The sequence below is a fragment of the Thalassospira profundimaris genome (genome assembly GCF_003326675.1).
Lineage (GTDB): Bacteria > Pseudomonadota > Alphaproteobacteria > Rhodospirillales > Thalassospiraceae > Thalassospira > Thalassospira aquimaris.
This window is the reverse complement of the sequence record NZ_JPWF01000020.1, coordinates 1-57,671: the sequence shown is the minus strand read 5'-3', so window position 1 is coordinate 57,671 and position 57,671 is coordinate 1. Positions and strand designations below refer to the sequence as shown.

Genomic DNA, 57,671 nt, shown 5'->3' with positions numbered 1-57,671 from the left:
AGAACATCTTCAAAATTGCGGAACCAGACAAACTGCGAAGACATACCAAAGGCGTCTTCAAGCAGGAAGGACTGGTAGACCGCCTGGGCTGCTGGCCACAGGAAGAATATGGAAATAATCAAAATTTGGGGTGCAACAAAAAGATAGGGCACCGCGCTGTGTTCAAATTGTACGCGCTTCATCGCCTACGCCACCATTAATCACGTCTGAAAAAAGCAAAACAGGGCGACCAGCAAGGGCCGCCCTGGATTTGCGCAAAGCAGATTAGTTCGAATAGGTATCGTTGAAGCGCTTCAGAAGGCCGTTAGCTTCTTCTTCGATCGTGTTGAAAGCCGCATCAACGGTTTCTTCGCCGTTCATGATTTTGTCGACTTCACGATAGATAACTTCACGGATCTGAACGTAGAAACCAAGGCGGTAACCTTTGGTCCACTCGCCGCCTTCTTCAGACAGCTGCAGAATGCCGACTTCTGCATCCGGGCTTTCTTTGTAGTAGCCGTCTTTTTTCGCCAGCTCATAAGCAGCGTTGGTGATCGGAACATAACCGGTTTCTTTGTGCCAGTAATACTGGGTTTCCGGTTTGGTCAGGAACTGGAAGAATGCGGCAACGCCGGCATCCTGTTCTGCGCTGTGGCCAGAGAAGGCAAACAGCGAAGCACCACCGATGAAGGTCGATTTCGGTGCATCGCCAACACCTTTCCAGTACGGAAGGGTCGAAGTGCCAAAGTCAAACTGTGCGGATTTGCGAAGGCCACCGAAGGAACCGGACGAGCCAATCCACATTGCAACCTGCTGCTGAACGAACGCATCCTGGTTCGCACCCCATGCACGGCCGTAATAGCCATAGTAACCTGCGTCTTTCCAATCCTTGACGTGCTGCCAGTGATCTTTCAGAGCATCGTTGTTGTACAGAATTTTGACATCGGTGCTGTCATAACCGTTGTTGGCAGTTGCCATCTGAAGGTTGTGACGGGACATGAAGTTTTCGAAGAAGATCCACGGGCTGTGGGACTGGGCAAGCGCGGTGTAACCAGCTTCTTTGAGCTTCGGCGCTGCTGCTTCGAATTCTTCCCAGGTTTTCGGAACGTCGACACCTGCTTTGGCAAGGGCTTCTTTGTTGTAATACAGAAGCGGGGTCGAGCTGTTGAACGGCATGCCGATCATCTTGCCGTCAGAATCGGCATAGAAGTAACGAACACCCGGAATGTAATCGTTGATGTCAAATTTGACGTTGTTTTCTTCCAGGAGGTCCTGAACCGGTTTAACAGCGCCCTTGGCGTTGATGATGGTCGCAGCACCGGCATCAAAGATCTGGATGATGTTCGGCTGGTTCTTGGCACGGAAAGCCGCGATGCCAGCGGTCATGGTGTCTTCGTAACCGCCTTTGTTGACCGCCACGAGGTGGTATTCGGACTGGCTAGCGTTGAAGTCGGCAGTGATTTGATCAACTACACCGCCAAGCGCGCCGTCCATTGCGTGCCACCAGGTGATCTCGGTTGCTGCTTGTGCAGTGTTGCCAAGGGCAAACACGGCAGCAGCAGCCATAAGTGTCTTGCGAAACATGATCTGTTAGCTCCCAAATAAAAACTTTGCACGAAAAGCCGCCTGTTGTTCGACTTTCCGCAACACCTTCGTTTTCATCTGAGGGGGACGTTTCCTCAAGTGACAGTTTTCGGAAATTTACTTTTGATGTGCGAAAGTATCTTTCAGACCGTCTATTATTGATATTTGTAGTGCGTTCGACCCCGTCAAATGTTCGAATGAACATCTCATAAATTGATTGAGTATGAAAGCCTTTCGACCGCACGAATTGGAAAGCCGTCTGGCTTACGGTCTGCATACTGCAGAAACCCTAATGTTATTGCTGTAAATTGATGATTCTAAACGATGTTCAGAATTCCGGTTTTATCGAAATTTTTCCGAGCTTGAGATGATTAAACGAAGCGACATGCGTCATCTCGGACTTTCGTTTGCGAAATCAAAAAGTAACATCCTGCTCGCGACGGCTAATCAAATTCCGGAAGCAGATGCATCCCCCATATAATCAAGCCTGTTGACGGCAGGTCGACCGCAACGGTTGCCCGTAAACAAATGAGGTTCTGCTGAAAAAACAGCAGAACCTCATTATTCAAAGCTTATCTGTCATCGGCGGATAAGCTAATCCTGCTAGATATCATCAGCGCTGAACTCTGCCGGGCAATCGACCTTGGTAAAGGCCTTTCCTTCGCCGTTAAACAGATGCGCGGCGCCTGCCGGTGCAGACGCGGTAACTGTATCGCCCATTTTCACCCGGCTATGACCGGGCGCGCGGACAGTGACGCGATCGCCGTTCGCCAGATTGAGATACAGATAGGTTGAATCGCCAAGCTTTTCGACAACATCAACCACGCCACTGACGGTCAATTCACCCACGTCACCCAAGGCAAGGTGTTCCGGGCGGATGCCAAGTTCGACCTGCTGGCCGACAGCAGCTGAAGGCACATCAAACGGTAACACCGATTTAATTCCACCAGGAATGGCAACCGTTACTTTGCCCTCCTCGACCGCGTCGATAGTAACTTTGGTGAAGTTCATGGCGGGTGAGCCGATGAAGCCGGCAACAAAGCGGGTTTCCGGGTGATGATACAGCTGCATCGGGGAGCCGACCTGCTCGACATTGCCGCCATTCATTACAACAATCTTGTCAGCAAGCGTCATCGCTTCGACCTGATCGTGGGTGACATAAATGATGGTGGATTTCAGATCCTGATGCAGCTTGGCGATTTCGATACGCGTCTGAACACGCAATGCCGCATCAAGGTTTGAAAGTGGTTCGTCAAACAGGAAAACTTTCGGCTGGCGCACAATGGCGCGACCGATTGCCACGCGCTGGCGCTGACCACCGGAAAGCTCCGACGGGCGTCGGTCAAGCAACTGATCAAGCTGAAGGATGCGGGCTGCTTCCCGTACCCGGGCATCAATTGCTGCCTTGTCCTGTTTATCAAGCTTAAGCCCGAAGGCCATGTTCTTATAGACAGTCATATGCGGATAAAGCGCATAGGACTGGAATACCATGGCGATCCCACGATCACGCGGGCTTTTGGTATTTACCACCTCGCCGTCAATCATAAGGTCGCCGCCGGTGATTTCCTCAAGTCCGGCGATGATCCGCAGCAACGTCGATTTGCCGCAGCCAGACGGCCCGACAAACACCACGAACTCGCCATCCTTCACGTCGAGATCGATACCGTGCAACACATCCACAGCGCCATAGCTTTTGCGGATCTGGTCAAGTTTCAAGTCAGCCATTTATTCAAAGCTCCTATCAGCCAACAGTTACTTCACCGCGCCGGATGTCAGGCCGCGAATGAGTTGTCGGGAGAAAATCAGGTAAAGTACCAAAATGGGGATGATCGCAAGGCTCAGGGATGCCAGAACCGCATTCCAGTCCGTTACATACTGTCCGATGAATTGCTGCACGCCCAAGGTGATGGTCTGCTTACCATCGCCTGGTGCCAGGATCAGCGGGAACCAAAGATCATTCCAGATCGGGATCATGGTAAAGACGGCAACGGTTGCAACAGCCGGACGGATCAGCGGCAAGATAATCGCAAAGAAAATCTTGAACTCCCCGACCCCGTCACATCTTGCGGCTTCCTTCAAATCCTTGGGGATTTGATGCATGAACTCGGTCAGGATAAAGATCGCCAACGGTAATCCCTGCGCCACATAGACCATTACAAGCGCTGTCAGTGTGTTGATCAGTCCAAGGTCAACAATCAGGTTCAGGATCGATACCGAACCAAGGCGGATCGGAACCATAATGCCAATGGCAAGATAAAGGGCCAGTACAGTGTTGCCGGGGAATTTGTATTCCGACAGCGCCCATGCAGCCATTGCGGCAAGCAGCAGAACAATCACGATCGTAATGATCGTCACGCTGAAGCTGTTATAGAAAAACAGTTCGAAATCCGATTTCGCCAGAACCTTGGTGAAACCTTCAAGGCTGAACGTGTCCGCGTTTGGCAGGCCCATCGGGTCCTTGAAGATGCCCTTTCTGGTTTTGAAGGCATTGATCACAACCAGAAAAATCGGATACAGCGCCACCAGTGTATAGGTCAGAAGGATCGCATGCACGATTACGGCACGGCTGGCGTCTTCTCTGCGAATGTTGGAAAAACTCATCATCGCCCCCGATTACAGCTGATAGCGCGCCAGGCGGCGCTGAATGGCGAACAGATAGAAAAGAACGCCTGCCAGAATGATCAGGAACATCAGGGACGCAACCGTGGCGCCAAGATGCGGATTGCCAAGCTGCAACTGATAGCCAAAGAACGTGCGATAGAACAAGGTGCCCATGATGTCGGTCGAGAAATTCGGGCCCGCCAGCGCACCTTTGACTGCATATATCAGGTCGAAGGCATTGAAGTTGCCGACAAAAGTCAAAATAGAAACCATTGCAACAGTCGGCAGAACAAGTGGCAGCTTGATGTGAATGAACACTTCGAAATGGGATGCGCCATCAACAATCGCTGCATCAACCAGATCATCCGGGATCGCGAGCAAAGCCGCATAAATCAGCATTAAAGGAATACCAACCCACTGCCAAACCGAGATGAATGACAGCGTGATCAAAGCACTGCCTTCTTTACCAAGCCAAGGCCCAAACAGGGATTTCAATCCGATAATATCAAGCAGATCAGCACCAACACCCCAGACCGGGCTAAGGATCAGCTGCCAGATGAAGCCAACGATTACGACCGAAAGCATGGTCGGCATGATCATCATGGTGCGATAGGTGTTGCGGAACCGCAATTGCGGAAGACTCAGGATACCGGCCAGAGCAATACCGATCGGGTTCTGGATCAGCATATGAACGGCAAAGAACTTCATGTTGTTCCAAAAGCTGTTCCAGAAGGTTGACGACCAGTCCGGGTCTGCCAGAATTGTGCGATAATTGTCCAATCCGACAAAAGCAGCTTCACCGCCGCTTGGCGTGGCATAGAAACTCAGACGAATTGAATCAAGCAACGGATAGATCATAAACAGTGTGTAAATGATCGTTGCTGGAGCCAGAAAGGCAATCACAGGCAATTTAGCCTTGCGCCAATCGGTCATGGGGCCTGAATGCGCCATACCCTGTCCTGTTATCCAAGATTAAAAGGATTGAAGGCTTTGCTGTGCCTTCTTCATTAAAAGACCGCTCTATCTCGCCCGGCGGTCACGTTGGTGTCGCCCGGTTTTGGGGCACCTGCAAGGGCGATAATGGAAGGATGGCAGAAACCAAACGGCTCCGCCATCCTTTCAATATTTTTACTGGTGCGGAGCATACCACTTCGCAAGACCGGCTTCGGCAGCACCGGCTGCTTCTTCCGGGGTCAGCGTACCGTTGATGACCTGAGCGGAGAGGTTCCACAGGTCGTTTTCAAGGTTCGGCGTGCCACGCGAAAGGATCTGGTACGAGTTACGAATGGTAGACTCGCACTTCTGACGCCAGCTTACGAACTCGTTGGCAACCGGGTCGGTAACTTCGACCTTGTGGTTCGACAGCGAGAAGAAGCCCGGCAAAGCGTTGGAATAAAGTTCTGCGAATTCCGAACCCGTCATCCATTCCAGGAACAGTTTGGCTTCGGCGGCATTTTTGGAATCTGCATTCAGACCAAGTGCAATGTCGGTGTGGTCACTGATATAGCAGGTGTTGGCACCTGCCGCTGCGGGCGGCGGGAATGCACCAAATTCGAAATCAGCCTGGTTATTGAACAGTGAAATGTCCCAGGAGCCAGCCGGATATACAGCTGCACGACCAAGCGAGAACAGGTTCTGTGCATCCGGATAGGAAATGGCTTCATAGCCGTCCGGCAGATAGTTTTTCCAGCTTGCCAGTTCCTTGAAGGTGTCGACATAGGCCGCATCGGTGAATTTCGCGCTGCCATCGATCAACGCTTTACGGCCGGCTTCACCATCCCAATAGTTCGGGCCAATATTCTGGAAGCCCATGGTAGCTGCTTCCCACTGGTCCGCAGTGCCCATGGCCATTGGGATGTAGCTGCCTTCTTCCTTGATTTTATCAAGAGCAGCATAGAACTCTTCACGGGTCTTCGGAACTTCGACGCCAACTTCTTTGAAGGCTTCCTTGTTATAAATGAAGCCGTGAATAACCGATGCCATCGGCAAGCAGAAGGTCACTGCGCCGTCATCGGTCTGCCAAGCGGATTTGGCAACGTCTGAGAAGTTGTCCATGCCTTTGAGATCATCAAGAGCAGCAAGGTTGCCCTGTTTATACAGCTCAAGCGACGCATCAAACGGGCGGCAGGTAATAAGGTCACCGGCAGTACCGCCAGCCAGCTTGGCATTGACCGATGCGTTATATTCGGTCGGCGGGGTCGGTTTGAACGACACTTTGATGTCCGGGTGGGCTTTGTTGAAGGCCGGAATGATTTTTTCATTCCAGATATCAATATCATCGTTACGCCAGCTTTCGATGACGAGATCGCCAGCGGATGCCATCAACGGAACCAGGGCGACACTTGCCGCCAGGGCCCCTGCCAGGCCTTTTGCTAAGACTTTATTCGACATTTATGCCTCCTCTGATCAATGTCGGCGGACTGGCACCGTGTTGATGTCAGTTCCTGTACTCAAGTGCTGCCCGGAGATTTCCATTAGACAGCGCAAGAATTTCTTTTGCCCGGTCCGGTGCGTGGCCTTTGACCACAAGCACCGCCGAACGAATGTCAAAATCCGATTTTTCAAGTGCATCTTTGGCAATGTCATGATTGCACGACGCAATATGCGCCACGATGCGAATGGCCCGGTCATGCAGCTTGATGTTTTCTGCGCGCATGCCGACCATCAAATTGTCAAACAGCCGACCAAGCTTATTCATGACCAGGGTCGACAAAATGTTCAATGCCGCCTTTTGCGCGGTCCCGGCCCCCATTCGGGTCGAGCCTGCGACAACTTCGGGCGCGCTTTCAAGGTAGATGCCGCTATCGACAATCCCGAGGATATGACCATCGGGATTGTTGCAAATTCCGACCGTGAAAGCGCCGCGTTCACGCGCAAGTTCAAGCGCACGTACCGTATAGGGCGTCGAGCCACTGGCCGCGATTGCAATGATCGCATCATTTTCAGAGATATTGTGGGCGAAGATTTCGCGTGCCGCCAGTTCAATGTCGTCTTCTGCGCCGTTGAACTCATTGGGGGAGCTTTGTAAACCGCCAGCCAGCATGACAATGGTATGCTCTTCGGGCCAGCCGAATGTGCCGCCAAGCTCCTTGGCATCCTGCCAGGCAACAGTGCCAGATGTGCCAGCACCGACATAAACGAGACGCCCGCCGCCCCCCAGGCGACGCGCAATCCCGTTTGCGGCTGTAGCCAAATCCCCCAGGACTGGACCAACCGAAGCCACAGCGCGCATCTGGCCTTCCCACAAGGCCATAAGGAAATCGGCGTCGGACCATTGGTCCAACCCGGCAAATCGCGAATCAAATTCTTCTGTGCGTGATGCCATTTTTCCGTCTCCCTCTCCAAATTAAATACCATTGTGATACCAGCGGCGCAAGCCACTTCGTAAATAATTTCGCAATTGAAAGCAGCTACAGGTTATATTCACTTATAAAACAATTAATTATGCGACTGTAAGTATCTGACGCTACATGGAGTGCGTAGATATACTGACTCCAACTTCAGACCACTTCGCTCTATAGTGGATTTATATTGGTATTGATTTTTAAGATACCACTCTGTTATGCTCCGGGCATAAACGGGAAGGCAGTTGCTCTGAAATGAAAAACGAACGGCTTTATCTTGGTGTTGATGGCGGCGGAACGCGTTGCCGTGTGCGGATTGCAAATGCGTCCGGCAAAGTGCTGGGTGAAGCGGTCGGTGGCGGTGCCAATACACGTCTTGGTGTCGACCACGTTTTCACTGAAATCATTTCTGTCGCATCTCTTGCACTTTCCAATGCCGGATTGGACGATTCGCATCTTGGAAACCTTCATGCTGGTCTGGGGTTGGCCGGACTTCCGCTGGAACGTGATCGAAAACTCGCACAATCCTATCCCCATCCATTTGCCAGCATCTGCTTTGCGACAGACGCCTATACCGCTTGTCTGGGCGCGCATGACGGTGAAAATGGTGCGATCCTGATTGTCGGCACAGGCACCTGCGGACAGGCCATCATGGATGACAAGGAACTCTCGGTGGCCGGTTGGGGTTTTGAGGTATCAGATCTGGGCAGTGGCGCGCGCATAGGCCGGAACGCCATCGAGACATCCCTGCTCGCCCATGACGGATTGGCGGAAAAAACCGACCTTACCGTGGCTGTGATGGAAAAGTTCGAAAATAATCCTGAAAACATTGTGGTTTTCGCCGAAAAAGCCCGCCCGTCGGATTATGGTGCATTTTGCCCACTTGTTTTCGAGGCCGAGGAAACTGGTGATCAAACTGCAACCGCCATTGTGAATTTTGCCGTAAATGCAAATCTGACAATCTTGCGCAGGCTGGTTGCGTTCGGTGCCCCGCACCTGACCCTTATGGGGGGGCTTGCCGACCAAATGGCAAAACGCATGCCCGTTGATATCGCAAATTTGTTGGTGCCTGCCAAATATGACGCCATGCATGGCGCGATCCTGTTGGCCAAACAGCATGAAAGAGCAGCTGCATGATCGCCACAACGGACATCATCGAAAATCTGCGCACCCGGGATATTGAAAATTCCGGTAACGGCCCGCTTTATCGCCGCTTGCAGTCGGCTTTGAAATCCGTGATCGATGACGGCATTTTGCAGGTTGATGATGCCCTGCCCAGCGAACGCGATCTTGCCACCGAACTTGGTATTTCACGCGTCACTGTGCGCAATGCGATGCGGGCATTGGTCGAGGAAGGCGTTCTGGTTCAGCGCCATGGTGCGGGGACCTTTGTTGCCCCGCGCGTTGAACAGGCCCTGTCACGCCTGACATCCTTTACCGAAGATATGATTACACGCGGTATGGACCCGGGCGCCGTATGGCTGGAAAAGACATTGGGGCATGCATCGCCTGAAGAAGCCATGGCACTTAATTTGTCGCCCGGCACCGAAGTTACCCGCTTGCGCCGTCTGCGTACCGCAAACGACAAGCCGATGGCCCTTGAGTATGCGGTAATCCCGCGGGCCTTTCTGCCCAGCCCGGATGAAGTCGACAAATCGCTTTATGACGCGCTGGCCAAATACAACAAGAAACCCGAACGTGCCTTGCAGCGTCTTCGGGCTGAACTTTTTGACGGCGAAACAGCCAAAATTCTTGGTGTTCCGGATGGCAGTGCCGCGCTTTATATCGAGCGCCGCTCTTTTCTGGCCAATGGTACGCCGGTTGAATTCACCCGGTCCTATTACCGCGGTGACAGTTACGACTTTATTGCTGAAATGCAGGTGGATGCCCGCTGACTCTGTCAGTTTGGCCGTTCATTCATAACCTAGGGAACAGAGCAAATGACGACAAGTTGGCGCCCGAAAACGCAAATGGGCCGCGAATTGGCAGAAGCCCCGGAAGTTGTCGCAAAGCAACTTGCACATAATCAGGATGCAATTGCCAAGCTTGCCGAAGACCTGCGCAACAACCCGCCGAAATTCGTCGTCACATGTGGTCGTGGCAGCTCGGACCACGCAACGCTTTATGCCAAATACCTGATCGAAAGCCAGCTTGGCATTCCTGTTGTGTCCGCAGCACCATCAATCGTTTCGATTTACAATCGTTCTATCGCCTCCAAGGACGCGCTTTTCATTGCGGTATCACAGTCCGGGAAAAGCCCCGATCTGGTGAAGAATGCCGAAGCCGCCCGCGATGCGGGTGCGCGTACGGTCGCACTTGTCAATGTGGTGGACTCCCCGCTCGCTGATACGGTTGATCACGTGATCCCGCTTATGGCCGGCCCGGAAACCAGTGTTGCCGCCACCAAGTCCTATATCGCGACCTTGTCAGCGATTGCACAGATTGTCGGTGCCTGGACGCAGGATGATGCTTTTAACAAGGGTCTTGGCAATTTGCCGCAATCACTTGGCACCGCGCTTAATCAGGATTGGCTTGGCGCGTCGGACACGATTGCCAAGTCCAGCGGCCTTTATGTGATCGGACGCGGGCCGGCATTTGCGATTGCACAGGAGGCTGCCCTTAAATTCAAGGAAACCAGCAGCTTGCACGCCGAAGCTTTCAGCGCAGCTGAAGTCAAGCACGGCCCGATGGCGCTGGTAACGCCGACATTCCCGATGCTGGTCTTTTCCCAGCAGGATGCGTCACGCGATAGTGTTGAAGACTTCCTGACCGAAATGCGGGCGAAAACAGACAATCTGTTTGCCGCAGAGACGGGCTATGCCGATATCAAGGGTCACCTTCCGGTGGTCGAGGATATCCACCCGTTACTTGCACCGATCACCATGATCCAGACTTTCTACACGCTTGCGGAAAGTGTTGCCTTGGCGCGTGGTTGCAATCCGGATGCACCGCCGCACCTTTCGAAAGTGACGGAGACCCACTAATGACCAATTTTGCCATTACCAATGCCCGTGTTTTCGACGGGACTGAATTTCTCGACGGGAAAGCGGTCATTGTGCGTCATGGCAAAATTGATGCAGTTTGTGATGCAGATGCCCTGCCCGCTGATATCGATGTCATTGATGCCAAGGGCCAAATACTGGCCCCTGGCCTGATTGATGTTCAGGTCAATGGCGGCGGCGGGGTTCTGTTAAACGATCAGCCTGATATTGACGGTGTGCGTGCGATCATGGAAGCGCATCGGAAATTCGGCACGACGGCAATGCTGCCGACCCTGATCACTGATTATCGCGACAAGATGGAAGCCGCGATTAAAGGGGTTGGTGACGCCATCGACGCCGGCGTTCCCGGTATTGTCGGCATTCACCTTGAAGGTCCGTATCTGAATAAAGAACGCAAAGGCGTTCATTCCGCCGAAATCATCCGTCCGATGGAAGAAGACGCGATTGAACTTCTAACCCGTCTGTCGAATGGCAAGATCCTGGTCACCATGGCGCCTGAAAAAGCGGCCAAGGGCACCATTGCCAAACTTGCCGATAAAGGCGTTCTGGTTTGCGCCGGTCACACCGCTGGTACCTATAACGACGTTCAGGATGCCATTGGCGAAGGTATGCGGGGCTTTACCCATCTGTTTAACGCCATGAGCCCCCTGACCCATCGTGAGCCCGGTGTTGCTGGTGCGGCAATGGCCGATGACAATACCTGGTGCGGACTGATCGTTGATGGCTATCACGTCCATCCGGCGGCGGTGAAGATTGCTGTAACGGCCAAAGCCACCGGTAAAATCATGCTGGTGACGGATGCCATGCCCACAGTTGGTGCCGCTGACAAACGCTTTGTCCTGGGGGGCGAGGAGATCATTGCAACTGACGGTCGTTGCGCTTTGGCCGACGGGACACTTGCCGGGTCTGACCTTGATATGATCAGTGCGGTTAAAAACTGCGTTGAAATGATCGGTATCGAGCTTGGCGAAGCCCTTAGAATGGCATCCTTGTATCCGGCCGAGTTCATGAAACTCGACGACAAAATGGGGCGTATTGCACCGGGATATCAGGCCGATATCATCCTGTTTGATGACAGCTACCAAGTTACCCGCAACTGGATCAACGGCGCAGAATAACTAAAACAATCAATAATCTATCAGGTATTCAGGAGGCACAAAATGAAGCCGGTTCGTATTCTTGTTATTGGTCTTGGCAATATGGGCATGCCCCATGCAAAGGCCTATCACGCATTGGATGGATACGAAATCGTAGGCATTTGTGCCCGTTCCGAAATCCCGGTAGACAAGCTTCCTGATGGTTTTGCCGACTATCCGCAATTCACCGATTTTTATACGGCATTGGAGACAACCAAGCCGGATGCGGTGTCAATCAACACCTATACCGAAACACATGCCGATTTTGCCATCGCGGCGTTTGAATCCGGTGCGCATGTTTTTATCGAGAAGCCGCTTGCTGCCACTGTCGAGGATGCCGAGCGGGTTGTGGCCAGTGCCCGCAAACATGACCGCAAGCTTGTTATCGGTTACATCCTGCGTCATCACCCGTCCTGGGAAAAGTTCGTCGAAATTGCCAAGACCCTTGGCAAACCGCTTGTCATGCGCATGAACCTTAATCAGCAAAGCAGCGGTGCTTTCTGGGAAACCCACAAACGATTGCTTAACAGCGTATCGCCCATTGTTGATTGTGGCGTGCATTATCTTGATATCATGTGCCTGATGACGGGTGCCAAGCCGGTGTCGGTCAACGCAATTGGCGTGCGCCTGTCCGAAGACGTCGCACCGGACATGTATAACTACGGTCAATTACAGGTCCGCTTCGATGACGGGTCGGTTGGCTGGTACGAAGCCGGCTGGGGACCGATGATCAGTGAAACCGCCTTCTTTGTGAAGGATGTGATTGGTCCCAAAGGCTGCGTGTCGATTACCGATGTCGAAGAAAAAGGCGCCGGTTCGGCTGATATTGATACCCATACCAAAACGAATGCCTTGCGGTTGCATCATGCTGATACTGATCACAACGGTGAATTTACACGGATTGACGAGATCATCCGGACCGATGATGAACCCGATCACGATGGTCTTTGCCTTCGTGAACAGCAATTTTTCCTAAAGTCTATAACGGAAAATCTTGACCTGACGCAGCATATGGAAGATGCATTGGGCTCTTTGAGGATTGCCCTTGCCGCGGATCAGTCGGTTCGCACGGGGGCGCCTGTTTTACTCTGACCCCCAGGAGGAGTACCCACATGCCTTCCGTTAAACCCGGTGTTGTTACCGGTGCTGCCTACCGTGACCTTGTCGCTGCTTGTAAACAGGACGGTTACGCCCTTCCCGCTGTGAATATCACAACGTCAAGCACGTTGAACGCAGCTCTTGAAGCCGCTGCAAATGCCGGTTCTGACATCATCATTCAGCTTTCGAATGGTGGCGCGCAGTTCTTTGCTGGCAAGGGCATCAAGGACGCTGATGCAGCCCGTGTTGTTGGTGCTGTTTCGGCTGCCCGTCATGCGCAGCTTCTTGCTGAATATTATGGTGTTGCTGTTGTCATGCATACCGATCACGCGAACCGCAAGTTCGTTCCGTGGGTCGATGCAATGCTGAAATGGAGCGAAAAGGCCTATGCCGAAACCGGCCAGGCACTTTACAGCTCGCACATGCTTGATCTGTCCGAAGAATCGCTCGAAGACAACCTGTCGACCTGCGAAACCTTCCTGAAGCGCATGTCCGCCATCGAAATGAGTCTGGAAATCGAACTGGGCGTTACCGGTGGCGAAGAAGACGGTATTGGTCACGAGCTTGATACCTCAAGCGACGAGATCGATCCGCGCCTTTACACCCGTCCGGAAGAAGTTGAAGAAGCCTATCGTCGCCTTTCTCCGCTTGGCCATTTCTCGGTCGCAGCGGCATTTGGCAACGTTCACGGTGTCTACAAGCCGGGTAACGTAAAGCTGCGCCCGGAAATCCTTCTGGAAAGCCAGAAATTCGTTTCCGAGAAACATGGCCTTGGTGATCGTCCGCTGGACTTCGTGTTCCACGGCGGTTCCGGTTCGGAAAAAGAGAAAATCGAAGAAGCAGTCGGTTACGGCGTCTTCAAGATGAATATCGATACCGATACCCAGTTCGCATATTCCCGCCCGGTTGGCGAATATGTCGAAGCCAATGCACGTGCCTTCAAGTATCAGGTCGATCCGGAAACGGATAAACCGTACAAAAAGAACTATGACCCGCGCATGTGGGTTCGTGAAGCTGAACTTTCGATGGCAGCCCGCCTCGAAGAAGCGTTCAAGGATCTTGGTGCAACCGGTCGCTCGGTTACCAAAGGCTAAGCCAATTCAGGCTCGGCTGACCAATATGGTCACAGGAATCATGAAGCCCGCCGGACTTGTTCGGCGGGTTTTTTCGTGTCTCCATGCGGGCGGTCATTGTGAAATGACAGTCTCCTGACAAATACTGACAGGAACTGTCAGGGGTGTGCTTGCGTATAGCGTTGGCGTCCTCTATACACATTCCGAACAATTCAGGAACAAAAGGCCCGACATGCTGACGAAAATTTCGGTTCGCGGTGCGAAAGAACACAATCTCCAGAACATTGATGTCGAGTTACCGCGCGACTCTCTGGTGGTGATCACCGGCCTGTCGGGATCAGGTAAAAGTTCGCTGGCATTCGACACCATCTATGCCGAGGGTCAGCGTCGCTATGTCGAAAGTCTGTCGGCATATGCCCGTCAGTTCCTTGAACTGATGCAGAAGCCTGATGTCGAATATATCGATGGCTTGTCACCTGCCATCTCCATCGAACAGAAAACCACGTCACGCAACCCTCGTTCGACCGTGGGGACCGTAACCGAAATTTATGACTATATGCGTCTGCTTTGGGCTCGTATCGGCATCCCCTATTCGCCGGCCACTGGCCTTCCGATCGTCAGCCAGACTGTATCGCAGATGGTCGACCGTGTGATGGAGATGGAGGAAGGAACACGCCTTTACCTTCTGGCGCCAATCGTGCGCGGTCGTAAGGGTGAATATAAAAAGGAATTGCGTGATCTGCGGGCGCGTGGCTTCCAGCGCGTCAAGATTGACGGTGAGATGTATGACATTGACGATGCGCCGGACCTCAACAAGAAGCTGAAACACGACATTTCGGTGGTTGTGGACCGTCTGATCGTTAAGGAAGGCATTTCCACCCGTCTGGCAGACAGCTTTGAAACGGCACTTGAACTGACCGATGGCATCGTCCTTACCGAAGATGCCAAATCCGGCGAAACCACCGTGTTCTCGGCCAAGTTCGCTTGCCCGGTTTCCGGTTTCACCATCGAAGAAATCGAACCGCGTCTGTTTTCATTCAACAACCCGTTTGGCGCCTGCCCGGCCTGTGACGGTCTGGGTACCCAGATGGAATTCGATCCGATGCTGGTCGTCCCGGATGAAAGCAAGACGCTGGAAGATGGTGCCGTCGCACCCTGGGCAAGCAGCACATCAAAATACTATCTTCAGACCCTGAAATCGGTCGCCAAGCATTTTGGTTTCAAAACCAATGTGGCTTGGGAAAAACTGTCGAAAAAGGCCCAGGACATCATCCTGCATGGTTCTGGCGAAGAAGAAGTCACGGTCACCTATGACGACGGATCACGCAGTTACAAGGTTTCGCGTCCGTTCGAAGGTGTAATTCCCAATATGGCGCGCCGTTGGCGTGAAACAGACAGCCAATGGGCACGCGATGAACTTTCGAAATATCAAATGGTGTCGCACTGCCCGACCTGTTCGGGTAAGCGCCTGAAACCAGAAGCATTGGCCGTAAAAGTTGACGGGAACGATATTTCGCAGATCACGGACCTGTCGATTGCTAAGGCCGGTGACTGGTTCGTCGGACTTGAAGACAAGCTGAACGAAAAAGAAACCGAGATCGCTCGCCGTATTCTGCGTGAAATCAATGACCGACTAAGGTTCCTGCGTGATGTCGGGCTTGATTATCTTTCGATGTCACGAACTTCTGGAACCCTTTCGGGTGGTGAAAGTCAGCGTATCCGTCTGGCATCACAGATCGGATCGGGCTTGACCGGCGTTCTTTATGTGCTTGATGAACCATCAATTGGCCTGCATCAGCGCGACAATGATCGCCTGCTTGAAACCCTGAAACGCTTGCGTGACTTGGGCAATACCGTATTGGTCGTCGAACATGATGAAGACGCCATTCGTGCGGCTGATTATGTAATCGACATGGGGCCGGGTGCCGGTATTCACGGTGGCCGGATTGTCGCCCAGGGAACACCAGAAGAAATTCAACAAAACCCGGAAAGCCTGACGGGCAAATATCTGGTCGGGATCGAACAGATTGCGGTTCCCAAGGAACGTCGCAAAGGTAATGGCAAGGCGATCACCATCAAGGGTGCCAGGGCCAACAACCTTCAGGGGATTGATGTCGACTTCCCATTGGGCAAGTTCATTTCCGTGACCGGCGTATCGGGTGGCGGTAAATCCAGTCTGGTCATCGAGACGCTTTACAAGGCGCTCGCGAAGCGGATGCATAACGCCCGTAACCATCCGGGTGCACATGATGCGATTACCGGTGTCGAGCTGATCGACAAGATTATCGATATTGATCAAAGCCCGATTGGCCGAACTCCGCGTTCGAACCCTGTCACCTACACCGGTGCCTTTACGCCAATCCGTGAATGGTTTGCACAGCTGCCAGAGGCCAAAACACGTGGCTACAAGCCCGGGCGTTTTTCGTTTAACGTCAAGGGCGGCCGTTGCGAGGCCTGTCAGGGGGATGGTGTCATCAAGATCGAGATGCACTTCCTGCCCGACGTCTATGTCACCTGTGATCAGTGCAAAGGCAAACGCTATAACCGCGAGACGTTGGAAATATCCTTTAAGGGAAAGTCGATATCCGACGTACTTGATATGACTGTTGAAGAAGGTGCCGAGTTCTTCAAGGCGGTTCCATCCATTCGTGACAAGATGGAGACGCTTAAACAGGTTGGCCTTTCCTATATCCATCTTGGCCAGCAGGCGACGACCCTGTCGGGCGGTGAAGCGCAGCGTGTGAAACTTGCCAAGGAACTGTCAAAACGGGCAACAGGCCGGACAATCTATATCCTGGATGAACCGACCACAGGTCTTCATTTCCATGATATCCGCAAGTTGCTAGAGGTCCTTCATACCCTTGTTGATCAAGGCAACACCGTGGTTGTGATTGAACATAATCTTGATGTGATCAAAACCGCTGACTGGATCATTGATATCGGACCGGAAGGTGGTGACGGCGGCGGGCAACTGGTCGGCACAGGCACGCCAGAGGCAATCATGGGGAATGATCGCAGCTATACCGGGAAGTATCTGAAACGCCATCTTGGTCTTGAATAAAACAAAGGGCAGCTTGCAAAGGCTGCCCTTCTTGTTTGGCCTACCCGTCACTGGTAAGCCGGTTTTCAACCTTTCTCACCAGTGCACTGCTAAGCCGCTCGCTAAACCCTGACAGGAAACCGAAAACCAGAACGATCGATAATTGCTGTCCGGCAACCGGGGAACTGCTGATCTGATCGAGATCATCAAGATTATGTAGTTCTTCAAGTGGAATGGGTAAAATGCCCGCACGCAATGCCAAAAGCACGATCAGCGCAAAGCAAAACCCCATGCATGGTCGGAACAGAAAATTGAAGAAGACCGATGATGGTTCCATTTCCGCCCAAGGCGTTTCCTTGCCCAAGCGCATCATCATGCTGGTCAATGCCCCGATTGCGCCAAAGCTGCCCACAAAGAAAAGAAGATCATAGCTGAATCCGAACAGTTTCCCGTTGCCTGCGCTGATGATGGTATCGATCTGAACAAACATCAAAACAGCGAAAATCAGGACAATCGGCGAAAGTGCCAAGGCAAAGGCCGCGATCCGCAGGCTGTTGTTAAATGCCCTACCGATTTGCCCGTCGGGTGATGACAAATCAGCGCGTTCCTTAATATTTTCATCAAGGTCATGCAAATACCCCTGAACAAATCCATCACGCCCCTGGTTCAATGCGAGAAGCATCAGGACTGCGTCGGATTTCTTTTTATCTGAAGCACCAGCATCAGTTGTCGTTGGCAAGCGCCACCAACGCAAGAAGGACCGCATGACTTGGGATGCGCGCCACCCTTGTCGGGTCGCAACCACGTACTCGATCATGCTTTCAATATCAGTCGGGGTGAATACACCATCAGAAAAGCCGCCGAACGGAAAACCGTGCCTGCGATCCCTGCCCTCTGTTGTATCCGGGGTATCGGTCCCATCATCGGACGGCTCGCAAACAACCTCGCGCAGGTGTCGCCGGCGCGGCACAAGACCGATTACCGGGCAATGGGTTGGGTCATAGCCATATGGGTGATGCGGGTAACTCATTTCATCCCCAGTTTCGCAGATGTTTGACACAACAAGTCTGGCATTTAAGACGCAATGGTCGTGGCTTTGTGAAATTATCATGCCGCCATGCGTGATCATGGTGACAGTATCGACGCAAATGACTTGAAATCCGCCCCAATGCACCGCTATGTGTGTGCCAAGTTTAAAAAGCATTCTTTGTGAGGAGTTCACAGACGTGGATACGGTCAAACCTGTTCATATTATCGGCGCCGGTCTGGCTGGCAGTGAAGCCGCCTGGCAACTGGCAGAGGCCGGTGTACCGGTGATCCTGCATGAAATGCGCCCTGTCCGACCAACCGACGCACACCATACCGATAAATGCGCCGAACTGGTCTGTTCGAACTCCTTCCGGTCCGATGACAAGGAATATAATGCCGTTGGCCTGATCCATGATGAAATGCGCCGTGCCGGATCAATCATCATGCGGTGTGCGGACGAACATAAAGTACCCGCTGGTGCGGCCTTGGCCGTTGACCGCGAAGGCTTTTCCCAGGCTGTTACCGACACGCTTGAAAACCATCCGCTGATTACGATGGAACGCGGCGAGATTGATGGTCTGCCGCCCCAGGAATGGGAAAACACAATCATCGCCACCGGCCCGCTGACATCCGGGGCGCTGGCCGAGGCCATTCGCACCGCAACCGGCGAAGCAAGCCTTGCCTTCTTTGATGCAATTGCACCGATTGTCTATAAGGAAAGCATCGATTTTGATAAAGCCTGGTTCCAGTCGCGCTATGACAAGGGCGATGGCAAGGATTACATCAACTGTCCGATGGATACCGATGAATATAACCGCTTCATCGATGCCCTGATCGAAGGTGAGAAAACCGAATTCAAGGAATGGGAAAAAGACACTCCCTACTTTGACGGTTGCCTGCCGATCGAAGTGATGGCCGAACGTGGCCGTGAAACTCTGCGCCATGGTCCGATGAAACCGGTCGGGTTGACCAACCCGCACAATCCGACTGTTAAGCCGCGCGCGATTGTTCAGCTGCGTCAGGACAATGCGCTTGGCACGCTTTACAACATGGTCGGCTTCCAGACCAAATTGAAATACGGTGCACAGATTGATGTGTTCCGCACCATTCCGGGACTGGAAAATGCCGAATTTGCCCGCTTGGGCGGCATTCACCGCAATACCTTCCTGAATTCTCCACGTTTGCTGGACCCGACCCTGCGACTTAAATCCCGCCCGGACTTGCGGTTTGCCGGTCAGATCACGGGATGCGAAGGGTATGTTGAAAGTGCGGCAGTCGGTTTGATGGTCGGGCGTTTCACCGCTGCAGAAAAAGCTGGAAAAGCCATTCCAACACCGCCTTTGGCAACCGCGATGGGGGCGCTTCTTAACCACATTACCGGTGGTGCGGATGAAAGCACATTCCAGCCGATGAACGTTAATTTCGGGCTGTTCCCGGATCTGGATTTGACCAAACGGGTCAAAGGTCGTGATCGCAAGAAGCTTTATTCTGATCGCGCTATTCCGCTCTTTGACGAGTGGCTCAATGCAATCAACGCTGCCTGATATGACAAAAGCCGCATCGTGTGATGCGGCTTTTTCTTTGGCTACCCAATATCTTGGATGATCAATAGGTTTTCTTCTGACGTGTCAGCTTTCCGGTGACATCGCGGATTTGTTCACCATCACGGAAACGGCTGAAAACCAGATCCATGTTGCCATCCTCATCAAGTTTGCGTTCGTAGACCTGCATTTCATACCCGCCCTCGTCGGTGATATAAAGCGCGTGAATGGTCAGGGTTTTGTCAACAATGCGTGCCCAGAAGAACGGTTCGCCCTTAAGCGGGTCATTGGGGATACGCTTGCCAAACAAACCGGAACGCATGGCACTGCCATAGATGTCGGGGCGTTCGGTCGTAAAGAATTCAATGCTGAGAGATACATTCTTTTCGCGACCGTCTTCCTTATGAATGACGGTGGCCCAATCCACCGTGAAACCGCGTTCGGTCTTTTCGATGGAGACGTCAAGATCACGGGCCTGCAGTTCATCCTCGGCATGTTCGATAGTGACACCATGATAGATGCCGACAAACGGATCGATGCTTGCGCAATGGCCAACAGAAGGCAATAGGACTACCAGTCCAAACAGCATCGCCAGCATCAGCTGGGGCAGCCGGGAAGTTCCTGATCTGGATTGCAGATATGCCATTCGAACCCTCATTCTGGGTGGCCAAACTGACGTTGCACCATGTAATCAACGCGTTATTCACGCTAACACGGACAGAACGACGCTGTCTTATCCTTTATCGTTAATGTAGATGATATTTTCGCAATATCCAGCCATCAGCCGCATTGACGTCAATAACGCTTCAAAAGGCCGTTGACGGTCAGGCGGAAACTTGCCGGGCGCGCCAGCCCGAAATCTGCTGAAAACGGATCAAATTCGGCCTTCTCAAGTTTGCGAAGATATCCATCGGCAAGAACAATTGGTAACACTGCCGCATGGGCGCGCTTTGGCAAAGCACGACGGTACTTGCGTGCGTCTTTGATCCGTTCGCGTGCGAGGACGGCAAGTTCACGTGTCAGGTTGCGGACTTCTTCCTTTTTACGGAACTCAAAGATATCACTCTGCGAAACATTGTGATGTTCCATGCGGTCCTTCGGCAAATAAAGGCGCTTTGCCCGTCCGTGAAACACCATGGCCCGCATGATCCCGACAAGGCCATAGGCATTGCCTGCAAGCCTTGCTGCATGTTCTGCGTCTTCGCCGCTTGCCCCCAGTACACGGGCGGCAAGGACGGCCACCTGCCCTGACGTTTGATCGATATAACGATCAAACTCGACCTGATCAGCAGGTTGGCGATCTTCAAGATCAAACTCACGGGCAGCAACAATGGCTTCGACATCTGCCACAGAAACCGATCCCGAATTGATCAGCTCGGCAAGTGGTTCGACAACTTCATGCTTGCGCACTTTACCGTCCGCAATTTCGGCAAGGGTATCGCGCCACCACTGCAATCGAATATGGCCAAGCATGATTTCGCTGACCATTTCGCGTGTTTTCGAAACTTCCTGGTTGAACGCATACAACGTAAACAGATCTTCGCGTTTTTCCGGTGCTGCAAACAAGGCGCACAAAAAGCGATCACGATCATGACGGCGCGTATAGTCGGCACAATGGGATAATTTGGGTGTATCAGTCATTCTGTTTATCCGATCTGACTTGCGGGCCGTTGATCGCTGTCTGTTCTTGAAGCTGGTTCAGGCATGGTTTCGACATAAAGCGATTGGGACGGGAACGCAAAGGCCGCCCCCTCTTCCTCGACAATGCGCTTGAATGCGATGATGTGCCGATTGCGAATTTCACGCCATGTAACCCAATCGGTTGTTTTGGTAAAGTAGTACAGATCGATATTGATTGAACTGGCTCCGAAATCCGAAAGATGAACCATCTGGGCTACATCCATCTGGGCCACATCATCATCGTCTTTCAGAAAGTCGCGCAGCCTTTCGACAATGCTTTCCAACTGTTTGGCAGTGGTGCGATATTCAAGCCCGATGACCATTTTGATCCGCCGATGTGTCATTCGCGACCAGTTGATCACCGGTGAATCGACGATTTGTGCATTTGGCATGGTAACCAGTGCCTTGGCAAAGGTACGAACTTTGGTCGCCCGCAGGCCGACAACTTCCACCGTGCCTTCAAAATGCGGCGTTTCGATCCAGTCCCCGCGCTTGTAAAGGTTGTCGGCAAAAATCGTCAGGCCGCCAAAGATATTGGCAACCGAATCCTTCGCGGCCAGCGCAACGGCCATCCCCGCGAGGCCGAGGCCACCAAGGAAGGCCGAAACATCAATTCCCCATCCTTCAAGGAAGATGACGACAGCGATCACAACAATCAGGGTTTTGACGCCACGAATGAAGAACTGCCGCAGATCGTCACCAAGGCCAGCCCCGAAGCGACCAATCAGGCTGTTAAGCGATACGCCAACCGGCTCCACGGCCCGAAAGAATGCCCAAAACACGCAAAATGACGCCGCAACCCGGATGATCTCGACCAAGGTTCGGTCAATGCCCGTCGGCAAGGCCAACAATTCAACTGCAAAATAAATCCCCAACAGCATGACAAGTGCCTGCAACGGCAGGGCAAAGGCATCAAGAACATTGGCAATCATGCCGCGTTCGTTTTGATGCGCAATTCGGCGCATGACCCCCAGCGCACCGCGTACAAGCACACGCTTGAAGATAAGAAAGACCAGCAACACAAGTGCTGCTCCGACCCACCGGCCGACATCTCCGCCACCGAGTAAATCGACCCAACTGTTCATGTGGTCAATGACTTCGTTGTTCAGGTTGTCCAGTTCGGTAGAAATTTCATCCATGACTTGTAAGATATTCTGCTGTTAAGGTTAATTTGTCAGACTAAAGAACACGATAACGTGCAAACCGGTATTTCCGGCCTTGTATAACAATTAAAGTGGCGCAGGCATATGGCATCCTTCACCTCTGGAAAACTACACGTTATTGGCGGCGGCCTGGCAGGTGCAGCCCTTGCTACGCAGATGGCCGAAGATGGCGTAGAGGTTGTTCTTTATGATGAAGGAGAGCCGTTCGAAAGCCGCTGGACCCGCGGCATGCAAACGGCACCTGAAAGCCACAAAACAGCAGAACCCGAAATCTTTTACGATCCCGAAGGACTGGTCGCGGACTTCTTTGCCCGCTGGCCTGAAATCCCGGCAAAACTGATACGTCCGGCCCACTGCGTCATGGGACTGAAGCGCGGCCGTCGCAAACCGGCGATCATCACCCTTGATCACGGCGTTTCGCGTGCGCTGATCGGGCGTCGCCTTGGTTTGCTTGCGCGTGCATATACGGCACTTGGCCTTTGGCAGCAACGATATGCCAATGACGAAAATCAGATCGAAGTTGCCTTGTCATCCGGTGACTTCGATAGTGACGAACAAGCCAACAAGCCGGGCACCTATCATCGTGACGCCCTTGCCGTGCTGGCCGAAGTTCTGTTTTCAATGCCGGCACATAGATGTTCGCGTAGTCTTTTGGCACGCGTATTGGTGCCCAAGCTGGGTAAGATGTTTTCGCGGTCGCACGAGCCGGTTTTTTCCGCGATTGATCCCATCATCTTAAATGACATCGCCCTTCCGGCATTACGGGAACGTTTTGTTGTCGCAGGTGGTCGCATTATGGCGCAAACCAAACTGGGCGATATCGACAGCACATCCGACTATGCAACCGATTTGCTGTTTAACGATGATATACAGGTCGAAGTCGGGCCGAACGATGCCATTGTTCTTGCACTGCATCCGCGCCCGCTATGTGATGCCGTACCCGATATCGGAATTCCACCGGCCCCTGCCCGCCGGCAAACTGTTGCCTACGAGCTGCGGCGGCCTTTTGCAGAACCCAGCTGTCTTTTTGTCAGTGATGACATCGTCAGAGCGATCTATTGCCATCGGCGGCACTTGCAGGTCAGTTTAAGCAGCAGCTTCCATCTGCCAACCGACGGAACAATTGACCAGATCGTTGATCGTGTTTGGCAACGTTGCGTCTGGCTGTGCAATCAGTATCTGAATGTCGATTTACAGGCCCGTTCGCAGAATATGAACGGTGCCGATCATCCCAAATTCAGTTTCATTGACGCAGAGGCCCCGTTCCCGGAATTCAGCCCCGGACATGTTACTTTGCGAAATCAGCTTAAAACGCCTTGGGCGAACCTGTTTTTGTGCGGGGATTCTTTTCCGGTCGACTATGCGCCTGGACCCGCGGCCCTATTTGCAAGCGTCAAACAAGTCCGCCAGCAGGTACAGTCATTCTTGCGCAAACAGGAACGTTAAATCGCAATCAGTGCCGCAGCGACACGGCGTGCTTCGGCAACCAGCACGTTGTAAGTCCGGCAGGCAGCGCCGGTATCCATCGGTTCGATCACGATACCATGTTGCTTCAAGGCATGACGCCATGCCAACGGAACTGGCGTTAACCGCGTGCCCATACCTAGTAGCAGGATTTCGATTTCGTCTGCTTTTTCAATCACGCGCGCGAATGAATCGACCGAGATATCGTCAAGTGATTTGACGTTCCATGAATAAATCGATTCCGGAAACAGCAGAACAGATCCATTCACCGTTTCCTCGCCAAACCGAAACAGGCCATCGCCATAGCTTGAGACCAGATTGCGACCTTCGGCAACAAGCGGACTGACTTCAAGTGACATGGTAAACCTCGTGACGGATTGATTGTTGGGTTTTGCCAACCGGCGGCAAAATCCAAAAGAAAAAGGCCGGGGCGTTTTCGCACATCCCCGGCCTTCTTGCAAATTCTAGATCAGAGATCTGTTATCAGGCTTTTGCTTCCTGACCTTCTTCGGCTTCCGGGATCTTGCGTTTCAGGCGCAAAACAACCAGCAACGGCGATGCCACGCAAATCGACGAATATGTGCCGATCACGATGCCAAAGATCAATGCCAGGGTGAAGCCACGGATTGCTTCGCCGCCAAAGGCAAACAACGCAATCAATGCCAGCAATGTCGTAAACGACGTCATGGTCGTACGTGACAGCGTCGAGTTGATCGACAGATCAAGAAGATCGGGAATTTCCATCTTGCGGAATTTGCGCAGATATTCGCGGATACGGTCAAACACAACAACCGTATCGTTGATGGAATAACCTGCAACCGTCAGAACCGCTGCCAAAGTTGCAAGGTCAAACTGAACGCCGGTGATGACAAAGAACCCGATGGTAATCACGACGTCATGCAACAATGCGACGACCGATGCCACTGCGAACTGCCATTCGAACCGGAACCAGATATAGACCATGATCAGCAACAGCGAAATCACGACCGAATAGACACCGGCTTCTTTAAGTTCGTCACCGACTTTCGGACCGACAAGCTCGCTACGGCGAATGGTTACATTCTCGCCAAGGGCGTCTGTAACCTTTGCCAAAGCAGCCATCTGCGCTTTTTCGTCACCATCCTGACGCTGCAACTGGATTAGAACATCATCGGCTGCACCGAATTCCTGGATTGAAACATCACCCAGGCCGAGGCTGCCGAGATTGTCACGCAACGCACTGATATCAGCCGGGCCGTCTGTTTTGATTTCAACAAGAATACCGCCACGGAAATCGATCCCGAAATTCAGTCCCTTGGAGAAGAATAAACCAGCCGATGCCAGAACCATCAGCAACGATACGATGTAGAAAAGATTCCGGAATTTGAGGAACGGGATGTTCACGTCATCCGGGATAAGATGTAAAGGTTTCATATCTTCCCTGTTCCCTTCCTCAAAGTACCAGCTCGGTCGGACGACTGCGTTTGACCCAGCCCGCAATCATAAGACGGGTCAGCCAGATCGCCGAGAACATCGATGTGACAATGCCAATCGCCAGCGTAACGGCAAAGCCCTTGATCGGGCCAGAGCCGAAGCTGAACAGGACCAGTGCCGCGATCAGGGTCGTGATGTTGGCATCAAGAATTGTCGACATCGCACTGCGGTAACCGGCATCAATCGCGTTGATGATTGATCGACCGTTACGCCGTTCTTCACGGATACGTTCAAAGATCAGAACGTTGGCATCAACGGCCATACCCACGGTCAGAACGATACCCGCGATACCTGGCAAGGTAAGGGTCGCCTGAAGAATGGACATGACTGCAACAACAAGAACAAGGTTCATCATCAGGGCAATGTCAGCATAAATGCCAAACCGGCCATAACTGATGACCATGAAGGCCACAACGAATACAAGGCCAAGAACCGCTGCAATTTCACCGGCCTCAACTGAATCCTGACCAAGTCCCGGACCAACAGACCGTTCTTCAAGGATCTGCATCGGCGCAGGCAACGCACCAGCGCGCAGCAACAGTGAAAGGTCGTTGGCTTCCTGAACGCTGAACTGGCCGGTAATGATACCGTTGCCACCAAGGATCGGTTCGTTGATGCGCGGAGCCGAAATCACTTCACCGTCCAGGACAATTGCAAGTCCACGGCCGGCATTCTTGCTGGTGATATCCCCGAAACGCGCACCACCGGCGGCATCAAAGCGGAACGAAACCACCGGGCGGCCGTCATTGAAGGTCGGCTGTGAATCAACAAGGTTGTCGCCAGACACCACAATACGACGGTCAATAAGATATTCCCGAATGCCTGCTGCCTGATCAGATGCGTCTGCGGATGGCAGGATCATGGTTCCGGGCGGCAAGCCGGTTGCACGTGCGTCTGCAGCCGTTTTCTCGTTATTCACGAGATGGAAGTTCATCTTTGCAGTACGGCCAAGGATCGCACGCAGGCGCGACGGATCATCAAGACCCGGCACCTGAACCACGATCCGGTTCTCGCCCTGGCGCTGAATTGACGGCTCGGTCGTGCCAAGTTCGTCAACGCGACGACGCACAACTTCAAGCGATTGCGCAATTGCGCGGTCAATCAGTTCCTTGCGGGCCACTGCATTATAAGTGACGTGGATATTGTTCCCCTCGCCACTCAGTTCGGTGTTGGGTTCGGCCGAACGCGAAATTTCACGGGCCTTTTCAACATCTTCCGGGCGAAGGATCGTGATATCTGCACCGTTGCTGGTCGCATCACGTGGACGGTTGCGAATTTGTTCTTTGCGCAGTTCCGTACGGATGCTGTCTGCCAGCGCGTCATAACGTTCACGCAAAACGCTGTCAGTATCAACTTCCAGCAGCATATGGGAACCGCCCCGCAGGTCCAAGCCAAGGTTAACCTGCTTGCCAGGCAAATAGCTTGCCTCTGTCGGGAACGTTCCTGCTGGCAGGAAGTTTGGTGCGGCGTAGAGTACGCCGAAAGCACACACCAGAAGGACCAGTGCTGCTTTCCATTTAGTAAAATAAAGCATGTGTTCTTTGACCGGATCTGTCTGGGTCAACCTTGGTCTGGTTCCAAGGTCATTGGAACAACGGATATTGAGTACCGCTTCAGGCCACCGGTAAAATGCAATAAGGCGGAGCCATAAGCCCCGCCTCACTTAGCGCGAAGAGATCAATCTTTCTTGGTCTCTTCTTCTTTTTCTTCTTCTTTGTCGTCTTTGGCGTCGTTTTTCGCCGGTTCGGTTTTGGACAGAACCGTTGAAACCATGCCGCGTGCGACTTTAACTTTTACGCCTTCAGCAATCTCGACCGAAAGCTCGTCATCACCAATAACCTTGGCAACGGTGCCGATCAGGCCACCCGCGGTAACGATTTTGTCGCCGCGACGGATAGCGCCGAGCATTGCTTTATGTTCTTTCTGCTTTTTCTGCTGAGGACGGATGAGCAGGAAATAGAAAACAACGAAAATCAGGATAAGCGGTGCGAATTGCATAAGTGCACCTGCACCGTCTGCTCCACCAGCGGCCTGAGCGTAAGCCGTCGAAATAAACATTAGGAACTCCTAATTCCTCAGAACAAAAAATATCAACTGCCGGAATATAACGGGGTACATCGCCAAAGCAAGGAAGAACCGGATATAAAGGGTGAAATTTGGCAAAGATGTGGTTTCGATCACCCCGCTGAAAATAGCTTGGAACGCAACAGGCTGTTCTTTTTCCTGCACGATATGCTAGTTTGCCGCCCATCAGTGTCACCAAGAACATCAAACATCCAAGAGGCTTCGATGAGTACGGATTTCGAAAAGCTGCTGCCCACACTTGAAAGAATTGCAACAGCACTCGAGCGCATGGCCCCACCTGCGCGAACTGAAAATGATCTGAGTGTTGCCGATGCCTTTGTCTGGCAGGCCGAAACAGGCTTCCTTCAGCCGGTGCGCAACGTAAACCGTATTGATATCGAATTGCTCCAGGGTATCGGGCAGCAAAAAGAAATCCTGTATAACAACACCAAACGGTTCGCCGATGGATTGCCTGCCAACAACGCCCTTTTGTGGGGCGCACGTGGTACCGGCAAAAGTTCTATCGTCAAGGCCATGCACGCCAAGATCAATGCAGAACGCCCGGCCGCCTTGGCGCTGGTGGAAATTCATCGCGAAGACATTCCAAGCCTGCCTGAATTGCTTCATATTCTGGAAAAAAGCGGCCGTCGCACGATCCTGTTCTGCGACGATCTGTCGTTTGATATGCAAGATGAAAGCTACAAGTCACTTAAAGCAGTGCTTGAAGGAGGTATCGAAGGTCGCCCGAAAAACGTCATTTTCTATGCTACCTCGAACCGTCGCCACTTGATGGCGCGTGACATGATCGAAAATGAACGTTCGACTGCTATCAACCCGTCCGAAGCCGTCGAGGAAAAAGTGTCGCTTTCTGATCGCTTCGGCCTGTGGCTTGGCTTCCACAATATTTCTCAGGACGTTTATTTCGAAATTATCGAAGGCTATGCCAAGGAGTTCGGTCTGGATATTCCGGTCGAGGAACTCCATGCCCGGGCGAAGGAATGGACCGTCACACGTGGCAGTCGTTCTGGCCGCGTGGCCTGGCAGTTCATTCAGGAAATTGCAGGCGAACTGGGCAAAACTCTGGACTGACCCGTCAGCCTTTGTTCGAGTTGGAAAAGACAAAACAAAACACCCGGATTTTCATCCGGGTGTTTTGTTATCTGGAAACCATCACACTTGGCAGATATTTCATGGGGTCGGATGACTTGCGTCCATTCCGGACTTCGAAATGAAGCTGTGGGAACGTCACAGCACCTGTCGTTCCGACACTTGAAATGCGTTGTCCCCTTGTTACAACATCTCCGCGCGCGACAAGCGGGTTTTCAGTATGCGCATATGCCGTCACAAAGTTGTCGGCATGCTTGATCAGGATCAGGTTGCCAAAGCCGCGCAATTCGTTGCCGACATATGTCACGACACCGTTTTCCGCTGCCAGAATTGGTGTGCCGCGATTGGCCTGAATATTGATACCGTCGTTAAACAGCCCACCTGTTCCTGCACCATATTTCAGAACAACCTTACCCTGAACCGGCCAGATGAACCCTTTGCGATCTGCCGGTTCGGCGATGGCGACATTCTTGCGAACATCACTGCCCTGCCCGGCAACCGGTGTTGGCTTGGTATCCGTGTTCCAGGTTTTGGTTGACGCAACTTCACGCTGCGCATTTTCAGCATAATCGCGCGGTTTGATGCCCGGGGTCGGAATATTGCCGCCTTCGCGCGGTGCTACGCGTGCAGTTTGCGTCGACGACGCTTTGGTCGTCGGTGATTTGCTGGTCTCGATTGGCACGCTGACAACTTGTCTTTGCCCACCGATGGTCACCGTCTTGGTTCTGTTGCCAGATGGCGCTGACGCAACTGTAGTTGGTGCAGAGCTGTCGTAATCAGCACTCCACGGCGGCAGAACCAAACGTTGCCCGGGATAAATTACATATGGTTTGCGCAAGTTGTTGCGTGATGCAAACTGACTGAAATCCGTGCGATAACGGTTTGCCAACTCTGAAACAGTGTCCCCCGGCTCGACCGTAATAACACGTTCGCCGTTCTTGAGTTTCGGCATGCTATAGGGACTGTAACTTGCCCCGTCACCATAGACGACCGGCACAGGAACAGAATTAAGCAAACAGCCGCTCAACGCCGCACTTGTGGCACACACAAGCAACAGTCGCCTTCCACGATCAACAGCCAATTTGACACAATTTTCCATCATGTTACCGATTGTCGACGATCAGCCGTTAACAATCGGTAAGCAGTCAATGGATTCTCAGGGGATTTTTTTGGCTAGAACTCTTCCGTTCCGGGCAGCATGGGAACGAAGCGTACCGGCATCAGCTCAGTGACTTCCACCCCGCTCGGGGTCCTAAGGACACGAAGCAACAGTTGCGTATGGGACACTTCACCAACCGGAACAACCATGATCCCGCCAACAGCAAGCTGATCAACCAGAACCGGCGGAACATCCTGTGCCGCGGCCGTGACGATAATTCGATCAAACGGCGCTTGCGTTTTCCATCCCAGACCACCATCAGCGTGCAACGTCGAAATGGTATGCAGGCCCAGTTCGCGAAACTGTTCTTCGGCCTGACGCAAAAGCGGTTTGTGCCGTTCAAGTGTGTAAACACGGCGCGCAAGTTTGGCCAGAATAGCAGCCTGGTAACCGGACCCCGTGCCGACCTCAAGAACCTTCATCCGGTCATTAAGCTCAAGTGCCTGGGTCATCAATGCCACGATATAGGGCTGCGATATTGTCTGCCCCTTGCTGATCGGCAAGGCGACATTTTCCCATGCGCGGTCGACAAAGGGATCAGCAACAAACGATTCGCGCGGGACGTCGGCCAAGGCACGCAAAACAGCTTCATCATGAATGCCATCGTGACGAAGTGTTTGAAGCAGATCTGCTATTTTGGACTCACGTGTGATGACCGGCTCGTTCACGGAAATGCCTTCGTCAGGTTGTCAAAAGTCTCGTAGTGGGTGAAATCAAGGCTGATCGGCGTAACCGATATGTTGCCCTGTTCAATCACCCTCAAATCAGATGCCGGGTCTTCGGGAAGTTCTGAAAGAATCGCGCCGATCCAATAATAGGGTTCTCCCCGCGGATCGTGGCGTTCGGCAATATGATCACCGATTTTACGCTGTCCCTGCTTGGAGATACGGACTTTTGCCCCGCCCGGTGCTTCGCGTTCCGGGAAATTCACATTGATCAGCACACCCTTGGGCCAGGTATTTTTGACCAAGGTTGCCGCAACATCCTTGAGATACTTTTCCGCGATTGTCCAATCGATCATGTCGCCGGAAAAATACTGGGAAAAGGCAATTGCCGGCACATTTAGCAATGTTGCTTCCATGGCGGCCGCCACTGTCCCGGAATAGGTCACGTCTTCGCCAAGGTTGCCACCACGATTGATCCCCGAAAGAACAATGTCAGGCGGTGTATCACGCATAATCTGTTGCAATCCCAACAGGATGCAATCAGTTGGCGTTCCGTCGACGGCGAAATGACGTTCATCGCGTTTGTGAATGCGCAATGGACGGCGCAGGGTCAAAGAATGCCCTGCACCGCTTTGTTCCATCGAGGGTGCAATCACCCAAACATCATCGGAGAACTCCCGCGCAAGACGTTCAAGCAGCTTGATCCCCGGTGCATCAATGCCGTCATCATTGCTGATCAGGATACGTGCGTTGGTCAGATCAATCATACCGGTCATGCCTTAGCGCGGAGAAATTACCTCGACGCCACCCATATAGGGTTTAAGCGCTTCGGGTACTCGAATTGAACCATCTGCCTGCTGATAGTTTTCCATCACCGCGATCAGGCAACGACCAACAGCAAGACCAGAACCGTTCAATGTATGAACAAACTGGGTTTTCTTGTCACCAGCCGCGCGATAACGCGCATTCATGCGACGCGCCTGGAAATCACGGGTGTTCGAGCAAGACGAAATTTCGCGGTAACGTCCCTGCCCTGGCAGCCATACTTCGATGTCATATGTCTTGCAGGCCGAGAAGCCAATGTCACCGGTGCACAGGATCACCGTACGATACGGCAGACCAAGGCGTTCCAGAACTGTCTCGGCACAGCGGGTTTTGCGGCTGAGTTCTTCGTCTGATTTCTCTGCTTCAACGACCGAGACCATTTCGACCTTGGAGAACTGGTGCTGGCGGATCATACCACGTGTATCACGGCCCGCAGACCCGGCTTCTGAACGAAAACACTGGGTCAGCGCCGTATAACGCAGCGGCAAGGTCGCCTGATCAACGATTTCGCCAGCCACCTGATTGGTCAGGGTGACTTCCGAGGTCGGAATCAGCCAGTAATCATTGGTGGTTTTGAAAGAATCCTCGGCAAATTTTGGCAACTGGCCGGTGCCATACATTGCGTCATCACGCACCAGCATCGGGGTGATGGTTTCTTCGTAACCATGTTCGTTGGTGTGAAGATCAAGCATGAATTGCGCAAGTGCACGTTCCAGCTTGGCCAAACCACCACGCAGAATGACAAATCTCGAACCCGACAGCTTGGCCGCGGTTTCAAAATCCATCATGCCAAGCTTTTCACCGATCTCGAAATGCTCAATCGGTTTGAAGTCAAATTCGCCCGGTGTTCCCCAGCGATTGACTTCGACATTGTCTTCTTCGTCAGCACCAACCGGCACTTCCGGATCAAGAATGTTCGGGAAAGACGACAGCAACAGATCAAGCTGATCGTTCAGGGCGGCCTGCCCGTCTTCGGCATCTTTGATCTTGTCCTTGAGGCTTCCCATTTCGGCCATCAGGTCATCAGCATTTTCGCCATTTTTGCGAAGCATGCCAATTTCACCGGAGATGTTTTTGCGGCGCGCCAGCATTTCCTGATGTTCCGTCATCAGCTTGCGGCGCTCAACGTCGATATCCATCAGACGTTCTGCGGTAATGTCCTGTTTGCGCGCAGCCATCGCTGCGTCAAAAGCCTCGGGGTTTTCCCGAATCCATTTAATGTCGTGCATCGAACAGCACCCTGTCAGTCAAATATTTGTGGCTTTATACGATGGGGTGAACACAAGGTCCACCCCATCAAATCGGACGTTTCGGGGGATGTAATTCCAACTAACGCGCGTTGTTGAAATCATCCTCGCCATCATCATTTGAGGACGGCCCGGAAAGTCGTGAGGTTTGCTTTTCCTCGGAAGAACCCGTCAGGGAAGATTGGCCATCATCATAGGATGCAGCCGCAGCTGCTTGGGCATCGACACTATCCCCGGATGCTTCATCCGCACTTTCGGAACTGTCTTCGTCTTCATCCTCGTCACTATCGTCATTATCCGCCGCCGCACGCTTCTTGCGCTCGGAAATACGGGCCATAACAATCGAAATTTCATAGAGGATAATAATCGGAATACCCAAACCGACCTGGGAAATCAGATCAGGCGGCGTCAGGATTGCCGCAAACACAAACGCAATAACAATTGCGTATTTGCGGCGACGCGCCAACCCGTCGGCGGTCACGATGCCGGCACGCGCCATCAACGTCAGCAATACTGGCAACTGGAAACACAGACCAAAGGCAAAGATCAGCTTCATCACCAAAGAAAGGTATTCACCCACCTTGGCCTCAAGCTGGATGGCCAGTCCGGAATCCCCCCCGGCATGTTCAAAGCTCAGGAAGAACTTCCAGGCCAGCGGCATGATGAAGTAATAAACCAGCGCCCCGCCCATCAGGAACAGGATCGGGGTCGCAAACAGGAACGGCAAGAATGCGGATCGTTCGTTCTTATAAAGGCCCGGGGCAACAAATGCCCAGATCTGTCCCAGAAACACAGGTGCCGAAACAAACAGCGCAGCAAAGAACGACACTTTGACATAGGTGAAGAACACCTCGGTCAGCGCCGTATAGATCATGCGGCGATCCGGCCCCATTTCGTTGGCCAATGGCCGCACGAGGAAGCCGTAGATATCCTCGACGAAATAATAGCAAACCGCAAAAGTAATAAACAAAGCAAGAACCGCCCAAGTCAGACGGTTCCTCAGTTCGATCAGATGCTCCATGATTGGCATCTGCTTGTCATGCGTTTGCATGTTCACGCCTGGCTCTCCGGGTGATCGTTCTTTTTGCTCTCGCCTGCATCTGATTTGGCTACGGGCTTGTCCGCATCACCTTTGGGGGCTGACTTGGTGTCCCCGGTGTTGGTGTTGCCCTCTTTTGCCTTGTCACTGCTTTTGGGAGCGCCAATGCTTTTTTCCAGGAAGTCGGAACCACTGGTCGGCGCGCTACTGACCTGCTTGCGCAGATCATCAAGCTCCGCCTCGCGGATGATGTCATCAATGCCGCTTTGGAATTCGCGCGCCATTCCACGCACTTTTTTCCAATAGCCCGCCAACTTGTACAAAAGATGTGGCAACTCCTTAGGCCCTACGACGAACAACGCGACGAGGGCCACAAGAGCCATTTCGGTCCAGCCGATATCAAACATTTGACACGCCTATCTGAAGGAAATCCGACAGACGATCAGGATTTCACGGAATCCTTGTCTTTGCTCTCGGAAGAAACCGATGCAGAGGTCGTGTTTTCGATGGTCTTGGCCGATGCGGCTGCATCTTCTTCTTTTTCGTTGATGCCCGCTTTGAAGCTCTTGATGCCTTTGCCCATGTCACCCATCACTTTCGGCAGTTTACCTGCACCAAAGATGATCAGGACGATCGCAAGGATCAGAACGATTTGCCAAACGCCAATACCCATAACTTCAATCTCCAAAAATCCATTCTGCCTTCCGGCGTTATGCACGGATAATGGCAGAAAGCCCCCCACTGTGCAATGCGACGGATGGATTAAAAACCGGCATTGCATACACCTCTTGATCACAGTCAATCAGGCAGTCTGCTCTGTATGTATCGAACGAGCAGTTCGCCAGATCAGGACATAGGAAACACGAAGGTCATCTCAGGATCAAGCGTAATAGCGACAGATCTCTGATTTAATGTCGAAAACCGCCGAGGCACGCGCGCATGGATGTGTTCACCCGACTCAAGCGTTAAATGCATCAGGTTAACCTCGCCCAATGCGCGCACAGCATCGACGTTCGCCATAATGTCATGACCGTTTATCGCGTCACCGATATGCAACCCTTCCGGTCGCACCAGAACATCGACATGGGTACCATCTGCAAGGTCGACATCCTCAAGCACACCGACAGGTGTTGTGATCGATCCGTTGGCCACTTCGGCCCGGAAATAGTTCACTTCGCCAAAGAAAGACGCAACAAACCGGTTTTCGGGCTGGAAATACAGGGCTTCGGGCGTACCATCCTGCATGATTTGGCCTTCATTCATGATGATGATCCGATCGGCCATATACATGGCTTCCTGCGGATCATGGGTTACCATGATGGTGGCGATCCCGGCGTTTTTAAGAACATGCAGCGTTGTGTCGCGCAGGTCCGCACGGCGGGCAACATCCAAACCAGAAAACGGTTCATCAAGAAGCATAATACGCGGCGTCGGAGCCAAGGCACGCGCAAGGGCAATACGTTGTTGCTGACCACCGGAAAGCTCGTGCGGAAAAGCGTTCTCGTATTCTGACATTCCGACCTGTTTCAAGGCCCTTTTGACGGCTTCCGCACGTTCCGCGTCAGAGAAATCACGCAAACCAAAGGCAATGTTCTTGGTCACATTGAGATGCGGAAACAGGGCGTAATCCTGAAAAACCATGCCAACACCGCGCTTTTCCGGTTCGACATAATCGCCCGGTCGCGCAACGACCTGATCACTGACCGAAATTTCACCGACCTGAAGTTTTTCAAGCCCCGCGGCAAGGCGAAGTGCCGTCGTCTTGCCGCACCCGGACGGCCCTAACAGGCAGACAAGTTCCCCCGGTGCCACATCGAAACTGATATCACGCAATACCCGGTTTTTTCCGAACATGTGTGAAACATTCGACATCTTAAGGCCGTCGGTCATTCAAATTCTCTTTGGCTTCAATGGGCATGCACCTAAGTGCAAATGATTTGCGAAATCTTTCGTGAAACTTAAGGTCAGCGCGTGCCCGATGCAAGAAGATGGATCAATTCAGATCATCTTCATCGGAAGAAACTTCATCTTCTGCACTGATATTGAATTCCAACTCATTGCGATCCAACAGATTTGGATTGTCGGAATAAATAGTTTCATCAAGTTCTTCAAGATTGCGCGTGGTCAGGGCTTCCTCGACAACGGCGTCGGTAACGTCACCATCATCAACAAGGTCTGGCAAGACATCGTCATCAGAACTTGCCCCGTAACGCCCCATTCCCGGACGGCTATCAAGCAGCCCGGCTGCCTTCAGATCGGCAAGCCCCGGAAGATCATCGCGGTTTTCCAGACCAAAGTGATCAAGGAAATCATCGGTCGTCGCCCACAGAACCGGGCGGCCCGGAACACGTTTGCGCCCGCGCGGGCGGATCCAGCGTGCTTCAAGCAGAATATCGAGCGTCCCCTTGGAAAGCGCAACACCACGAATTTCTTCAATTTCGGACCGGGTGACCGGCTCGTGATAGGCAATAATCGCAAGCGTCTCCAGTGTGGCACGCGTCATCTTCTTGGCTTTTTCAACCTCGATATGAAGATCACCGGCTAGATCGACAGCGGTGCGAAACGCCCATTTCTCTCCAACCCGGTGCAGGGTAATGCCCCTGTTTTCATACGTCTCTGATAGTACCTTCAGAATGGCGGTAACGTCTGCACCTTCGGGCAGCCGTGAGGCGATCACCCGTTCACTGACCGGATCGGCAGATGCGAACAAAACAGCTTCGACAATACGGATATGCTGAAAATCAATATCCGGGCCTGTTTCGACACCTTCAATTTCCAGCTGCGCGCTATCGCTCATGAAATACCCCTGCCCCTTAATCCAGTTTCAAGTCGTCATCGAACGAACTTGGACGTGGCAAATCCCCGTCACGCCGTTTTTGGGGCGACCGCAACATAATCGGCCCAAAGACTTCTTCTTGTGAAATTTCAAGCTCGCCATCCCGGCACATCTCAAGACTTGCAACGAAATGAGCAGCAAGAGCCGAACGCGCTTTAAGCGGCGATCCCAGACCACGCGGCATGAATTCAAGTAACCGGGTCCAGGTCGGAACAACACGCCGACCAAACAGATCACGCAGACGCTGAATAGCATCATCCATCGCATAAAGATCAAATGCCTCGATCTCGAGCGTCTTGCTTTCCGATGTCAGCATAATCCGGGCGTAGGATTTCAAAAGATCGTACAGCGAAGCGTCATAAACCGATGCCGTTGTGACACGAACCTCTTCCGGGGCACCACGCGCAAAGAAATCACGGCCAAGATTAGGACGTGCAAGAAGCTTTTCACCTGCGGCCTTCATTGCCTCCAGGCGCTTAAGCTGGAAGGCAAGAAGTTCTGCCATTTCCTCGGCGCTCAGTTCTTCTTCGTCGCTTTCCTGTTTGGGCAACAACAGGCGCGATTTCAGATAGGCCAGCCAAGCCGCCATAACCAGATAATCGGCCGCAAGTTCAAGCCGCAAACCTTGGGCGGTATTGATGAATTCAAGGTATTGTTCCGCCAGATCAAGGATCGAAATCTTGATGATATCGACTTTTTGATCACGGGCCAGTTCCAGCAAAACATCAAGCGGACCTTCGAACCCGTCAAGATCAAGGATCAGCCGTTCGGCAAGAGACGGTCCCTCTTCATCGACCGGCTTCTTGTCGAATACCTCGTCTGGAATCTCCAATTCGAACTGGTCTGCCATATATCCCCGACTGTCCCCGTTTCGCCCAGGTAATCAGGCGAAAATATCGACCAAAATCCTGACGAGTGCGCCGGCTGGTTCAATCACCAACCATTCAAAGATCGGAAGGTCTATTCCAAGCTTTCCGGTGACATAGGGCAGTAAAAAGACCAAGCCGATCAAAATGATCATGCCGGTTTTTTCCATACGCGCCAAGACCCGTGCGATAGGAAGCGGTGAAATTGCTGTCAGGACACGCCCGCCATCAAGCGGCGGGATTGGCAGCATGTTAAAGGCCGCCAGAATACAGTTCAGCCAAATCGACTGATTAAGGGTCGTTGCAAGCCAGTCATTGACGGGCGGCGAGAACTCGGGAAGCCAGACCATCAAAAGAATTGAAGCAATCGCAAGCAACACATTGGTCGCGGGCCCGGCCACGGCGACGCCAATCACGCCCAACCGCTGGGGATGCAGACGATGAAACGCCACAGGCACGGGCTTGGCATATCCGAACAGGAATGGTGCACCGGTGACCAAAAGCAATCCAGGGATCAAGATTGTTCCGACCGGATCGATATGACGGATCGGATTAAGGCTAAGCCGTCCCATGCGCTGGGCGGTATCATCACCAAACAGTTTGGCAGCAAATCCATGTGCGGCTTCGTGCAACGTAACAGCCAGCAATACCGGAATAACCCACGTCGATGCCGAGATAATCAGATCAATAACGTTATTCACTTGCCGGTATCCTCGGCCTGCCAGACGGGGGAAAGCAACTCTGCCAAGCGCAAACGCCAATCCGTCAACTGACTGGATGACGGCATATCGGCCTTGAATGATGCTATTTGATTGGTGAAAGTCTGTGCGCGTACAAGTGGTGCACCGGTCAGCAACGGTGCCATCGCCACCACTTCTTCCATCTCGGTGCGCTTGCCATTGCAATGAAGGGCCACGTCACAACCGGCACGCAGACACGCATGGGTCCGGCTACCAATTGATCCGCCAAGGGCCTCCATCGACAGGTCATCACTTATCAGAAGGTTTTCGAACCCGATTTCTGTTCTGATAACCTCGTTGATCACCTTTTCAGAAACTGTACCAGGGCGCTGGTCATCAATCGCTGTAAACAGAAGATGGGCGGACATCGCCGCCAAAACATCTTTCATCTGCGCAAAGGGTGCAAAATCAAGTTCAGAAAGCTCTGCCCGTGACGCGGACACAACCGGCAGGTCCTTGTGGCTGTCGACTGCGGCACGGCCGTGGCCTGGAATATGCTTGATCACCGGCGCAATCCCGCCATCAAGCAAACCGGCAGCAACTGCACTTGCCAATGACACGACCTTTGGCACGTCCGCCCCATAGGATCGGTCACCGACAACGTCACTCATGCCTGGGAAACGCAGATCAAGAACCGGCGCACAGGTCGTATTGAAACCGGCATCGCGCAAATCCATCGCCATCAGGCGTGCATTGATATAGGCAGCTTCACGCGCATCTTCGGGGTTGCGATCAAACAGCTCGCCGAAAACACCAGCCGCCGGGATTTTTCGCCAGTGCGGCGGTTTTAGACGCATGACGCGTCCGCCTTCCTGATCGACAAAAATCGGAACGTTGCTGTTGCCGACCGTTTCGCGCAAAGACGTGGTCAGTGCACGGACCTGATTTCGGTCTTCGACATTTCGCGCAAACAGAATAAAACCATAGGGGTCTGCTTCACGGAAGAAGCCCTTTTCCCAATTATTCAGTTCCGTCCCGGCAACACCCAGAACACAGGCGCGCGGTTTTCTGACTTCAAGGCCGGACAATGAGGCACCCCACATTGCGTTGTTTCAAATCACCGCACAGCTTCTCTGCGGCACTTGCATCGGTCAAAGGACCTGCTTGCAAGCGATAAAAGACTCCCTTGCCTCCAAGGTCTGTCCGCTGCACGAACATCTGAAGACTAGCAAGCAAGTCTTTGTTTTTCGATGATAATCTTTTCCATTCTGCCGCGGCACCACTTTCGTCGCGAACCGATGCCAACTGAATGCGGAAATCATTCAATGAAACCGCAGCAGATTGAGGCGTTGAGGCTGGTGCGACCGGCTTTGTAGCCTTTTGGGTTTCGGCGTCACGTTCGGCTGCCGCTGCCAGTGCCTTTTCCGCATCCGTCATTTCCGGCTTGGCAATATCCGGGGCACTGACGGCATCAGATGAAGTGGCCGCAGTAGCGTCGATGCTTGCCGACGGATTAACAGCATCTGGCGTGGCTTCAACGGCCCCTTCTGACCAGCTATCAACGCTTGCGGTTGTTTCCGGGGCCTTTGGTGTTGCCACGACTTCCGGTGCGCGTGGCATATCAGGAAGTTCCTGCAACACCACATTGGCGTCAGGATCAACGTCGTTAAGCTGATCATAGACTGTCGTGTTCCGATGCGGGACCTCCATCCCGCCCGGATCTTCCGGGCGCAGCTTTATTGGCGACGGATCCGGCAACAGGATCGGCAATTTACCGTCATCCTGAATGGGTTGACCCTGATGATAGAACCAATAGCCTGCCCCACCAAGGCCGCCAGCAACAACAGCAAGACCGAAGAATACGGTTACCGCCCCCTTCATCATGCTTTTGCGCGCCGGCTTTTCTGCCTGATAGTGATCTGCGCGTTCCGCATGAAGGTTACGGCCGTATTCTTCGTTCATATCTTACATCTCCTCGACAGGCTTGACGCCAAGCACCTCTAGACCCGACGCAATCACAGTCGCAACTGCGCGGATCATTGCAAGACGTGCCAGAGTCGCCCCAAGATCATCAGCAACGATGAAGCGAAGTGCAGTGTTGTCACGTCCCTTGTTCCACAATGCATGGAATTCTGCTGCAATTTCTGTCAGGAAAAAGGCAATGCGGTGCGGTTCATGCGCAACAGCGGCCTGTTCAACAATACGCGGCCATTCGGCCATGCGGCGCACCAGAAGTTTTTCTTCTTCGGTCGAAAGCTGGCTCAGATCGGCACCGGACAGCGTCGCAGCCGAGAAATCCTGATCCGGGAATGCTTCAGCGGCCTGACGGAACACCGAATTCACACGTGCATGGGCATATTGCACATAGAATACGGGGTTGTCCTTGGACTGCTCGGTCACCTTGGCAAAGTCAAATTCAAGCGCCGCGTCGTTTTTACGGGTCAACATGATGAAACGAACGACGTCCTTGCCGACACGCTCGACAACGTCACGAAGCGTCACAAAGGTCCCTGCACGCTTTGACATTTTAACCGGCTCACCATTGTCAAACAGACTGACCAGCTGACACAGTTTGACATCAAGGTCGCCCTCGCCGCCTGTGATTGCCTTGGTCGCAGCCTTCATACGTTTGACATAGCCACCATGATCGGCACCGAAAATGTCGATCATAAGATTGAAGCCACGCTCGTACTTATCGAAGTGATAGGCAATGTCGGATGCAAAATATGTCCAGCTGCCATCCGATTTCTTCAGCGGACGATCTACATCATCCCCAAAGTCGGTTGCACGGAACAGGGTTTGCGGGCGCGGCTCCCAATCATCCGGCTTCTTGCCTTTCGGTGGCTCAAGAACGCCGACATAAATGTCGCCCTTTTTCTCAAGATGCTCGAACGCTGACTGAACCTTGCCGGCCTTGACCAGTCCATCCTCGGATGTAAAGACATCATGAGAAACACCAAGAAGACGAAGGTCTTCCCTGATTAAGGCCATCATCTCGACAATGGCAAAACCACGGAACTCTTCCAGCCATTCTTCTTCAGGGGCATTAACCCACTTGTCACCATCGCGCTTGGCCATTTTCTGACCGGGCTCGACAAGGTAATCCCCCGGATAAAGACCCTGCGGGATTTCGCCGATATCTTCTCCAAGCGCTTCGCGATAGCGCAGGTGCAGGGAACGGGCCAAAACATCGACCTGCGCACCGGCGTCATTGGTGTAATATTCTTTTGTGACCGCATAACCGGCCTTGCCTAACAGGTTCGCCAGAACATCGCCGACAACGGCACCTCGGCAATGGCCGACATGCATCGGTCCGGTCGGGTTTGCCGAAACATATTCGACGTTTATTTTCTCGCCTTTACCAAGGTCGCTTTGACCATAGGCCGTACCAAGTTCAAGGACCTTGGTGATCTGCGATAACCAGAACTGATCGGCCATACGAAGGTTGATAAAGCCAGGACCGGCAATTTCGACATTTTCGATGTGATCAATCTCGCGCAGTTTTTCGGCAAGCTTTTCAGCAAGGTCGCGCGGTTTCAGACCTGCTGCCTTGGACAACAGCATCGCGGCATTGGTTGCCGCATCCCCGTGAGACGCATCACGTGGCGGTTCCACGGTCACGCGTGAGGTATCGCTTCCGGCAGGAAGAACACCTTCTTTTTCAAGGGCGAGAAGCTGGTTCTCGATGTCGCTTTTCAACAGGCTGAAAACATTCATGACTTTGAACTTTGCATTTTTTGGTTCTGGTCCGCTGGACCTTTGGACTGGGGCTTGTTTTGAGCCATTTCGTTCCAAAACGCAAGTCACCCTTGTTTAGAGTGATTACAGGTTTTGACATTTCAGCCATGCGCGCTAAATAGTGACTTAAATACTGCGATCTGACCGTGCTATTATTGCGTCAAGGATCGGAACTATTCCTGTCAGTCCCCTGGCAGGTTTGAGACCAAGGAGTGTTGAATGACAGAAGCATCACGGCAAGTTCAAATGACGGAAAGTGCTGCGAAACGTATTCAGGAACTGATCGCAAGCGAAGGCGCTGCGAACACAATGCTGCGTTTGCAGGTTTCTGGTGGCGGTTGCAGTGGTTTCCAGTACGAGTTTTCGCTGGATTCCGACACAACTGACGAAGACTGCATCTTCGAAAACCACGGTGCAAAAATGGTAATCGACGAAGTATCGCTTGATCTTTTGGGCGGTGCGGAAATCGATTTTGTGCGTGAAATGGTTGGATCGGCGTTTCGTGTGAACAACCCGAATGCCACATCGTCATGCGGATGTGGATCAAGTTTCTCGATTTGATCCAGATTGCCAAAACGATTTATAAAACGGGGTCCGTTAAATTCGGACCCCGTTTTGTTTGAACAAAACAGTATGACACCCAAAAGAACTGAGGCCCGAATGAAAATCGCCACATGGAACGTCAACTCGATCAAGGCCCGCCTTCCCAACATCCTTGAATGGTTGCAGGACGCGAAACCTGATGTGGTCCTGTTGCAGGAAACCAAGACCGTTGACGAAGCCTTCCCTGCGATGGAAATCGAGGATCTCGGCTACAACATCGCGATCCATGGCCAGAAAACCTATAACGGTGTCGCCATTCTGTCGAAATTTCCAATTGAGGACGTCGAACGCGGCCTTCCCGGAAATGATGCCGATGAACAGGCACGATATATTGAAGCAACTGTTTGTTCGCCCAACCCTGTCCGGGTTGCATCGATTTACGTTCCGATGGGCACCGCAGTTGGTGACGAAAAGTTCGATTACAAACTGAATTTCCTCGATCGTCTGATTACTCGGTTTGAAAAAATCCGTGCCAGCGGCGAAGCCGCGGTTATGGGCGGTGATTACAACATCGCCCCCGATGATTCCGATGTTTATGATCCGATCAAGCTTCACGAAACGGTTCTGTGCACCACAGTCGAACGCAAGCGTTTGCGCACGATGATGAATATGGGCTTTACCGATGCCTTCCGCACCTTCAACCCGAAAGGCCATCAATATAGCTGGTGGGATTATCGGGCGGGCGCCTGGAACAAGGATAATGGTCTTCGCATTGACCATTTGCTGCTTACCCCTGCGGCGGCGGATCGTCTAAGCGCGTCAGACATTGATCGTGATCCGCGCGGCAAGGAAAAGGCATCTGATCACACACCTGTCTGGTGCATGATTGACGACTGATCTTGATCAGCATAACCGATAAAACGACAAAGGGCAGCGTTTCAAACGCTGCCCTTTTTACATCAGAACTGTGAAGTTTGATGATTACTCAGCGGCTTGCTGCATCGCCATGCGATAGGCAACAATGTCTTCGATGCTGATTACGACCATTTCATGGGCGTTGGCATATTCGATCAGTTCGGGAAGACGCGCCATGGCGCCATCCGGGTTGGTGACCTCGCACAGCACGCCAGCCGGCTTCAAGCCCGCCAGACGCATTAGGTCAACCGTACCTTCGGTGTGGCCGCGACGTTCAAGAACACCGCCAGCGCGTGCGCGCAACGGAAACACATGGCCCGGACGCGCCAAATCAGACGGTTTGGTATCATCTGCAATGGCTGTTTTCACCGTGGTAACGCGATCAGCAGCCGAAACGCCGGTTGTCACGCCAACCTTGGCTTCGATGGTAACGGTAAAGCCGGTCCCCATGCTTGATGTGTTGGTGGCAACCATTGGCGGCAGATCAAGTGCCGTTGCCTTTTCATCGGTCAGGCAAAGGCATACAATGCCGCTGCAATCGCGAATAAGCATCGCCATCTGTTCATTGGTAAGATTTTCAGCGGAAAAAATCAGATCGCCTTCGTTTTCGCGATCTTCATCATCAACAACCAAAACACCCTTGCCTTCGCGCAATTCAGCAAGCGCACGTTCCATACGTGCATGCGGATCACCAAAGATCGAAAGACCTGATTGTGGTTCAATACTCTGATTCATAACCGTCCTCTTCGGATGGGGCTTACGAACCAGGGCAAACAAAGAAAGGCCCGCTTTGCGACAAACCTGTCACATCGCGGTCGCAGGCAGACGCCGAAGGCAATCACGCAAACGCGATCATGCCTGTAACGTCACGCTTTATCCTCTCCCATCCGGACTATTACCGTCGGCTCCGGAATTACACCGGATCTGCTGACCCCAAAGATCAATTGATCCTTGGGCGCTCGCGGGCTTCCCAGAAATCTGGATTACCGCCGGTCGGGATTTGCACCCTGCCCTGAGAATAAGCGCCGTGTTTTAACGACATAGCCAATCACAATTGATCGACTGCGCGCACTTTAAGAAAGCACCACACACTTGTCAAACATCTAAAAACCAAAGGAAACCTTTGGTTTAACTTTCAGAAAGCCTGTGACCATTACGGAAATGGAAGCCACAGCCATTTTTCCGGGCTTCTCGCGGGGCCCATTGACAGACTGCGCATCTTTTATCGGTTGTACGCCGCTTTGACGTGCAAACACGATGCAGATAAGAGCCAAGCATGGCGTCGATATAGCTTCCCTGAAACACCTCCACCCCAAGGCTGCGCCCCATTCGAAGTGCAGTACGACTGTCACATCGCGTCAGGATCAAGCTGCTCTCGACAAACAAATTGGCAAATTCTCGCAGGCGGTCTGCAACTTCTGTCCGACGCGATCCAATGATGTTCTGATCCCAGATCACCTTGATGAAATCGACATTCATTTTGCGCGGCGACAGAAATTCAAGTGCTGGCAAGGTGATCCGATCCAACCCGACCTGAATACCCGAAGAGTGAAGGAACTCGCAGGCATCTTCGAATTCCCACCAGTTGGCAATGGCATTTTCCATCGAAAACTCGATTGCCATGTTCCGCATCAACGCTCCGTCATCCTGATGAATGAACTCGGCAAATGTGTCACTCAATACCGTTTGAACCTGCATGTTCAAATGCAGGCGATCAGGAAGAATGGCCGAGGCAATGGAACGGGTAACTTCCATTACTTTTTCGTCAAGCACCCTGGACAGAATCTCAATTTCACCCGGTCCCTCCAAAAGGAAGGATGCCAGATGGTTTTGACGCAGATAATCAAGCGAACAATAGATTTCATGTCCGACAACATAACGTCGCGTATCATCGAAACTCAGAATTGCCTGCCGGCGACAAGAATCAAAAACAGCCTCGGTTGTAATCGCGCCGCGCAGCATTTCGGACATGTTGAAGCGTTCAAACGGGGCACCCAGGGTACGTTCGGACAAGGGAATGCCAAACAGTTTCCCTATCCGTTCGTCGTCTGTCGGCCATTTGAAGCGATTCCAAAGGTTGCTCGGAATGGTTCCCAGTCCCTGGCGTTCGATGACTTCATCAAGAGTCTCGCGAACATGTTCGACAAAGCCAGAGTCATCTTCCACCCACTTTCCACCCCGAACACAAGCCACCATGCCATTTTCAAGGCGGTGTATCTGGGTGTTTTCCGGAAGGTAATGAAAAGCATCACGGCTGATCGCCTGATAATCTTCGGCGCCAAGGCGTAAATCAGGCGGGATATTCAATATCCCCATATGCGGCGTATTACCGTTGGCCGCGTGCTTGCGCAGGCCCTCGATAAACCGGTTAATGGTCAAGGCGGGTTTGGTCATATGGGCAGTCATCGGCAGTCCTGTAACAGGTCACTGCCGATGATCATGCCAAGGATAGGGTTAATTTACCCTAAAGAGCTATACCTTCGCATAGCGATGTTTCCACTACTTGTGCAAGCTCTGTGAAGAAGGTCATAGCCGGGACGCCGATAACAAGTCCATCGACCTTATCAACAACACGAAGCCCCTGAAGCGCGTTTGCGGTAAAGATCGCATCGAACTCATTTAACATTTCGGGGGTTTTCGGCTCAAAACTGACCTCGCGCCCGGTATCTTCCGCCCAATCAAGAATGAAATCACGGGCAAGACCACACAAGAGCCCCGTGTCATCATCGGGAGTCCACAAGGTATCGCCCTGAATACCAAAGATATTGGCAACCGTGGTTTCCGCGACATTGCCATCCGTGGACAGAATAATAGCATCATCACCGCGATAGGAATGCGCTTCCTGTTTGGCGGCAATATTGTCGAGATAATTGATACTTTTGATTCCACCGGCAACCGACCAGGAATTGCGACGAATTTTCTTAGACGTAAACAGCTTAAGGCCCGCTCCCGGATCAACCGGCTCAAACGGTGAAACAGTAATCAGAATGGTCGGATCGGGATCAGCAGGTGGTAGCAGTCCACGTTCACCAGATCCACGCGATACCGTAAGACGTACAACGGCATCCTTGCGGTGAACCTGATCGAACAATGTTGCAACGATTTCCGAGACATCTTCTACAGTTGGTAAAAGATCGACGGGGAATTCAATTTGCTCTGCATGGTGTTCAAGGCGCTCCATATGCGCCTCAAGCCAGGCAACCTTGCCTTCATGGGCACGCATTGTTTCAAAGAAACCGTCACCAAGCAAAAACCCCCTATCCGTTACCGGAAGAGATGCTTCGTCCAGATCGCGAAAGCTGCCATTCATCCATACCTGCATCATGCCGTCCCTTCTGTATGTCGCCCTTTAGGAAGATGTTGTTTTCAGGAAATTCGCCAACAGATCATGCCCCTGCTCGGTCAAAACCGCTTCGGGGTGAAACTGTACCCCATAAAGCGGGAATTCCTTATGTGCAAAGGCCATGATCTCTCCTTCCGGGCTGCGGGCGAGTTCGATCAGGCTTCCATCTTCAGGCAATTCAACAATCAACGAGTGATAACGCGTTACTTGCAAAGGATTCTTTAATCCCGCGAACAATTCTTTTCCGCTGTGACGAATTTCGGACGTCATTCCGTGAACCGGGCGCTTTGCACGCTTGACCAAGCCACCAAAGACCTGTGCGATGGACTGATGTCCAAGACAGACACCCAACATCGGATATTCAGCCTTCAGCGTTTCGATCAGGCTCAGACTATTGCCAGCTTCATCGGGGCCGCACGGACCTGGCGAGAAAATAATAGCTTTTGGGTTCAGTTTACGAACCTGTTCCGGGCCGATCTCGTCATTACGGACAACAATAACGTTGTACCCGATTTCTTCGATATAGCGCGCCAGATTGAAGACAAATGAGTCATAATTATCAATGAGAAGGATCACGGCGCGATATCCTCGGCATCAAGACCAAACAACTCGAACATCTTGGTCGCCTTGACCAGTGTCTCTTCATATTCAAGCGCCGGATCACTGTCGGCAACGATCCCCCCGCCGACATTGAATGCCATTTTCCCGCCATTCACGCATAGCGACCGGATCGCGATATTGGTGTCCATGGAACCGTCAAACCCGATATAGCCAATTGCCCCGCAATAGGCCCCGCGCGTTGTTTGTTCAAGTTCGGTAATGATTTCCATCGCACGGATTTTCGGGGCGCCGGTAATCGACCCGCCAGGGAAGCTTGCCTTCAACAGATCAACAGCCGTTTTGCCGTCGCGTAATGTGCCGGTCACTGTCGACACAAGGTGGTGCACATTGGCATAACTTTCCAGCGCGCAAATTGCTGGTGTATTTACGGAATGCGGCTTGCACACTTTCGACAGGTCATTTCGCAAAAGATCTACAATCATAATGTTTTCCGCCCTATCCTTGGGAGAAAGCATTAACTCTTGCGCAAGCTCGGCATCACTAAGTGGCGTATCGCCACGTGGCCGCGTCCCTTTGATCGGTTTGGTTTCAACCTGCCTGTCACGAACCTTCAAAAAGCGCTCAGGGGAGTTCGATAAAACGGCGCAATCCCCGAAATTCAGGAAGGCACCAAATGGTACGGAACTGATTTCACGCAGGCGCCGATACAGGCCAAACCGCTCGGGGATGGCATCGCGGGGATATTCGGCATGAATGCTTTGCGACAGATTTGCCTGAAAAATGTCTCCGGCAAAAATGTAATCAATGACTTTTTGAACTTTGGTTTCAAACACCGCACGATCAAAGTTTGATTGCCATTTGATAACGTCTGGTACGTGCGGTACCGCGGGAACATCATATAACGGTTTGGCAAGTTTGAGATACTTGCGCAACACCGCCATACGTTCCTCGGCGCGTTGTTTTCGCGCAGTTCCCCAACGTTCGGGCATTCCGGTTGAAATCAGCCACATCTTGCGATTGTCCTGATCAAAGGCAATCACGAGATCGTATATCCCGACCATCATGTCGGGCATTCCCAGCCAGTCCTTCTTGGCCCGTGGCAGCGTCTCTGTCTGGTGTGCTAATTCATAGCCAAAATAGCCGACAGCCCCGCCCTGAAACGGTGGTAGTTCATCGTCGCGTTCCTGCGGATATCGCGCCAACAAATCACCCAGCACATCAAAAGGATTTCCGGGAAACGGGAAACCATCGAGGGTTACTTGTCCATTTTTGGACACCAGTTTATGCAGCGGAGACGCAACGATATAGGAAAAGCGATCCCGTTCGCCGGAATCAAGAAAATGGCTGTCGGCAAAGGGTGCAAACGCACCATATGCATCGACCGGCTCAATGTAGGGGCATTCTTCAATCAGCATTCAGCGGCGCATTCTTACGGGAAATCCAATCAAGCCCTGATAACAACACGGGTATTAATTCCGACACAAGGCAGGACTTCAAAAATCTACGCGATTCGTGGGGCTTCCGGTGAAAAATCTGCATCATCCACAGGTATAGACCGACAATCCAAAGAAAAAGGCCAACCCTCGTGGGCTGGCCTTTGCTCTTCTTGTCTTTTGTCCGATCACATTGCCGCAATACGGTCATAGGCTTCGGTGAGTTTCGCCAACGTGTCGCGGGCTTCCTCAAGCTTGGCCTTTTCGGTCGCAACAATATGTTCAGGGGCCCGGCTGACAAACTTTTCATTCGACAGCTTGCCTTCCTGTGCCTTGATGTATTTGGTCTTGTCCTGCATTTCCTTTTCAAGACGCGACTTCTCGGCTGCCACATCAATGAAATCGGCTACAGAAACAAAGACTGCAACACCGTCAACAACGGTCTGGATCGCACCCTTGGCAATGGCTTCCACATCGCTCTGCCCCTTGAAACCGATATCGGCAACACGTGCCAAACGTTTCACCTGTGCTTCCTGTGCGGAAACAGCAGACTTCATCGCATCAGTTGCATCAACCAGATAGACAGGTACCTCGGCAGCCGGCGGCACGTTCATTTCAGAACGAACACCACGAATGTCACCAATCAGTCGGATTGCAAGATCAACCTCGGCCTCGGCCGCACGATCAATCAGGCCATCATCAAACTTCGGATAGCTTTCCGACATCAGCATGTTGCCGCGGCTATCAGCGATCTGTTCCCAAAGTTCTTCGGTGATATAAGGCATGATTGGATGCAGGATCAGAAGGATCTGATCAAGAACCCATGCCGTCACAGCACGAATTTCGGCCTTGGCTTCTTCGTCCTGGCCCATCAGGACCGGCTTGGCCAATTCCAGATACCAGTCACAGAACGAACCCCAGACAAACTGATATGCGCCACTTGCGGCATCGTTGAAACGATATGTCTCGATACCAGTGCCAACAGCACGGGCGGCCTCGACGGTTTTACCGACGATCCAGCGTGCGAGCGTTGACTTGACGGCTGCCGGATCAAAACCTTCGACCGGCTTGCATTCATTCATCTCGGCAAAGCGGGCCGCGTTCCAAAGCTTGGTCGCAAAATTGCGGTAACCTTCAACACGCGAAGTCGCAAGTTTGATGTCACGTCCCTGCGCGGCAAGTGCCGTCAGGGTAAAGCGCAATGCGTCACAGCCATACTCGTCGATGATTTCCAGCGGGTCGATGACGTTGCCCTTGGATTTCGACATCTTCTGACCGTTTTCATCGCGGACCAGCGCATGGATATAGATATCCTTGAACGGAATGTTTCCGTCCATGAAATGCATGCCCATCATGATCATGCGAGCAACCCAGAAGAAGATAATGTCAAAGCCGGTAACCAGAACATCGCCCGGATAATATTTACTAAGTTCTGGGGTTTGATCCGGCCAGCCAAGGGTCGAGAACGGCCAAAGTGCCGACGAGAACCAGGTATCAAGAACGTCAGTTTCCTGCGTCAGTTCAACATCCTTGCCATAATGCGCTTTTGCTGCGGCAATTGCTTCTTCTTCGGTTTCTTCAACGAAGAATTCGCCATCCGGGCCAAACCATGCCGGGATACGATGTCCCCACCACAGCTGACGGGAAATACACCACGGCTGAATGTTGCGCATCCATTCGAAATAGGTATTTTCCCAGTTTTTCGGGACAAAACGGATACGGCCATCTTCAACTGCTTCGGTGGCCGGCTTTGCCAGAACTTCGGCATTAACAAACCACTGATCGGTCAGATACGGTTCGATGACAACGTTCGAGCGGTCGCCATATGGCACCATGTGTACAGTGTCTTCGATCTTTTCGAGAAGACCGAGCTCGTCCATCTTGGCAACGATCTGCTTGCGGGCTTCGAAACGGTCAAGACCACGGTATTCTTCCGGTGCATTTTCATTAATGCACGCGTTGTCATCCATGATGTTGATCTTCTCAAGACCAGCACGTTGGCCGACCTCGAAGTCATTGAAATCATGGGCCGGGGTGATTTTAACCGCGCCTGATCCTTTTTCAGGATCGGCATATTCATCCGCAACGATCTGGATACGACGACCGACGATCGGCAGAATGCAATATTGCCCGATCAGGTCCTTATACCGTTCGTCTTCCGGATGAACAGCAACGCCGGTATCGCCCAGCATGGTTTCCGGACGCGTGGTTGCAACCGTGATGAACTCGCCATCGCGGCCCTCGATCGGATATTTGAAGTGCCAGTAATGGCCTTTGACTTCTTTCTGAACAACTTCAAGATCGGAAATCGCTGTCAGAAGCTTGGGGTCCCAGTTCACCAGGCGCTTATCGCGGTAAATCAGGCCCTGTTTATGCAGGGTAACGAATACCTTGCGAACAGCAGCCGACAGACCTTCGTCCATGGTGAAACGTTCACGCGCCCAATCAGGCGATGCACCAAGACGGCGCAGCTGATTGGTGATCGTTCCGCCGGATTTTTCTTTCCATTCCCAGACCTTTTCGACGAACTTTTCGCGGCCAAGATCATGGCGCGTTACATTCTGTTCGCCAAGCTGGCGTTCGACAACCATCTGGGTCGCGATACCTGCGTGGTCGGTTCCGGGCTGCCACAGGGTATCCTTACCGTTCATACGGTTATAACGAATAAGAATATCCTGAAGCGTGAAGGTCAGCGCATGCCCCATATGAAGGCTGCCGGTCACGTTGGGCGGCGGCATCATAATGACATAGGGATCGGCACCAGATGCCGTGTCACAGGCAAACGCCCCCGACTTTTCCCATTTTTCGTAAAGTCTGGCTTCGACTTCGGCCGGGCTGTAGGTCTTCTCCAACATGGTCTTTTGATCCGCTGCGGGTTTAATCAATCATCCAAAGAAAAAGCGGCGCACCGTGGGCGCGCCGCTTTAAAACAATTATCGGCTCGCCTACAGGTCTTCGGCGCGGTTCACAATCCGCTCGATTTCCTTCTTCACAAGGCGTTCGATCATATAGGGCAGGTTTTCGTCAAGCCATTCCTTAAGCAATGGACGCAACATATCGCGCACCAAATCTTCAAGAGTAGCATGGCCAGCATTGATACCAAGCGCAACAGCACGTTTCTTTGCAACGGCTTGCGCCAGTTCAGAGATGGTGCCGGTCGCCGACGATTCCGTCATATTCGAAATCAGCGGTTCGTCATCATCTTCGTCATAAAGTGCCGGCATTGCCGGTTCTGGTTCCGGCTCGGGCTCTTCGAACTCGTCTTCGAACGGATCCGGCTCGTCTTCAAGCGGAGTCTCGTCAAAATCGAGCATATCGTCGAGTTCGAGGTCTTCTTCCGGTTCGTCGAGTTCGAGTTCTTCCGGTTCATCGTCAAACTCTAGTTCTTCGGGTTCTTCATCAAGAACGAGTTCGTCGATTTCTTCTTCCGGCTCAGGTTCTGGCTCTGGTTCCGGTTCTGGCATTGGTTCGGGTTCAGGAGCGGCTTCCTGTTTTTCATCATCCCCCTCATCTGCAAGAATCTTGCGGATGGACTGGAGGATATCCTCCATTGAAGGTTCTTGTTGCCCGTCACTCATATTTATAATTCCGCACTAGTGTCATTTAACCAGACCGATCCAGAAGTGAAATCAGGACAGGATGTTGTGCACCCTGCCCTGAAAGCCTAGCAGGTCAGTCTGTTCCCCACCACTGGCCCTTGACTTTGTTATAGTTGGACTCAGTGTCGTAAACTTCGACTGGCAGACCAAGGACTTGGGCATTCAGCGCACCCATAGCAGCCTTGACCTGGAATTCTGCGACCGCGGCATCACGACGCGATCCGACAAGATCCACACGGGCCTGCAACAGTTCCTGTTCCTGATCAAGAACATCAAGAACAGTACGCGACCCGACGGATGCTTCACGCTGAACGCCATCAAGTGCAACCTCTGCCGAGGATACCTGTGCTTGCTGCGATTCGATGCTTGCACGCGCCGTAACAAGATTTTCCCAAGCACTGGTCGCGTTTTCGATCACGGCACGACGTGCCTCGTCAACCTGGATACGGGCCTGACCGGCAGTCTGTTTCGCGGCACGAACACCGGAGAAAACAGCACCCTGCTGATAAAGCGGTACCGAAATCGACGCGATGATATCAGCACTGTCGGTTGTCAGGTCTTCGGTCGATGCTTCGTGCGCACGCTCGACACCAGCCGAAAGACTGATTTCCGGATAAAGCGAACCTTCGTTCAAACGAACGTCAGACTGTGCCGCTTCTTCGGTATACATTGCCTGCAAGACGTCAGGATGTTGCCCCTGTGCAATCGACAAAACGTCGGAAACACTGGTCGGCAGACCGGCAAGCGGGTTCGGGATTTCAAGGTTGGTCGGCGAATTGCCAACAAGGCGCTCATACTGTGCTCGTGTATTGGCCAGCGCACCCTGCCCTGAAATCAGATCAGCCTTGGCACCGGCAAGACGGGCTTCGGCCTGTGAAACGTCGGTACGGGTTACCTCACCAACGGCAAAGCGGTCACGGGTTGCTTCGAGCTGACGTTCAAGAACACGAACGTTGTTCTGGTTCAGCTCAACAACAGCGGTATCGCGCAGCACGTTGAAATAGGAAGTTGCGACCTGCAACATCACATCCTGCTCGGTCGAGCGAAGGGACGCACGTGCGGCCTGAATGCGAGATTCAGCGCGCTCGGTCTGTGCCGTCGTACGACCACCACGATAAAGCGGCTGGGTTACGTTAAGCCCAACCGTATAAGGTGTCAGGCTGTTATCCGTATCCGAACCATTCACTTCCGTGTTGGATTCACGAAGCCCGGCATCACCGGAAAGCGTTACGCTCGGACGCCAATTGGACAATGCTGCCGAAATCTCTTCGTCGGTCGAACGCAAGGATGCACGCCCGGCTTCGAGTGTCGGGTTGCTCTGATATGCCTTGATGAGAGCGTCTTCCAGACTTTCTGCAGATGCGCCACCAGCAACCATTCCTCCGGTCGCAAGAATACTGCACGTCAGCAAGAACCGTTTTATCATTTATCTACCCTTGTAAAATCCTACACCAAGTCCCGACCCCGGCGCAGTTTCACGTATGGTAACGATGGAAACAAAAATTTCCAAGAAAAGAGGCATTTGGAACGAAAAAAAGTATTTTGCCCCGTTTCACGATCGTTACGGCAATCAATCGTAGCGCGTCATATCAGGCGCGATCTCAAGCGCCCAGACATCTATACCGCCAGTAACATTAAAAACATCTTTAAATCCATATTCCTCAAGGAAAATTCCGGCATGGCGACTGCGAACACCATGATGACAGATAATGGCGATTGGTCGATCTTGCGACAGTTCGCCAAATCTATTGTGCAATTCCGACAACGGAATATGCACAGACTCCCCGATCATACAGATTTCAACTTCCCAATCTTCACGCACATCAAGAAGACAGATCGATGACTTCTGTTCAAGGCGCTGGGCCAATTCGCGGCATGAAAGTTCCTGAACCATCGGCCCCTGCATCTTGTCGCACGTACAAAAAGAATTGCCCGGAACGTTCCGGGCAATATCTTGGATCAGAAGACGAAGCTTTCGACCGGCTCAAAGCCCGGAAGATACGGAATGTTTGCATCAAACAGATCGCGATGACCAACAACGCCGTTTTCGCGTTCATAAAGACGCGCGATGCCGACTTTACCAGCTTCACGAACAACTGCCAGAAGACGGCCACCTTCGGCCACCTGATCAAGAATCGCTGCCGGCACTTCACAGACCGCACCATCAAAGACGATAACGTTGTAAGGGGCCTGCTTGGCATAGCCCGACGCCAGATCGCCTTCGACGACGATTACGTTGTCATAGTTCAGTTTCTGGCATACGGCTTCTGCCGCTGCTGACATTTCCTTGTTGCTTTCAACCGCAACCACGGTTTCGGCAACCCGGGAAATCAGGGCGCTGCCATATCCAAAACCGGCACCGATCACCAGTGCAACATCGGTCTCGGCGATCTGTGCGCTTTGCATCAGACGGGCGATAACCATCGGCTCCATCGCGAAACGACCATCACCAACCGGGATATCTTCATCGACATAAGCAATGCCGCGTTTGCCTTCAGGCAGGAAAAGTTCGCGCGGAACTTCCTCCATCGCAGCGATGACCAGCGGATCGGTAACCTTGTTGGTCCGAACCTGATTTTCCACCATGTTATGGCGTGCGACTTGGTAATCCATGATTATCTGACCTGAAAATTCTCGCGAGAAAAAGACCGCAACAGCCTTCATTGTCCCCAAAGACGTCTGCGGTAGTTGCCCTGTTTATAGTCAGCACATAAGCACCTGACAACATCGGATCAATGTATTGCTACGATTTTAACGTATTGGTAGTGCTATCTGATTGACCATTGCGCGCCAATATCGCGCCAAAGTTCCAAACAACATGGTGTCGGGCACCTGTTTTGCCTTTTCCAATTTGCATCTCGTATCTCCGCCGGCTTCCGTCCCTGATCTGGTAACTTGATGTATCTCAATCATTTACAGACCGTTTTTGTAGTACGAATTCTTCGAAAAATTGAGTTAGCATCACTTGAATTAGCAAAACAGCGCCTAAACATATGGCAAAGCAGGGTTAATGGGGGCGAATGGGATTGCCCACCAGTCTCCTGATACCTGATACCTGCTTCCTGACAGCTCGATTTTTTCATTACCAAACCGAATTTGCTTGTGACATCCAGGGGAATACAATGCGTGACAATGGACCGGTAACGAACCGCGAAGTTCTGATGAAGGACAAGGATATCCTTGTCTCGAAAACAGATTCTGGCGGGCGGATCATCTTTGCCAACAAGTCCTTCGTCGACATTAGTGGCTTTAACGAAGATGAGTTGGTTGGATCGCCACACAATATTGTCCGCCACAACGACATGCCCAAAGAGGCCTTTGCCAATCTTTGGCAAACCATCAAGGCAGGACTGCCCTGGCAGGGTCTGGTAAAGAACCGCGCCAAGAATGGCGATCATTACTGGGTCCGTGCAAACGTAACCCCGACGATCGAAAATGGCGAGATTACCGGCTACGTCTCTATCCGCACCAAGCCCACTGATTTTGAAAAGAAAGAAGCCGAGCGCGTTTACGCCGATATCCGTAAAGGCCAGGCAAAAAATGTCGGCCTGGAATATGGTGAAATCGTCCAAACCACAGCAAAGGCCAAGTTTGCCAACTTCATGTCCAGCATCAAAGGCAGCCTTACCGTTGCCTTTGGAACAATGATTGTCTTGATGCTTGTTCTTGGTGGATATGCGCTTAACGGTGAATACAAAACGCAGCTATCACTGGAAAGTCTGTTTCATAACCGCGTCAAACCGTTGAACCTGTTAAAACAGATATCTGATGACTATGCCGTTTTCGTCGTGGACGCATCCCACAAGGTCCGCAACGGCAATTTCACATGGGAAGAAGGCATTGAAAGCCTTGATTTGGCGAAAACCCGGATCAAATCCAACCTCGATGTATATCTCGCCCGCGAACTGGGCCGACGTGAAACCCCGATCGTTCAAGATGTTAAGACAATGCTGCCGGTCGCGGATGAGCTTGTAGATCGTCTGCGCAAAATCTTTGTCGCAAAGGACAGTGCGGCGCTTGATGCCTTGGTAAAGAACGAGCTTTATCAGAAAATTGACCCACTGACCGAACAGATCGGTAATCTTTCGGTTTTGCAAAACCTGATTGCAAACGAACGGGTTGAAGATGCCGAAAACACATTCTTCTCGACCGTCGCAATCGAAATCATAGTACTGCTGATTACTGTCGCACTCACAGTCATTTACGGCATTTGGCTGATCCGGAAACTCACCCGTCCGCTTGCGCAGATGGAAAGCGATTTTGATGCGATTGAATCCAACGATTCCAGTTATGTCATCAAGATGCCGAGTGTGTCTGACTTCAAACCGGCAATTCAGCAACTCCGCGCCCTTCACGCGAAACTTTGCTATAACAAGCTTGAACGCGAAGAAAACGACGCCAAGGCCAATACCCAGCGTATTGGCGCGTTGCGTGGCCTTGCCGAAACGGTTGAAAAAGAACTTCAAAAAGTTGTCCAATCCATCATCGATCAGACACAGCGCTTGAACTCTGCGGCTGGCGAGATGGCAGGATCGTCTGAACGGGTATCCGAAAACTCGGAAAGTGTTGCGGCGGCCGCCCACGAAGCACTTGCCAATGCCGAAACAGTTTCCGGCGCGTCTGAAGAACTTGCGGCATCGATCCGCGAAATCACCCGTCAGATCGAAGAAGCCACCACCCTTACGGCCGAAGCCAATCAGGCAGGTGAAAGTGCCGAGCAAACTGTTAACTCATTGCAAGACAGTGTTAGCAAAATCGGTGAAGTTGCCGAACTTATCAGCGACATTGCTGCCCAGACCAACCTTTTGGCCCTGAACGCAACGATTGAAGCGGCACGTGCCGGTGACGCAGGCAAGGGCTTTGCCGTTGTCGCCCAGGAGGTCAAAAACCTTGCCAACCAGACAGCCAAATCAACCGAGGAAATTTCCCGTCAGCTTGGCGAAATCCAGAATGTGACGGAATCGGTTGTTTCCACGGTTCAGCAAATGACCGCCAGCATCCGTCGCGTTGACGAAGTTGCTTCGAGCGTTGCTGTTAACGTCCGTCAGCAAGATAACGCCACGCAGGAAATCGCCCGCAACGTTATTCAGACGGCCGAGGCCTCCAACGAAGTTACGGAAAAAATCGGCCATGTTGCCTCCGAGGCCCAAGACAACCTCGAACGCGCAGCACAGATGAACAAGATTGCCGAAGAAGTCGATGATAGCATTGCTGAACTTCGTGCAAGCCTTGTTCGAATCGTCCGCACCGCAACACCGGAAGTCAACCGCCGCAAAGATCCTCGTTTTGATGTACAGCTTGGCGTCACTGTGAAATTTGGTGGTCGGTCCATCAAGGGGCAAACAATCGACCTTTCGATGGGCGGCAGCAAAGTTTCCCTGTCCGAACCGATCCCCGAGGGCGCAGCAGGTGAAATCCATATCGAAGGTCCCGGTGCAACTGTCCCGTTCAAAGTCGAACATGCACTCGATACGATTGCCAATCTTGATTTCGCACCAAGCAAGGAGCGCGAAGAGAAAATCGGGCCGTGGCTTAAGCGCAGATTTGGCAACGCAACGGCGTAACGCCCCGTCAAAACTTTGCCTGTTTAACAACCACACAAACCGTCCGGGAACATTTCCCGGGCGGTTTGTCTACTCTTGGGCGGAGAAACAACACATTGTTCAAAAAATGTAAAATTGGGTGCTTGACGGGTCGTATTCTATGAGGCTATACACCGCTCCAGCCAACGCGAAGGCGCGATGGCGGAGTGGTTACGCAGAGGACTGCAAATCCTTGCACGCCGGTTCGATTCCGGCTCGCGCCTCCACTGGTCCGGCATAGCTCAGTTGGTAGAGCAAATGA

General features: G+C 52.4%; 52 protein-coding genes, 1 tRNA gene and 1 riboswitch (1 of these 54 running past the window's edge). Of the genes, 14 read left to right on the top strand and 39 right to left on the bottom strand.

The window, feature by feature from the left end; all coding sequences use genetic code 11:
- The 7 genes from TH19_RS20505 to TH19_RS20475 all read right to left on the bottom strand — a co-directional run.
- On the bottom strand, positions 1 to 182 hold the 5' end (the start) of the coding sequence (locus tag TH19_RS20505; protein ID WP_114104223.1) for an ABC transporter permease subunit. The gene continues 697 nt to the left of window position 1, outside the view; the window shows 182 of its 879 coding nt (coding positions 1–182); it begins with the start codon at positions 180 to 182; its stop codon lies off the left edge, out of view.
- Between the two features lie 82 nt (positions 183 to 264).
- Complete coding sequence (locus tag TH19_RS20500; protein WP_114104222.1) at positions 265 to 1,563, bottom strand: extracellular solute-binding protein; 1,299 nt, start codon at positions 1,561 to 1,563, stop codon at positions 265 to 267.
- 603 nt (positions 1,564 to 2,166) lie between these two features.
- Positions 2,167 to 3,288, bottom strand: coding sequence for an ABC transporter ATP-binding protein (locus tag TH19_RS20495; protein WP_114104221.1), 1,122 nt, complete (start codon positions 3,286 to 3,288; stop codon positions 2,167 to 2,169).
- A 27-nt stretch (positions 3,289 to 3,315) separates the two neighbouring features.
- Positions 3,316 to 4,164, bottom strand: a complete 849-nt coding sequence (locus TH19_RS20490) for a carbohydrate ABC transporter permease (RefSeq protein WP_258548061.1) — start codon at positions 4,162 to 4,164, stop codon at positions 3,316 to 3,318.
- A gap of 12 nt (positions 4,165 to 4,176) precedes the next feature.
- Positions 4,177 to 5,115: a carbohydrate ABC transporter permease gene (locus tag TH19_RS20485; RefSeq protein WP_114104219.1), complete on the bottom strand. Its 939-nt coding sequence runs from the start codon at positions 5,113 to 5,115 to the stop codon at positions 4,177 to 4,179.
- Between the two features lie 177 nt (positions 5,116 to 5,292).
- Positions 5,293 to 6,555 carry an ABC transporter substrate-binding protein gene (locus TH19_RS20480; protein ID WP_114104218.1) on the bottom strand — a complete coding sequence of 421 codons (1,263 nt, stop codon included), beginning with the start codon at positions 6,553 to 6,555 and terminating at the stop codon, positions 5,293 to 5,295.
- A gap of 46 nt (positions 6,556 to 6,601) precedes the next feature.
- A complete protein-coding gene (locus tag TH19_RS20475; protein WP_114104217.1) occupies positions 6,602 to 7,489 on the bottom strand; it encodes an N-acetylmuramic acid 6-phosphate etherase in 888 nt (295 codons plus the stop codon).
- Positions 7,490 to 7,763: 274 nt separating this feature from the next.
- On the opposite strand from TH19_RS20475, the gene TH19_RS20470 reads away from it, so the two are divergent.
- The 7 genes from TH19_RS20470 to uvrA all read left to right on the top strand — a co-directional run bounded on the left by TH19_RS20470 (position 7,764) and on the right by uvrA (position 16,878).
- Entirely contained in the window at positions 7,764 to 8,645 is an 882-nt protein-coding gene (locus TH19_RS20470; protein WP_114104216.1) for a glucosamine kinase nucleotide-binding domain-containing protein, read from the top strand.
- Positions 8,642 to 9,403, top strand: a complete 762-nt coding sequence (locus TH19_RS20465) for a GntR family transcriptional regulator (RefSeq protein WP_114104215.1) — start codon at positions 8,642 to 8,644, stop codon at positions 9,401 to 9,403. The genes TH19_RS20470 and TH19_RS20465 overlap by 4 nt, the downstream gene beginning before the upstream one ends.
- A gap of 45 nt (positions 9,404 to 9,448) precedes the next feature.
- Positions 9,449 to 10,492: an SIS domain-containing protein gene (locus tag TH19_RS20460; protein WP_114104214.1), complete on the top strand. Its 1,044-nt coding sequence runs from the start codon at positions 9,449 to 9,451 to the stop codon at positions 10,490 to 10,492.
- Positions 10,492 to 11,628, top strand: coding sequence for an N-acetylglucosamine-6-phosphate deacetylase (nagA, locus tag TH19_RS20455; RefSeq protein ID WP_114104213.1), 1,137 nt, complete (start codon positions 10,492 to 10,494; stop codon positions 11,626 to 11,628). Before TH19_RS20460 ends, nagA begins: the two co-directional genes overlap by 1 nt.
- Positions 11,629 to 11,670: 42 nt before the next feature.
- The gene (locus TH19_RS20450) at positions 11,671 to 12,738 is read left to right on the top strand and encodes a Gfo/Idh/MocA family protein (RefSeq protein WP_114104212.1); all 1,068 of its coding nucleotides are present in this window, start codon (positions 11,671 to 11,673) and stop codon (positions 12,736 to 12,738) included.
- Between the two features lie 20 nt (positions 12,739 to 12,758).
- On the top strand, positions 12,759 to 13,838 hold the full coding sequence (fbaA, locus tag TH19_RS20445; protein ID WP_114104211.1) for a class II fructose-bisphosphate aldolase: 1,080 nt from the start codon (positions 12,759 to 12,761) through the stop codon (positions 13,836 to 13,838).
- Between the two features lie 211 nt (positions 13,839 to 14,049).
- Positions 14,050 to 16,878: an excinuclease ABC subunit UvrA gene (gene uvrA, locus TH19_RS20440; RefSeq protein WP_114104210.1), complete on the top strand. Its 2,829-nt coding sequence runs from the start codon at positions 14,050 to 14,052 to the stop codon at positions 16,876 to 16,878.
- A gap of 40 nt (positions 16,879 to 16,918) precedes the next feature.
- Here uvrA and TH19_RS20435 read toward each other — a convergent pair whose 3' ends face one another.
- On the bottom strand, positions 16,919 to 17,887 hold the full coding sequence (locus TH19_RS20435; RefSeq protein ID WP_114104236.1) for a hypothetical protein: 969 nt from the start codon (positions 17,885 to 17,887) through the stop codon (positions 16,919 to 16,921).
- Positions 17,888 to 18,083: 196 nt separating this feature from the next.
- On the opposite strand from TH19_RS20435, the gene trmFO reads away from it, so the two are divergent.
- Entirely contained in the window at positions 18,084 to 19,430 is a 1,347-nt protein-coding gene (gene trmFO, locus TH19_RS20430) for a methylenetetrahydrofolate--tRNA-(uracil(54)-C(5))-methyltransferase (FADH(2)-oxidizing) TrmFO (RefSeq protein ID WP_114104209.1), read from the top strand.
- A 61-nt stretch (positions 19,431 to 19,491) separates the two neighbouring features.
- Here trmFO and TH19_RS20425 read toward each other — a convergent pair whose 3' ends face one another.
- The 3 genes from TH19_RS20425 to TH19_RS20415 form a co-directional block, all read right to left on the bottom strand.
- Complete coding sequence (locus tag TH19_RS20425) at positions 19,492 to 20,073, bottom strand: hypothetical protein (protein WP_114104208.1); 582 nt, start codon at positions 20,071 to 20,073, stop codon at positions 19,492 to 19,494.
- Positions 20,074 to 20,222: 149 nt separating this feature from the next.
- Complete coding sequence (locus tag TH19_RS20420; RefSeq protein WP_114104207.1) at positions 20,223 to 21,068, bottom strand: phytoene/squalene synthase family protein; 846 nt, start codon at positions 21,066 to 21,068, stop codon at positions 20,223 to 20,225.
- Positions 21,069 to 21,073: 5 nt separating this feature from the next.
- Positions 21,074 to 22,246, bottom strand: coding sequence for a mechanosensitive ion channel family protein (locus tag TH19_RS20415; RefSeq protein ID WP_114104206.1), 1,173 nt, complete (start codon positions 22,244 to 22,246; stop codon positions 21,074 to 21,076).
- A gap of 108 nt (positions 22,247 to 22,354) precedes the next feature.
- Between TH19_RS20415 and TH19_RS20410 the strand changes: the two genes are divergently transcribed.
- Complete coding sequence (locus TH19_RS20410) at positions 22,355 to 23,716, top strand: NAD(P)-binding protein (protein WP_114104205.1); 1,362 nt, start codon at positions 22,355 to 22,357, stop codon at positions 23,714 to 23,716.
- On the opposite strand, the gene TH19_RS20405 is transcribed toward TH19_RS20410, so the two are convergent.
- From TH19_RS20405 to yajC, 4 genes are all read right to left on the bottom strand, one after another.
- Positions 23,713 to 24,093, bottom strand: a complete 381-nt coding sequence (locus TH19_RS20405; protein ID WP_114104204.1) for an Mth938-like domain-containing protein — start codon at positions 24,091 to 24,093, stop codon at positions 23,713 to 23,715. The two genes, TH19_RS20410 and TH19_RS20405, sit on opposite strands and share 4 nt — an antisense overlap.
- A gap of 124 nt (positions 24,094 to 24,217) precedes the next feature.
- Positions 24,218 to 25,147, bottom strand: a complete 930-nt coding sequence (gene secF / locus TH19_RS20400) for a protein translocase subunit SecF (protein WP_114104203.1) — start codon at positions 25,145 to 25,147, stop codon at positions 24,218 to 24,220.
- Positions 25,148 to 25,166: 19 nt separating this feature from the next.
- Positions 25,167 to 26,741: a protein translocase subunit SecD gene (gene secD / locus TH19_RS20395; RefSeq protein ID WP_114104235.1), complete on the bottom strand. Its 1,575-nt coding sequence runs from the start codon at positions 26,739 to 26,741 to the stop codon at positions 25,167 to 25,169.
- Between the two features lie 143 nt (positions 26,742 to 26,884).
- Positions 26,885 to 27,265: a preprotein translocase subunit YajC gene (yajC, locus tag TH19_RS20390; protein ID WP_114104202.1), complete on the bottom strand. Its 381-nt coding sequence runs from the start codon at positions 27,263 to 27,265 to the stop codon at positions 26,885 to 26,887.
- Positions 27,266 to 27,496: 231 nt separating this feature from the next.
- On the opposite strand from yajC, the gene TH19_RS20385 reads away from it, so the two are divergent.
- The gene (locus TH19_RS20385; protein WP_114104201.1) at positions 27,497 to 28,360 is read left to right on the top strand and encodes an ATP-binding protein; all 864 of its coding nucleotides are present in this window, start codon (positions 27,497 to 27,499) and stop codon (positions 28,358 to 28,360) included.
- A gap of 67 nt (positions 28,361 to 28,427) precedes the next feature.
- Here the strand turns inward: TH19_RS20385 and TH19_RS20380 are convergent, their stop codons facing one another.
- The 14 genes from TH19_RS20380 to argS all read right to left on the bottom strand — a co-directional run bounded on the left by TH19_RS20380 (position 28,428) and on the right by argS (position 41,412).
- Positions 28,428 to 29,459 (bottom strand): peptidoglycan DD-metalloendopeptidase family protein, encoded by a 1,032-nt coding sequence (locus TH19_RS20380; protein WP_258548060.1) that lies wholly within the window; start codon positions 29,457 to 29,459, stop codon positions 28,428 to 28,430.
- Positions 29,460 to 29,551: 92 nt separating this feature from the next.
- Positions 29,552 to 30,190, bottom strand: a complete 639-nt coding sequence (locus TH19_RS20375; RefSeq protein WP_404969493.1) for a protein-L-isoaspartate(D-aspartate) O-methyltransferase — start codon at positions 30,188 to 30,190, stop codon at positions 29,552 to 29,554.
- Positions 30,191 to 30,201: 11 nt separating this feature from the next.
- Positions 30,202 to 30,969 carry a 5'/3'-nucleotidase SurE gene (gene surE, locus TH19_RS20370; RefSeq protein WP_114104234.1) on the bottom strand — a complete coding sequence of 256 codons (768 nt, stop codon included), beginning with the start codon at positions 30,967 to 30,969 and terminating at the stop codon, positions 30,202 to 30,204.
- 12 nt (positions 30,970 to 30,981) lie between these two features.
- Entirely contained in the window at positions 30,982 to 32,256 is a 1,275-nt protein-coding gene (gene serS / locus TH19_RS20365; protein WP_114104198.1) for a serine--tRNA ligase, read from the bottom strand.
- A gap of 100 nt (positions 32,257 to 32,356) precedes the next feature.
- A complete protein-coding gene (gene tatC, locus TH19_RS20360) occupies positions 32,357 to 33,325 on the bottom strand; it encodes a twin-arginine translocase subunit TatC (RefSeq protein WP_114104197.1) in 969 nt (322 codons plus the stop codon).
- A gap of 2 nt (positions 33,326 to 33,327) precedes the next feature.
- Positions 33,328 to 33,720, bottom strand: coding sequence for a Sec-independent protein translocase protein TatB (tatB, locus tag TH19_RS20355; protein WP_114104196.1), 393 nt, complete (start codon positions 33,718 to 33,720; stop codon positions 33,328 to 33,330).
- Positions 33,721 to 33,755: 35 nt separating this feature from the next.
- Positions 33,756 to 33,986 (bottom strand): twin-arginine translocase TatA/TatE family subunit, encoded by a 231-nt coding sequence (tatA, locus tag TH19_RS20350; RefSeq protein ID WP_068519123.1) that lies wholly within the window; start codon positions 33,984 to 33,986, stop codon positions 33,756 to 33,758.
- A gap of 173 nt (positions 33,987 to 34,159) precedes the next feature.
- Positions 34,160 to 35,203, bottom strand: coding sequence for an ABC transporter ATP-binding protein (locus tag TH19_RS20345; protein WP_114104195.1), 1,044 nt, complete (start codon positions 35,201 to 35,203; stop codon positions 34,160 to 34,162).
- Between the two features lie 103 nt (positions 35,204 to 35,306).
- Entirely contained in the window at positions 35,307 to 36,110 is an 804-nt protein-coding gene (scpB, locus tag TH19_RS20340; RefSeq protein ID WP_114104194.1) for an SMC-Scp complex subunit ScpB, read from the bottom strand.
- A gap of 16 nt (positions 36,111 to 36,126) precedes the next feature.
- On the bottom strand, positions 36,127 to 36,999 hold the full coding sequence (locus TH19_RS20335; RefSeq protein WP_114104193.1) for a segregation and condensation protein A: 873 nt from the start codon (positions 36,997 to 36,999) through the stop codon (positions 36,127 to 36,129).
- A 33-nt stretch (positions 37,000 to 37,032) separates the two neighbouring features.
- Positions 37,033 to 37,716, bottom strand: a complete 684-nt coding sequence (locus TH19_RS20330; protein ID WP_114104192.1) for a site-2 protease family protein — start codon at positions 37,714 to 37,716, stop codon at positions 37,033 to 37,035.
- Complete coding sequence (gene nagZ / locus TH19_RS20325; protein ID WP_258548059.1) at positions 37,713 to 38,783, bottom strand: beta-N-acetylhexosaminidase; 1,071 nt, start codon at positions 38,781 to 38,783, stop codon at positions 37,713 to 37,715. Before nagZ ends, TH19_RS20330 begins: the two co-directional genes overlap by 4 nt.
- Positions 38,770 to 39,657 (bottom strand): SPOR domain-containing protein, encoded by an 888-nt coding sequence (locus tag TH19_RS20320; RefSeq protein ID WP_114104190.1) that lies wholly within the window; start codon positions 39,655 to 39,657, stop codon positions 38,770 to 38,772. The genes nagZ and TH19_RS20320 overlap by 14 nt, the downstream gene beginning before the upstream one ends.
- Positions 39,658 to 39,660: 3 nt before the next feature.
- Positions 39,661 to 41,412 (bottom strand): arginine--tRNA ligase, encoded by a 1,752-nt coding sequence (gene argS, locus TH19_RS20315; protein WP_114104189.1) that lies wholly within the window; start codon positions 41,410 to 41,412, stop codon positions 39,661 to 39,663.
- A gap of 240 nt (positions 41,413 to 41,652) precedes the next feature.
- Between argS and erpA the strand changes: the two genes are divergently transcribed.
- Complete coding sequence (gene erpA / locus TH19_RS20310; RefSeq protein WP_114099813.1) at positions 41,653 to 41,994, top strand: iron-sulfur cluster insertion protein ErpA; 342 nt, start codon at positions 41,653 to 41,655, stop codon at positions 41,992 to 41,994.
- 99 nt (positions 41,995 to 42,093) lie between these two features.
- Entirely contained in the window at positions 42,094 to 42,873 is a 780-nt protein-coding gene (gene xth / locus TH19_RS20305; protein WP_114104233.1) for an exodeoxyribonuclease III, read from the top strand.
- A gap of 84 nt (positions 42,874 to 42,957) precedes the next feature.
- Here the strand turns inward: xth and ribB are convergent, their stop codons facing one another.
- The 10 genes from ribB to TH19_RS20255 all read right to left on the bottom strand — a co-directional run bounded on the left by ribB (position 42,958) and on the right by TH19_RS20255 (position 54,440).
- Positions 42,958 to 43,626, bottom strand: a complete 669-nt coding sequence (gene ribB / locus TH19_RS20300) for a 3,4-dihydroxy-2-butanone-4-phosphate synthase (RefSeq protein ID WP_114104188.1) — start codon at positions 43,624 to 43,626, stop codon at positions 42,958 to 42,960.
- Positions 43,627 to 43,762: 136 nt separating this feature from the next.
- Positions 43,763 to 43,915, bottom strand: a riboswitch (FMN riboswitch).
- Positions 43,916 to 44,019: 104 nt separating this feature from the next.
- Entirely contained in the window at positions 44,020 to 45,297 is a 1,278-nt protein-coding gene (locus TH19_RS20295; RefSeq protein WP_114104187.1) for an EAL domain-containing protein, read from the bottom strand.
- A 58-nt stretch (positions 45,298 to 45,355) separates the two neighbouring features.
- On the bottom strand, positions 45,356 to 46,216 hold the full coding sequence (locus TH19_RS20290; protein ID WP_258548058.1) for an aminotransferase class IV: 861 nt from the start codon (positions 46,214 to 46,216) through the stop codon (positions 45,356 to 45,358).
- A 24-nt stretch (positions 46,217 to 46,240) separates the two neighbouring features.
- The gene (locus tag TH19_RS20285) at positions 46,241 to 46,810 is read right to left on the bottom strand and encodes an anthranilate synthase component II (RefSeq protein WP_114104186.1); all 570 of its coding nucleotides are present in this window, start codon (positions 46,808 to 46,810) and stop codon (positions 46,241 to 46,243) included.
- On the bottom strand, positions 46,807 to 48,210 hold the full coding sequence (gene pabB / locus TH19_RS20280; protein WP_114104185.1) for an aminodeoxychorismate synthase component I: 1,404 nt from the start codon (positions 48,208 to 48,210) through the stop codon (positions 46,807 to 46,809). The genes TH19_RS20285 and pabB overlap by 4 nt, the downstream gene beginning before the upstream one ends.
- 206 nt (positions 48,211 to 48,416) lie before the next feature.
- A complete protein-coding gene (locus TH19_RS20275; protein WP_114104184.1) occupies positions 48,417 to 51,083 on the bottom strand; it encodes a valine--tRNA ligase in 2,667 nt (888 codons plus the stop codon).
- Between the two features lie 90 nt (positions 51,084 to 51,173).
- Complete coding sequence (locus TH19_RS20270; RefSeq protein ID WP_114104183.1) at positions 51,174 to 51,779, bottom strand: DUF2497 domain-containing protein; 606 nt, start codon at positions 51,777 to 51,779, stop codon at positions 51,174 to 51,176.
- 121 nt (positions 51,780 to 51,900) lie between these two features.
- Positions 51,901 to 53,253: a TolC family outer membrane protein gene (locus TH19_RS20265; protein ID WP_114104182.1), complete on the bottom strand. Its 1,353-nt coding sequence runs from the start codon at positions 53,251 to 53,253 to the stop codon at positions 51,901 to 51,903.
- Between the two features lie 144 nt (positions 53,254 to 53,397).
- On the bottom strand, positions 53,398 to 53,721 hold the full coding sequence (locus TH19_RS20260) for a rhodanese-like domain-containing protein (RefSeq protein ID WP_114104231.1): 324 nt from the start codon (positions 53,719 to 53,721) through the stop codon (positions 53,398 to 53,400).
- Between the two features lie 65 nt (positions 53,722 to 53,786).
- Positions 53,787 to 54,440, bottom strand: coding sequence for a protein-L-isoaspartate O-methyltransferase family protein (locus TH19_RS20255; RefSeq protein WP_114104181.1), 654 nt, complete (start codon positions 54,438 to 54,440; stop codon positions 53,787 to 53,789).
- Between the two features lie 509 nt (positions 54,441 to 54,949).
- On the opposite strand from TH19_RS20255, the gene TH19_RS23215 reads away from it, so the two are divergent.
- Both TH19_RS23215 and TH19_RS20245 read left to right on the top strand, forming a co-directional pair.
- Positions 54,950 to 57,391, top strand: a complete 2,442-nt coding sequence (locus tag TH19_RS23215) for a methyl-accepting chemotaxis protein (protein WP_181846501.1) — start codon at positions 54,950 to 54,952, stop codon at positions 57,389 to 57,391.
- Between the two features lie 171 nt (positions 57,392 to 57,562).
- Positions 57,563 to 57,636: transfer RNA gene (locus TH19_RS20245), tRNA-Cys, on the top strand.
- Positions 57,637 to 57,671: the final 35 nt, after the last annotated feature.

Bases quoted from the DNA above. Each gene is read 5' to 3' on its own strand.
- TH19_RS20500 (WP_114104222.1), bottom strand. From the start codon at position 1,563: ATGTTTCGCAAGACACTTATGGCTGCTGCTGCCGTGTTTGCCCTTGGC.
- TH19_RS20495 (WP_114104221.1), bottom strand. From the start codon at position 3,288: ATGGCTGACTTGAAACTTGACCAGATCCGCAAAAGCTATGGCGCTGTG.
- TH19_RS20490 (WP_258548061.1), bottom strand. From the start codon at position 4,164: ATGAGTTTTTCCAACATTCGCAGAGAAGACGCCAGCCGTGCCGTAATC.
- TH19_RS20485 (WP_114104219.1), bottom strand. From the start codon at position 5,115: ATGGCGCATTCAGGCCCCATGACCGATTGGCGCAAGGCTAAATTGCCT.
- TH19_RS20480 (WP_114104218.1), bottom strand. From the start codon at position 6,555: ATGTCGAATAAAGTCTTAGCAAAAGGCCTGGCAGGGGCCCTGGCGGCA.
- TH19_RS20475 (WP_114104217.1), bottom strand. From the start codon at position 7,489: ATGGCATCACGCACAGAAGAATTTGATTCGCGATTTGCCGGGTTGGAC.
- TH19_RS20470 (WP_114104216.1), top strand. From the start codon at position 7,764: ATGAAAAACGAACGGCTTTATCTTGGTGTTGATGGCGGCGGAACGCGT.
- TH19_RS20465 (WP_114104215.1), top strand. From the start codon at position 8,642: ATGATCGCCACAACGGACATCATCGAAAATCTGCGCACCCGGGATATT.
- TH19_RS20460 (WP_114104214.1), top strand. From the start codon at position 9,449: ATGACGACAAGTTGGCGCCCGAAAACGCAAATGGGCCGCGAATTGGCA.
- nagA (WP_114104213.1), top strand. From the start codon at position 10,492: ATGACCAATTTTGCCATTACCAATGCCCGTGTTTTCGACGGGACTGAA.
- TH19_RS20450 (WP_114104212.1), top strand. From the start codon at position 11,671: ATGAAGCCGGTTCGTATTCTTGTTATTGGTCTTGGCAATATGGGCATG.
- fbaA (WP_114104211.1), top strand. From the start codon at position 12,759: ATGCCTTCCGTTAAACCCGGTGTTGTTACCGGTGCTGCCTACCGTGAC.
- uvrA (WP_114104210.1), top strand. From the start codon at position 14,050: ATGCTGACGAAAATTTCGGTTCGCGGTGCGAAAGAACACAATCTCCAG.
- TH19_RS20435 (WP_114104236.1), bottom strand. From the start codon at position 17,887: ATGAGTTACCCGCATCACCCATATGGCTATGACCCAACCCATTGCCCG.
- TH19_RS20425 (WP_114104208.1), bottom strand. From the start codon at position 20,073: ATGGCATATCTGCAATCCAGATCAGGAACTTCCCGGCTGCCCCAGCTG.
- TH19_RS20420 (WP_114104207.1), bottom strand. From the start codon at position 21,068: ATGACTGATACACCCAAATTATCCCATTGTGCCGACTATACGCGCCGT.
- TH19_RS20415 (WP_114104206.1), bottom strand. From the start codon at position 22,246: ATGGATGAAATTTCTACCGAACTGGACAACCTGAACAACGAAGTCATT.
- TH19_RS20410 (WP_114104205.1), top strand. From the start codon at position 22,355: ATGGCATCCTTCACCTCTGGAAAACTACACGTTATTGGCGGCGGCCTG.
- TH19_RS20405 (WP_114104204.1), bottom strand. From the start codon at position 24,093: ATGTCACTTGAAGTCAGTCCGCTTGTTGCCGAAGGTCGCAATCTGGTC.
- secF (WP_114104203.1), bottom strand. From the start codon at position 25,147: ATGAAACCTTTACATCTTATCCCGGATGACGTGAACATCCCGTTCCTC.
- secD (WP_114104235.1), bottom strand. From the start codon at position 26,741: ATGCTTTATTTTACTAAATGGAAAGCAGCACTGGTCCTTCTGGTGTGT.
- yajC (WP_114104202.1), bottom strand. From the start codon at position 27,265: ATGTTTATTTCGACGGCTTACGCTCAGGCCGCTGGTGGAGCAGACGGT.
- TH19_RS20385 (WP_114104201.1), top strand. From the start codon at position 27,497: ATGAGTACGGATTTCGAAAAGCTGCTGCCCACACTTGAAAGAATTGCA.
- surE (WP_114104234.1), bottom strand. From the start codon at position 30,969: ATGATTGATCTGACCAACGCACGTATCCTGATCAGCAATGATGACGGC.
- serS (WP_114104198.1), bottom strand. From the start codon at position 32,256: ATGCACGACATTAAATGGATTCGGGAAAACCCCGAGGCTTTTGACGCA.
- tatC (WP_114104197.1), bottom strand. From the start codon at position 33,325: ATGCAAACGCATGACAAGCAGATGCCAATCATGGAGCATCTGATCGAA.
- tatB (WP_114104196.1), bottom strand. From the start codon at position 33,720: ATGTTTGATATCGGCTGGACCGAAATGGCTCTTGTGGCCCTCGTCGCG.
- tatA (WP_068519123.1), bottom strand. From the start codon at position 33,986: ATGGGTATTGGCGTTTGGCAAATCGTTCTGATCCTTGCGATCGTCCTG.
- TH19_RS20345 (WP_114104195.1), bottom strand. From the start codon at position 35,203: ATGACCGACGGCCTTAAGATGTCGAATGTTTCACACATGTTCGGAAAA.
- scpB (WP_114104194.1), bottom strand. From the start codon at position 36,110: ATGAGCGATAGCGCGCAGCTGGAAATTGAAGGTGTCGAAACAGGCCCG.
- TH19_RS20335 (WP_114104193.1), bottom strand. From the start codon at position 36,999: ATGGCAGACCAGTTCGAATTGGAGATTCCAGACGAGGTATTCGACAAG.
- TH19_RS20320 (WP_114104190.1), bottom strand. From the start codon at position 39,657: ATGAACGAAGAATACGGCCGTAACCTTCATGCGGAACGCGCAGATCAC.
- argS (WP_114104189.1), bottom strand. From the start codon at position 41,412: ATGAATGTTTTCAGCCTGTTGAAAAGCGACATCGAGAACCAGCTTCTC.
- erpA (WP_114099813.1), top strand. From the start codon at position 41,653: ATGACAGAAGCATCACGGCAAGTTCAAATGACGGAAAGTGCTGCGAAA.
- xth (WP_114104233.1), top strand. From the start codon at position 42,094: ATGAAAATCGCCACATGGAACGTCAACTCGATCAAGGCCCGCCTTCCC.
- ribB (WP_114104188.1), bottom strand. From the start codon at position 43,626: ATGAATCAGAGTATTGAACCACAATCAGGTCTTTCGATCTTTGGTGAT.
- TH19_RS20295 (WP_114104187.1), bottom strand. From the start codon at position 45,297: ATGACTGCCCATATGACCAAACCCGCCTTGACCATTAACCGGTTTATC.
- TH19_RS20290 (WP_258548058.1), bottom strand. From the start codon at position 46,216: ATGATGCAGGTATGGATGAATGGCAGCTTTCGCGATCTGGACGAAGCA.
- pabB (WP_114104185.1), bottom strand. From the start codon at position 48,210: ATGCTGATTGAAGAATGCCCCTACATTGAGCCGGTCGATGCATATGGT.
- TH19_RS20275 (WP_114104184.1), bottom strand. From the start codon at position 51,083: ATGTTGGAGAAGACCTACAGCCCGGCCGAAGTCGAAGCCAGACTTTAC.
- TH19_RS20270 (WP_114104183.1), bottom strand. From the start codon at position 51,779: ATGGAGGATATCCTCCAGTCCATCCGCAAGATTCTTGCAGATGAGGGG.
- TH19_RS20265 (WP_114104182.1), bottom strand. From the start codon at position 53,253: ATGATAAAACGGTTCTTGCTGACGTGCAGTATTCTTGCGACCGGAGGA.
- TH19_RS20260 (WP_114104231.1), bottom strand. From the start codon at position 53,721: ATGGTTCAGGAACTTTCATGCCGCGAATTGGCCCAGCGCCTTGAACAG.
- TH19_RS20255 (WP_114104181.1), bottom strand. From the start codon at position 54,440: ATGGATTACCAAGTCGCACGCCATAACATGGTGGAAAATCAGGTTCGG.
- TH19_RS23215 (WP_181846501.1), top strand. From the start codon at position 54,950: ATGCGTGACAATGGACCGGTAACGAACCGCGAAGTTCTGATGAAGGAC.